Annotated in this window: 64 protein-coding genes, 1 tRNA gene and 1 pseudogene (1 of these 66 running past the window's edge); 46 read left to right on the plus strand and 20 right to left on the minus strand. The window is 39.2% G+C overall.

The window, feature by feature from the left end; translation table 11 throughout:
* The first annotated feature begins 333 nt into the window (after positions 1–333).
* The 7 genes from VGT41_06475 to VGT41_06505 all read left to right on the plus strand — a co-directional run bounded on the left by VGT41_06475 (position 334) and on the right by VGT41_06505 (position 6072).
* The gene (locus tag VGT41_06475; protein ID HEV2601906.1) at positions 334–1002 is read left to right on the plus strand and encodes a hypothetical protein; all 669 of its coding nucleotides are present in this window, start codon (positions 334–336) and stop codon (positions 1000–1002) included.
* A 16-nt stretch (positions 1003–1018) separates the two neighbouring features.
* Positions 1019–2449: a glutamate--tRNA ligase gene (gene gltX, locus VGT41_06480; GenBank protein ID HEV2601907.1), complete on the plus strand. Its 1431-nt coding sequence runs from the start codon at positions 1019–1021 to the stop codon at positions 2447–2449.
* 28 nt (positions 2450–2477) lie between these two features.
* Positions 2478–3446, plus strand: coding sequence for an acyltransferase domain-containing protein (locus tag VGT41_06485; protein ID HEV2601908.1), 969 nt, complete (start codon positions 2478–2480; stop codon positions 3444–3446).
* Positions 3433–3684, plus strand: coding sequence for an acyl carrier protein (locus VGT41_06490; GenBank protein HEV2601909.1), 252 nt, complete (start codon positions 3433–3435; stop codon positions 3682–3684). Before VGT41_06485 ends, VGT41_06490 begins: the two co-directional genes overlap by 14 nt.
* A gap of 170 nt (positions 3685–3854) precedes the next feature.
* Entirely contained in the window at positions 3855–4736 is an 882-nt protein-coding gene (locus tag VGT41_06495) for a hypothetical protein (GenBank protein ID HEV2601910.1), read from the plus strand.
* A gap of 159 nt (positions 4737–4895) precedes the next feature.
* Positions 4896–5732, plus strand: coding sequence for a hypothetical protein (locus VGT41_06500; protein ID HEV2601911.1), 837 nt, complete (start codon positions 4896–4898; stop codon positions 5730–5732).
* Positions 5733–5874: 142 nt separating this feature from the next.
* Positions 5875–6072 carry a ChaB family protein gene (locus VGT41_06505; GenBank protein ID HEV2601912.1) on the plus strand — a complete coding sequence of 66 codons (198 nt, stop codon included), beginning with the start codon at positions 5875–5877 and terminating at the stop codon, positions 6070–6072.
* A 19-nt stretch (positions 6073–6091) separates the two neighbouring features.
* On the opposite strand, the gene VGT41_06510 is transcribed toward VGT41_06505, so the two are convergent.
* Together VGT41_06510 and VGT41_06515 are read right to left on the minus strand one after the other, a co-directional pair.
* The gene (locus VGT41_06510; protein HEV2601913.1) at positions 6092–6442 is read right to left on the minus strand and encodes a hypothetical protein; all 351 of its coding nucleotides are present in this window, start codon (positions 6440–6442) and stop codon (positions 6092–6094) included.
* A complete protein-coding gene (locus VGT41_06515; protein HEV2601914.1) occupies positions 6439–6783 on the minus strand; it encodes a DUF5674 family protein in 345 nt (114 codons plus the stop codon). The genes VGT41_06510 and VGT41_06515 overlap by 4 nt, the downstream gene beginning before the upstream one ends.
* A gap of 277 nt (positions 6784–7060) precedes the next feature.
* On the opposite strand from VGT41_06515, the gene VGT41_06520 reads away from it, so the two are divergent.
* The 4 genes from VGT41_06520 (at position 7061) to VGT41_06535 (ending at position 9387) form a co-directional block, all read left to right on the plus strand.
* Positions 7061–7756, plus strand: coding sequence for a hypothetical protein (locus VGT41_06520; GenBank protein HEV2601915.1), 696 nt, complete (start codon positions 7061–7063; stop codon positions 7754–7756).
* Positions 7757–7772: 16 nt separating this feature from the next.
* Positions 7773–8111 (plus strand): hypothetical protein, encoded by a 339-nt coding sequence (locus tag VGT41_06525; protein HEV2601916.1) that lies wholly within the window; start codon positions 7773–7775, stop codon positions 8109–8111.
* A 148-nt stretch (positions 8112–8259) separates the two neighbouring features.
* Positions 8260–8781 carry a hypothetical protein gene (locus tag VGT41_06530; protein ID HEV2601917.1) on the plus strand — a complete coding sequence of 174 codons (522 nt, stop codon included), beginning with the start codon at positions 8260–8262 and terminating at the stop codon, positions 8779–8781.
* A gap of 18 nt (positions 8782–8799) precedes the next feature.
* On the plus strand, positions 8800–9387 hold the full coding sequence (locus tag VGT41_06535) for a hypothetical protein (GenBank protein HEV2601918.1): 588 nt from the start codon (positions 8800–8802) through the stop codon (positions 9385–9387).
* A 90-nt stretch (positions 9388–9477) separates the two neighbouring features.
* Here the strand turns inward: VGT41_06535 and VGT41_06540 are convergent, their stop codons facing one another.
* From VGT41_06540 to VGT41_06555, 4 genes are all read right to left on the minus strand, one after another.
* The gene (locus VGT41_06540) at positions 9478–11118 is read right to left on the minus strand and encodes a hypothetical protein (GenBank protein ID HEV2601919.1); all 1641 of its coding nucleotides are present in this window, start codon (positions 11116–11118) and stop codon (positions 9478–9480) included.
* 175 nt (positions 11119–11293) lie between these two features.
* Positions 11294–13300 (minus strand): hypothetical protein, encoded by a 2007-nt coding sequence (locus VGT41_06545; protein HEV2601920.1) that lies wholly within the window; start codon positions 13298–13300, stop codon positions 11294–11296.
* A gap of 161 nt (positions 13301–13461) precedes the next feature.
* Positions 13462–15420 carry a hypothetical protein gene (locus tag VGT41_06550; GenBank protein HEV2601921.1) on the minus strand — a complete coding sequence of 653 codons (1959 nt, stop codon included), beginning with the start codon at positions 15418–15420 and terminating at the stop codon, positions 13462–13464.
* 195 nt (positions 15421–15615) lie between these two features.
* Positions 15616–17535, minus strand: coding sequence for a hypothetical protein (locus VGT41_06555; protein ID HEV2601922.1), 1920 nt, complete (start codon positions 17533–17535; stop codon positions 15616–15618).
* A 465-nt stretch (positions 17536–18000) separates the two neighbouring features.
* Between VGT41_06555 and VGT41_06560 the strand changes: the two genes are divergently transcribed.
* From VGT41_06560 to VGT41_06615, 12 genes are all read left to right on the plus strand, one after another.
* On the plus strand, positions 18001–19857 hold the full coding sequence (locus tag VGT41_06560) for a hypothetical protein (GenBank protein HEV2601923.1): 1857 nt from the start codon (positions 18001–18003) through the stop codon (positions 19855–19857).
* 18 nt (positions 19858–19875) lie between these two features.
* Complete coding sequence (locus tag VGT41_06565; protein HEV2601924.1) at positions 19876–20406, plus strand: hypothetical protein; 531 nt, start codon at positions 19876–19878, stop codon at positions 20404–20406.
* Positions 20400–20933 (plus strand): hypothetical protein, encoded by a 534-nt coding sequence (locus VGT41_06570; protein HEV2601925.1) that lies wholly within the window; start codon positions 20400–20402, stop codon positions 20931–20933. Before VGT41_06565 ends, VGT41_06570 begins: the two co-directional genes overlap by 7 nt.
* A 9-nt stretch (positions 20934–20942) precedes the next feature.
* Positions 20943–21743, plus strand: coding sequence for an undecaprenyl-diphosphate phosphatase (locus VGT41_06575; protein ID HEV2601926.1), 801 nt, complete (start codon positions 20943–20945; stop codon positions 21741–21743).
* 54 nt (positions 21744–21797) lie between these two features.
* Entirely contained in the window at positions 21798–24143 is a 2346-nt protein-coding gene (locus VGT41_06580; GenBank protein HEV2601927.1) for a DNA translocase FtsK, read from the plus strand.
* 61 nt (positions 24144–24204) lie between these two features.
* A complete protein-coding gene (murF, locus tag VGT41_06585) occupies positions 24205–25599 on the plus strand; it encodes a UDP-N-acetylmuramoyl-tripeptide--D-alanyl-D-alanine ligase (protein ID HEV2601928.1) in 1395 nt (464 codons plus the stop codon).
* A 222-nt stretch (positions 25600–25821) separates the two neighbouring features.
* Positions 25822–26724, plus strand: coding sequence for a 16S rRNA (cytosine(1402)-N(4))-methyltransferase RsmH (gene rsmH / locus VGT41_06590; protein HEV2601929.1), 903 nt, complete (start codon positions 25822–25824; stop codon positions 26722–26724).
* Between the two features lie 105 nt (positions 26725–26829).
* A complete protein-coding gene (gene spoVG / locus VGT41_06595; GenBank protein ID HEV2601930.1) occupies positions 26830–27114 on the plus strand; it encodes a septation regulator SpoVG in 285 nt (94 codons plus the stop codon).
* 16 nt (positions 27115–27130) lie between these two features.
* Positions 27131–27205: transfer RNA gene (locus VGT41_06600), tRNA-Gln, on the plus strand.
* Between the two features lie 82 nt (positions 27206–27287).
* Positions 27288–27605, plus strand: coding sequence for a hypothetical protein (locus tag VGT41_06605; protein ID HEV2601931.1), 318 nt, complete (start codon positions 27288–27290; stop codon positions 27603–27605).
* Positions 27606–27667: 62 nt separating this feature from the next.
* Positions 27668–28384 carry an HAD-IA family hydrolase gene (locus tag VGT41_06610; protein HEV2601932.1) on the plus strand — a complete coding sequence of 239 codons (717 nt, stop codon included), beginning with the start codon at positions 27668–27670 and terminating at the stop codon, positions 28382–28384.
* Positions 28353–28880, plus strand: coding sequence for a GNAT family N-acetyltransferase (locus VGT41_06615; protein HEV2601933.1), 528 nt, complete (start codon positions 28353–28355; stop codon positions 28878–28880). Before VGT41_06610 ends, VGT41_06615 begins: the two co-directional genes overlap by 32 nt.
* 378 nt (positions 28881–29258) lie before the next feature.
* On the opposite strand, the gene VGT41_06620 is transcribed toward VGT41_06615, so the two are convergent.
* On the minus strand, positions 29259–30290 hold the full coding sequence (locus VGT41_06620; GenBank protein ID HEV2601934.1) for an ATP-binding protein: 1032 nt from the start codon (positions 30288–30290) through the stop codon (positions 29259–29261).
* A 9-nt stretch (positions 30291–30299) separates the two neighbouring features.
* Positions 30300–30608 (minus strand): annotated as a pseudogene (locus VGT41_06625) (ATP-binding protein).
* A 320-nt stretch (positions 30609–30928) separates the two neighbouring features.
* Between VGT41_06625 and VGT41_06630 the strand changes: the two are divergent.
* From VGT41_06630 to VGT41_06655, 6 genes are all read left to right on the plus strand, one after another.
* A complete protein-coding gene (locus tag VGT41_06630) occupies positions 30929–31342 on the plus strand; it encodes an SET domain-containing protein-lysine N-methyltransferase (protein HEV2601935.1) in 414 nt (137 codons plus the stop codon).
* 29 nt (positions 31343–31371) lie between these two features.
* Positions 31372–32094: a hypothetical protein gene (locus VGT41_06635; protein ID HEV2601936.1), complete on the plus strand. Its 723-nt coding sequence runs from the start codon at positions 31372–31374 to the stop codon at positions 32092–32094.
* 70 nt (positions 32095–32164) lie between these two features.
* A complete protein-coding gene (locus VGT41_06640; GenBank protein HEV2601937.1) occupies positions 32165–32599 on the plus strand; it encodes a hypothetical protein in 435 nt (144 codons plus the stop codon).
* Positions 32600–32734: 135 nt separating this feature from the next.
* Positions 32735–33208: an NUDIX domain-containing protein gene (locus tag VGT41_06645; GenBank protein ID HEV2601938.1), complete on the plus strand. Its 474-nt coding sequence runs from the start codon at positions 32735–32737 to the stop codon at positions 33206–33208.
* A gap of 53 nt (positions 33209–33261) precedes the next feature.
* Positions 33262–33669: a hypothetical protein gene (locus VGT41_06650; protein HEV2601939.1), complete on the plus strand. Its 408-nt coding sequence runs from the start codon at positions 33262–33264 to the stop codon at positions 33667–33669.
* Positions 33670–33793: 124 nt separating this feature from the next.
* Entirely contained in the window at positions 33794–34168 is a 375-nt protein-coding gene (locus tag VGT41_06655; GenBank protein ID HEV2601940.1) for a hypothetical protein, read from the plus strand.
* Positions 34169–34210: 42 nt separating this feature from the next.
* Here the strand turns inward: VGT41_06655 and VGT41_06660 are convergent, their stop codons facing one another.
* Together VGT41_06660 and VGT41_06665 are read right to left on the minus strand one after the other, a co-directional pair.
* Positions 34211–35065, minus strand: a complete 855-nt coding sequence (locus VGT41_06660) for an HAD-IA family hydrolase (GenBank protein HEV2601941.1) — start codon at positions 35063–35065, stop codon at positions 34211–34213.
* On the minus strand, positions 35062–35373 hold the full coding sequence (locus tag VGT41_06665) for a hypothetical protein (GenBank protein ID HEV2601942.1): 312 nt from the start codon (positions 35371–35373) through the stop codon (positions 35062–35064). Before VGT41_06665 ends, VGT41_06660 begins: the two co-directional genes overlap by 4 nt.
* A 250-nt stretch (positions 35374–35623) precedes the next feature.
* Between VGT41_06665 and VGT41_06670 the strand changes: the two genes are divergently transcribed.
* The 3 genes from VGT41_06670 to VGT41_06680 all read left to right on the plus strand — a co-directional run bounded on the left by VGT41_06670 (position 35624) and on the right by VGT41_06680 (position 36845).
* Positions 35624–35965, plus strand: a complete 342-nt coding sequence (locus VGT41_06670; GenBank protein ID HEV2601943.1) for a hypothetical protein — start codon at positions 35624–35626, stop codon at positions 35963–35965.
* A gap of 89 nt (positions 35966–36054) precedes the next feature.
* Positions 36055–36411: a hypothetical protein gene (locus VGT41_06675; protein HEV2601944.1), complete on the plus strand. Its 357-nt coding sequence runs from the start codon at positions 36055–36057 to the stop codon at positions 36409–36411.
* A gap of 83 nt (positions 36412–36494) precedes the next feature.
* Positions 36495–36845, plus strand: a complete 351-nt coding sequence (locus VGT41_06680) for a hypothetical protein (GenBank protein ID HEV2601945.1) — start codon at positions 36495–36497, stop codon at positions 36843–36845.
* 60 nt (positions 36846–36905) lie between these two features.
* Here VGT41_06680 and VGT41_06685 read toward each other — a convergent pair whose 3' ends face one another.
* The 7 genes from VGT41_06685 to VGT41_06715 form a co-directional block, all read right to left on the minus strand.
* On the minus strand, positions 36906–37700 hold the full coding sequence (locus VGT41_06685) for an ABC transporter permease (protein ID HEV2601946.1): 795 nt from the start codon (positions 37698–37700) through the stop codon (positions 36906–36908).
* 17 nt (positions 37701–37717) lie between these two features.
* Positions 37718–38512: an ABC transporter permease gene (locus tag VGT41_06690; protein HEV2601947.1), complete on the minus strand. Its 795-nt coding sequence runs from the start codon at positions 38510–38512 to the stop codon at positions 37718–37720.
* Positions 38513–38686: 174 nt separating this feature from the next.
* Positions 38687–39460: an ABC transporter ATP-binding protein gene (locus VGT41_06695; GenBank protein ID HEV2601948.1), complete on the minus strand. Its 774-nt coding sequence runs from the start codon at positions 39458–39460 to the stop codon at positions 38687–38689.
* Between the two features lie 295 nt (positions 39461–39755).
* Positions 39756–41636, minus strand: a complete 1881-nt coding sequence (locus tag VGT41_06700) for a Vps62-related protein (protein ID HEV2601949.1) — start codon at positions 41634–41636, stop codon at positions 39756–39758.
* A 465-nt stretch (positions 41637–42101) separates the two neighbouring features.
* A complete protein-coding gene (locus tag VGT41_06705) occupies positions 42102–43202 on the minus strand; it encodes a hypothetical protein (GenBank protein HEV2601950.1) in 1101 nt (366 codons plus the stop codon).
* Positions 43203–43227: 25 nt separating this feature from the next.
* Entirely contained in the window at positions 43228–44067 is an 840-nt protein-coding gene (locus VGT41_06710) for a DUF2608 domain-containing protein (protein HEV2601951.1), read from the minus strand.
* 152 nt (positions 44068–44219) lie between these two features.
* The gene (locus tag VGT41_06715; protein HEV2601952.1) at positions 44220–44363 is read right to left on the minus strand and encodes a hypothetical protein; all 144 of its coding nucleotides are present in this window, start codon (positions 44361–44363) and stop codon (positions 44220–44222) included.
* A gap of 49 nt (positions 44364–44412) precedes the next feature.
* Here VGT41_06715 and VGT41_06720 point away from each other — a divergent pair, with 49 nt between their 5' ends.
* The 6 genes from VGT41_06720 (at position 44413) to VGT41_06745 (ending at position 48604) form a co-directional block, all read left to right on the plus strand.
* Positions 44413–45021 carry a hypothetical protein gene (locus tag VGT41_06720; GenBank protein ID HEV2601953.1) on the plus strand — a complete coding sequence of 203 codons (609 nt, stop codon included), beginning with the start codon at positions 44413–44415 and terminating at the stop codon, positions 45019–45021.
* A gap of 100 nt (positions 45022–45121) precedes the next feature.
* Positions 45122–45625 carry a hypothetical protein gene (locus tag VGT41_06725; protein ID HEV2601954.1) on the plus strand — a complete coding sequence of 168 codons (504 nt, stop codon included), beginning with the start codon at positions 45122–45124 and terminating at the stop codon, positions 45623–45625.
* Positions 45626–45739: 114 nt separating this feature from the next.
* A complete protein-coding gene (locus VGT41_06730) occupies positions 45740–46360 on the plus strand; it encodes a hypothetical protein (GenBank protein ID HEV2601955.1) in 621 nt (206 codons plus the stop codon).
* 438 nt (positions 46361–46798) lie between these two features.
* Positions 46799–47464 carry a CYTH domain-containing protein gene (locus tag VGT41_06735; GenBank protein HEV2601956.1) on the plus strand — a complete coding sequence of 222 codons (666 nt, stop codon included), beginning with the start codon at positions 46799–46801 and terminating at the stop codon, positions 47462–47464.
* Between the two features lie 13 nt (positions 47465–47477).
* Positions 47478–48176, plus strand: a complete 699-nt coding sequence (locus tag VGT41_06740) for a hypothetical protein (protein HEV2601957.1) — start codon at positions 47478–47480, stop codon at positions 48174–48176.
* Complete coding sequence (locus VGT41_06745; protein HEV2601958.1) at positions 48176–48604, plus strand: NUDIX domain-containing protein; 429 nt, start codon at positions 48176–48178, stop codon at positions 48602–48604. Before VGT41_06740 ends, VGT41_06745 begins: the two co-directional genes overlap by 1 nt.
* A gap of 336 nt (positions 48605–48940) precedes the next feature.
* Here VGT41_06745 and VGT41_06750 read toward each other — a convergent pair whose 3' ends face one another.
* Positions 48941–50470 carry a metallophosphoesterase gene (locus VGT41_06750; protein ID HEV2601959.1) on the minus strand — a complete coding sequence of 510 codons (1530 nt, stop codon included), beginning with the start codon at positions 50468–50470 and terminating at the stop codon, positions 48941–48943.
* A gap of 195 nt (positions 50471–50665) precedes the next feature.
* Between VGT41_06750 and ddpX the strand changes: the two genes are divergently transcribed.
* The 5 genes from ddpX (at position 50666) to VGT41_06775 (ending at position 53580) form a co-directional block, all read left to right on the plus strand.
* Positions 50666–51253 carry a D-alanyl-D-alanine dipeptidase gene (ddpX, locus tag VGT41_06755; protein HEV2601960.1) on the plus strand — a complete coding sequence of 196 codons (588 nt, stop codon included), beginning with the start codon at positions 50666–50668 and terminating at the stop codon, positions 51251–51253.
* Between the two features lie 14 nt (positions 51254–51267).
* Positions 51268–51891: a Maf family protein gene (locus VGT41_06760; GenBank protein HEV2601961.1), complete on the plus strand. Its 624-nt coding sequence runs from the start codon at positions 51268–51270 to the stop codon at positions 51889–51891.
* Between the two features lie 278 nt (positions 51892–52169).
* Complete coding sequence (locus tag VGT41_06765) at positions 52170–52580, plus strand: hypothetical protein (protein HEV2601962.1); 411 nt, start codon at positions 52170–52172, stop codon at positions 52578–52580.
* 60 nt (positions 52581–52640) lie between these two features.
* Entirely contained in the window at positions 52641–53003 is a 363-nt protein-coding gene (locus tag VGT41_06770) for a hypothetical protein (GenBank protein HEV2601963.1), read from the plus strand.
* Positions 53004–53136: 133 nt separating this feature from the next.
* Positions 53137–53580, plus strand: a complete 444-nt coding sequence (locus VGT41_06775) for a hypothetical protein (protein ID HEV2601964.1) — start codon at positions 53137–53139, stop codon at positions 53578–53580.
* A 55-nt stretch (positions 53581–53635) separates the two neighbouring features.
* Here the strand turns inward: VGT41_06775 and VGT41_06780 are convergent, their stop codons facing one another.
* Positions 53636–54106 (minus strand): hypothetical protein, encoded by a 471-nt coding sequence (locus VGT41_06780; GenBank protein ID HEV2601965.1) that lies wholly within the window; start codon positions 54104–54106, stop codon positions 53636–53638.
* 74 nt (positions 54107–54180) lie between these two features.
* Positions 54181–54654, minus strand: a complete 474-nt coding sequence (locus tag VGT41_06785) for a MerR family transcriptional regulator (protein HEV2601966.1) — start codon at positions 54652–54654, stop codon at positions 54181–54183.
* A 200-nt stretch (positions 54655–54854) separates the two neighbouring features.
* On the opposite strand from VGT41_06785, the gene VGT41_06790 reads away from it, so the two are divergent.
* The 3 genes from VGT41_06790 to VGT41_06800 form a co-directional block, all read left to right on the plus strand.
* A complete protein-coding gene (locus VGT41_06790; protein ID HEV2601967.1) occupies positions 54855–55529 on the plus strand; it encodes a hypothetical protein in 675 nt (224 codons plus the stop codon).
* An 89-nt stretch (positions 55530–55618) separates the two neighbouring features.
* Positions 55619–57352 (plus strand): hypothetical protein, encoded by a 1734-nt coding sequence (locus tag VGT41_06795; GenBank protein HEV2601968.1) that lies wholly within the window; start codon positions 55619–55621, stop codon positions 57350–57352.
* Positions 57353–57379: 27 nt separating this feature from the next.
* Positions 57380–57671: the start of a hypothetical protein gene (locus VGT41_06800; GenBank protein HEV2601969.1), read on the plus strand. 2951 nt of this gene lie beyond the right edge of the window; only the first 292 of its 3243 coding nucleotides appear in the window; the start codon lies at positions 57380–57382; the stop codon falls past the right edge of the window.

Consider the following 57671-nt stretch of genomic DNA (forward strand, 5'->3'; position numbering starts at 1 on the left):
GTGCCTGTTTTGCCCGCTGTATACAGTTCTAAGGCATTTAATTTAAATTCTTTATCATAAATTCTTATTTTTCTCATAAAGTCCCTCGTAATTGTTAGTTTACTACAAGTTCTTCATGTCTACAAAAGTGTAGCAGGATCACCACGCACGCCAATGGCGGCTCGCGACGACGATTGTGGGTTACTTGTTCTTATAGGGCGGAAGATTTTTGGGTATCAATAGAGCACGTGGATTTGTGCCACTCTATTTTTTGATTCGCCATTTCAATATATCTATGATATTTTTTCCCATTATATGTCATGAAAAACAGTGTTAGCACAAGGAGTTGAGATTATGGACAAAAGAAGTAGTTACGGAACTATGAGTTTTGGTGGTAATGGATATATGAAAAATAACAACGGATACATGAATTATCTGTTACTTGCTGTAGGACTGGCAGCAGTTGTAGGCGCAGGATATTTTGGATATCGATGGTATGTTGTTTCTCGTGAGCAATCTGCGCAGGTGATGTTTGCAGAATGTTTGCGTGAATACGAGAAAGGTGCGCGCGAGCGTCAGACATGGGCTGATATTCAAGCGTTATGGGCAGCGGGATATGCGCGACATACACAGTCATCATTAGCTCCATATTTTAAGGCATTTGAAGCAAACAGTGCATTAAAGCAGGATAAAAAAGCAGAAGCGGTTGCATTATTAGATGCAGCGTTATCTCTGGTTGCCGCTTCATCACCATTATACACCGTATATGCAACCAAACGCGCACTCATTAATATTGATTTGGGAAATGAGACTGGTTTACAAGAGTTAGAAAAACTTGCGTATGATAAAAACAATGTACAGCGTGATGTAGCGCTTTACTATTTGGGATTATACCAGTGGTCAAAAAATAATATTGAAGATGCTAAAGAGGCGTGGGAAACATTAACAGCATTGCCAGATTCTCCTGAGCAAACAACATTATGGACAGCGTTAGCAGAACAAAAATTACAACAAATTGCGTAAGTAGGTATTGATATACATGATGACAACGAATACACAAGCAATACGAGTGCGATTTGCACCATCTCCTACTGGACATTTGCATATTGGTGGTTTGCGTACAGCAATTTTTAATTGGTTATTTGCGCGACACAATAATGGTACATTTTTAGTACGGATTGAAGATACGGATCGCGAGCGGTTTAAGCAAGAATATGTTGATTCTATTATTGCATCATTGCAATGGAGTGGGCTTGTCTCAGACGAGCCCATTGTAGTTCAATCGGAGCGATTGCCAGAGCATACTGCATTGGTAGAGCAGCTATTGGCGCAAAAAAAAGTGTATCGTTGTTATTGTAGTGAACAAGAGGTTCTTGCGCGTCATGCTCAAAAATATGGTCCACAGGATGCATTTATTAAATATGATGGGCATTGCCGTGACCGTGAGCCTAAAGATATATCGCTGTCATCGGTAATTCGTTTTGCATTGCCGCGCGATATTCAGCATATTTCATTTGATGATATGATTCGTGGTACCGTTACCTTTGATATGAATCAGTTTGATGATTTTATTATAGTTCGTTCTGATGGACGGCCAGTTTATAACTTTGTGGTAGTTGCGGATGATGCATTCATGAATATTACCCACGTAGTTCGTGGAGAAGATCATATTCCTAATACGCCAAAACAGATTTTTCTTTTTCAAGCGTGTGGATATGTAGTGCCACAATTTGCACATCTTCCGCTTATCTTAGGCCCGAGCGGCGATAAATTGAGTAAGCGTGATGGTGCAGTTTCTGCAGTAGAATACAAAGCCAAAGGATATTTACCGGAAGCTTTGATTAATTATTTGGTCCGTTTGGGTTGGTCCCATGGTGATCAAGAAAAATTTACGCAAGATGAACTGATTCATTTGTTCTCATTGGATCAGGTGGGAAAAAAGGGAGCGATTTTTGATACTGATAAATTAAATTGGATGAATGGTGTATATATTAGAGAAAAAACAGCACAAGAGCTGTTTAATTACATTACCAATTATTTAGCTCCTGATTTCATTGATGCAGTTCCTGCATGGAATGAGCAGCAGGTTTTGCAGTTGTTGCAATTGTATAAAGATCGTGTGCTGTTAATGAGTGAACTAATGGAAGCGTTGATCGCTTTGTATACCGCTCCCCATACCTATTTGCAAGCAGATGTAGATAAATGGATTGGCAGTAGTACGTCAGCTCATTTACATGAATTTGTACAAATCATTGAGAAGCTGCCCACATATACAGTAGATTCCATAACGGATGCCGTAAAAACATGGTGTAAAGCACAGGGGATTTCACTCGCACATATTGCACAGCCATTGCGCATAGCGCTTGTGGGAAAAACGGCTAGTCCAGGAATTTTTGATTTGGTGTCGATTATCGGTAAACAGGAAACAATTTCTCGCATACAGATATTTTTGCGCCATATCGACAACTGATTATGGATTAAATTTATGCGGGGGGTGTATGAAAACAATTTTTCTGTTTCCAGGATATGGAGCACAATTTGTTGGCATGGGCAAGGAGCTCTATGACGAGTTTCGAATTGTGCAGGAATATTTTGAAGAAGCTTCCAACTGTATTGGTCATAATTTTGTAAAATTATGTTTTGCTGCGTCGGATGTGGAACTTGGTCGTATGGATCAAGCATATCCGTCTCTTTTTTTGGTGAGTTGTGCGATCGCACATCTGCTCAAAGATCAAGAGATTTATCCTGATTGTGTGGCTGGGTATAATATTGGCGAGTATGCAGCGATTTATACGGCAAAGGGATTTACCTTTCCTGATGGACTCTACCTCATTTCTAAATATGTTTCATTTTATCAGCAGGCCTTTCAGCAAGGGGCGGTGAGCGGGTTACGTATTTCTGGTCTTTCCTTAAAAATGGTAAAAGGATTATGCGAGCTGGCATCAGATGATGTACATGCAGTTTATGTCGCAGCATCTTTGAGTCCGCAGGTGCATGTGGTGATGGGACATGCTGATGCAGTGGACCGTGTGCGTAAAGCAGCAGGAGAAAAAGATGCAGAGAGCATGCAAGAGGTGGGAGCAGAATTTGGCTTGCATTCATCGCTTATGGAGCAGGTGGTTGCGCAGTATAAGATTTATATGGAAAAAGTGGATTTTAAAGATTTAGAAGTGCCCTTGCTTGCGAACGTTGATGCAAAACCGATTACGCTCGGTGCAGATGTTAAAGAAACAGTTATTAATCAAACCATCCTGCCAATACAGTGGCATAAAATTTTAGCAGCGGTGCAAGAATATGATTTGGTGGTGCAAGTGGGACCGGGCACAGAAATACGAGATATGGTTTTAGCATTATATCCGGATAAAAAAGTAGTGGCAGTAAATACAAAAGCAGATATACAAGAATTAAAACAGATTATTAATCAACCAATGGATCAACAGAAAGGAATAGACGATGCCAACATTTGATATGCAAGACACATTAGAGAAAATTATCACGATTATTGCCCAAGAGCTGAAAATTGAAAAAACGGTCGTAACGCATGACGTTACGCTCGAATCTCTTGGCGCAGATTCAATAGATATTGTCCAAATTATTATGCGATTGGAAGAGCAATTTGGCATAGAAATTAATGATGAAGATGCGGAAAAGATGCAATCTCTTTCTGATATTGCCGCGTATGTGCAGGCACGGCGTACCAAGTAATTATGGTCAGACGCATGTGCCTGGGCCTCTAGCCATGCTTTTCTCATGAGAGTCCGTGTCAGGATTAATGCTTTTATTTAACCCCCAGTTGACTGCCTGTCAATTGGGGGTTATCCTTATAGTGTTATGTTTGAGGTACATTATAAGGTTTTTAGCGTTAGGGGGACACTATGAAAATAAAGAATAATTACATGATTTTATTGATGACTGGCTTATGCCTATTTGCTGGCGGGATCAATGCTGCGGCAGAGGAAGATTCCAAGGAGGTTGGTATGAATCTGTATGGTAATCCAGCACATGGTTTGCAGGACGAAAAATTGAGTGTTTTAAGAAGACAGACAGGTGGCGCATTCTCTGATGAAGAACTTCAAAATATTCATACGATAGCGAATGAGGGCAGTGAGGCCAGAATTCATCTCAGTAAGGAGTTGAACTACGCCAGTGATAGATTACTTTCGGCTCAAGCAGAAGCTAAGCTTAGCCAGGTGTCGAAAAAACATAAAGCGTTTCAACATGTAGTTATGCGCGTGGTCATTCCACGGTTAGGTGCAAAGCATCCATTCACGGTCAGTTTGAACAAAGAGCTGCACTTATTTGGATCTGCGAAAAAAGATTTGAATAAACGGTTGAAAGGATTACAAAAAGCTGATCGAGAGAGGCTTCTCAGAAGAGGTCAAAGAAACGCGTCATGTGAGGATTTGTCGCGACTACGGGCATTGGATGAGCAGAAAGAAGACAAATCAATAGAGAAAGATTTTGAGGAATATGGCGAAATTGATGATACACGAGCACCAGTAAGACGCCAATCATTACCGAATTTACCTTCGGAATTAGTTCGTTTATCGTTGCCACAACCACAAGCAGAACCATCACCTGTTGCAGAACGGGTAAGACGTCTATCTGGCGCGAATTCGGAAAGCGAAGTATCGCAGCCCGCTGCTGCTGCTCAAGCGCAACCAGCGCGTCGTGGATGGGGTTGGAACATCGCTGCTGCTTTAGCAAACCAGGTCACTCAGCTTGCTGAAGGCTTATCTGGGGCTAATCTGGGTTAATATTTAATCTGCTTTAAATAGCGTATGGCTCATTATATACGCCAAAAATAGTTATATATAAAAGGCAAGGATTTTATCGGTTCTTGCCTTTTATCTTTGTGATCGTATCCTGTCTGATGTTGTTTTTCACGATTATCATTTTTTAAAGAGGCTATTATCATGAAATTTTTGAGCGTGCTGCGATTATACGGATTGGTTGTATGTTCCGGTGCAATGTATGCACAAGGGGTAGCCAATTCTGATGCCGATCGCTTGTCAAAAAATAGCATCACTTTGTACCAGGCGTATGATGCAGGGAAGATATCACAAGTTATATGTCGCGTAAATGAAGGAGCGTCAAAGCTATCATCAGCAGAAAGAATTTCATTGGCAGATGCGTATATGTATGGAAAATTAACCGCTGTGGATGGCATGGTGCAGTATCCGGATAATAGATATAATAAGAGAGGAGTGGTATATAAAATTGCTCCTGATAACCTGTATTCAGAATTGCGAGAAATGTGTGCGTTTGCTCAATATCGCAAAAGATATAAGCAAGATCATGATGCGGATAAATTTTTATCATCTTTGAGATATGTTCAGTTGATTCGCTTGTTCAAATATTGTATTACCGGTAATCCTCAAGACGGGCAAAAAGAGATAGAAGAAACCTTTGAAGAATTACGAGCCGAGCGTAGGGCTAGCAGGTTATATGCATTTATAACGCACCAAGATCTTGAAGGTGATGCAGATAAGGAAGTTATAGAACGCATCAGAAATAATCGGCGTAATCTTTTATCAGTAATCAAAAATCAGAACGATGCGCATGCAATTGTAGGTGCTGCAAGTAGAGCGTTACAGGTAGAAGGACATTTAAAGCATAGATTGCGTAGATTGTCAGCGAATATTACTGACTGTTTATCTAAGAAAAGTAGTGGCTCTGAGGACGATAAGAAAAAAGAGATGGAGCGACATCATCAGATTTGGTCTGAGTGGGTATTGCAGCGGCCTTTGTAATAGTATTTTAATTGATTGTTATGATGGTGAACGCCTCGTTATATGGCGAGGTGTTTCTTTTTTTATCTGCTATTGTCACAATAATGAATACATGGGTTATCGTATGCAGTAGTAAGTAGTGTATAAATAAAAAGGAGTTGCAATGCCATATGCATCAAATGCTGATTTGCCAAGTTCTGTTCGTGACCATCTTCCTGAGCATGCGCAAACTATTTTCCGCAAGGCATTTAATAGTGCTCATGAAGAATATAGTAACGAAGAGCAGGCTTTTAAGGTTGCTTGGTCTGCAGTGAAACATGAATATGAGAAAAATGCTGACGGAAAATGGGTAAAAAAATAGTCAGGAAAATAGAGTATATTTACTTTCCTCGACGAGCAGCGACTAAATAGCCAAAGTAATAAAAATAATTTTGCCAAGCTTGGTCTGTAAAACCATACTGATTATCACCTGCAAAATAATCTGCAAGAAATTCGCGAACTCGAAGCACTTCCTTAAGTCGTTTTCTGTTTTTCGGATCTTCTTTGGTAAAATCGATAAGTTCTAACGCACGCTCAAAAGCATATTGGCAAGATTGTGGATCATTTTTTGCACGTGCTTGAATTGCTCTGCCTACATCCGCGCCAATGTTGGCCAGTTGTTCTACGAGAGATAGTTTAAACCATCGGCCAGATTCATAAAGATCTTTATGAATAATCCTTACCATGTTCATGAGATTACCAGCTGGTTAACGATACTAACAATTTTTTTCTGAGTTGCAGTATCATTAACGCCTCTATCATAATTTCCTTGTGATGGGCGAATGTTAATCATTGAATCAAATTCTATAAAATCATCAGAGCCAAATTTTGAAGGGTGTAGATTTATGCCCCATAGGTTTTGTTGAGCAGATCCATTTTCAAGAAATGTGTCTTCTTGATCTGCATGTAATTCGGCATCAACTATCATGATGCCTTTTTCAATATCAACGACTGCTTTTACAAGGTTGTTATGCATTTTGAGAGCCATTTTTTTTAGTTCGTCAAGAGTGATTTCGGTAGTTATTAATAGCATATGATTCCTTATGCACACATTCGTTTAATCGAGTAACATTAATAGTTTTAGAGATTATTAGTTTATATATTTTAGGAGTTATGTCATTGATTTTTAATGCCAACAAAATCCACATCCACTTTATAATGGTGTGATTGTGTATAAGTGGTTATGCATGAGAGAAAAAATAATTTTGTTAAAAAGGCAGAGGGCGTGCGCTTCTTGTCTTTTTAATTTCTGTCTGTATCCTTTGTTGTGTTGATTTTGAAGATTAAGACTTCTTAGAAAGGATATTATTATGTTTGCAGCAATACTGGCCCCAGTACTACTTGTACCATTAACTGGCATGCAGTTGGTAGCTGAGTTGACACGTCCCTATAGATATTCGGAACAGGCAGTCAACGCGCGAGAAAAAATAGCGCAAATAGATGCATGTATGAATGGTAAATTACTGGTCTCAGCGCGTCGTTTTCAAAAATACTATGTTGAGTATGGACAAAAGTGGCAGTGGTTGGCGTATACGGTGAAAAATCGTAAGAAAGCTCACGGAGATCTTTCCGGTGAGCTCTATGTGCCCTACTTGAAAGATTTGGTGATTGAAGCTCAATCTGAGCCAGTTGAAAAAATACATAACAGTAGGTTGGGGCGTTTGTTTGATTACTATGTTCAAGATGATGGAGATTGGTATGTGCAGGAAGAAAAGCATGCAATGCAAAAGTTTCGTGAATTTGTAAATTTGCAAGATCTTGATGGCAATAACAGTAAAGCTGCACAAAAAATTAAAGCCAATCGACAGGCGTTTTTGAATGCAATACTGGCAAGTGGCAACAATAAGCAGACAGTACAGATTGTTAACGGAAAACGAAAAGTGGATAATCCAATTGGAGATAGAAGCGATATATGCGCGATTGCTCGGGCGGGTCAACGATCGTTGCGATTAGAAAATCCGGTGATGCGTAGGTTGTCGAAATTGGCTGAAATAGCAAAGAAATAACAATAAGGATATGAATATGAAAATTTTGAGTGTGTTACGATTATTTGGATTGATTTTGTTTTTTGGTGCAGTGCAGGCTAACGCGGTGTCTGACGGAAAAAAAAGTGCGGTATTGCATGTACATGCAGATGGTAAGTCTCAGGAAACGTTACAATCTAAAGGCGCATTAAACCGAGCCGAACGTTTAAAACAATTGTTACCGAATAGATTAAAAGAGGTAGTAACGAATGTTGAGATCCTTGCTGCGGATAAGGAGATGTTGCATCAACTGACACTAAAACAGAAGGGAAGACTTTTGTATTGGGTCTGTTTTAATAGGATTTGTGAGGAATGCAATGCGGGGCATGATCATTAAGGACGTATTTGAGTTAATTGTTTTACAGTGAAAAAATAATTCTGTTAAAAGGGCAAGAGTGTAGATATTCTTGCCCTTTTTAATGTCGGTCCGTACCCTTTAATGAGCTGTTTTTTTGAATAAGATGTTTTTTAGAGAGGATATTGTTATGGTATTTTTTATGATACTAGCTTTTGCAATACAGATGGTTGGTGAATTAGGTGGTCTTAGCAGCACCATACGAGTAGAAGATCCGGAGCGTGTTGCTGATGAGAGAGTAACTTCTTTTATAGACGCATGCATGAAGGGGCAGTTGTATGCAGATGAGCGCTTTTTGAAGTATATGGGAGGAAAGAGACAGCATGGTATACGAGTCGATGAAATAAAACATGTACTGCGAGATTATGAAGCTAAATATGCTGCCGGAGAGCTATCAGAAGGGCGACTCAAAAAGGCTATATACAAATGGAAGATCTTTAAAAATTGTGATGATCTGCGTGGAAAGATCGATAAAGATTCAGAAAAAGTGATAAACAATCGTCAAAACCTTTTGGATGCAATTAATAGTGCAAAAAACTTTTTTGAGGCAATTGACGGTCAGCACGATGCAATCAAAGTCGAGCAGGCATCAAAGAAGAAACTATTTTTAAGATATCCGCTCATTGTGAGATGGAAGAGATTTGTTCAATAAAAGTAAAAGGATGCTTCTATGAAAATAGTAAATGGTTTGTATCTGTTGGGATTGATTGTAACTTCTGCAGCGGTGCATGCAGAGTCGATGTCCAATGCGCAAAAGATAGCATTGATCAATGCGTGTATGAAGGGGAAGTTGGAGGTTGTACCAGATGGTAGTGGTGCTTTGATGTATTCTCATGCAACACATAATGAGGTTAAAACGGTATATTCCAGTAAACCAACAGAGATACGTGATGTGTTACAGCGGTGTGATAGTTTCTTTGAAAGGCAGATTGATGATAAAGGAATGTTTATTGATAAAGGTCCTTTTATAGAGGACGGGCCAGATAGACTTGCATTGGGACAGGCAATAGGTACATGGTTTAATTTTAGAACAAATTTAGACATTGCTGTTCCATTAGTTTCGAGTAACAGGTTAATAAAAGATCCTGCAAAAAAAATTGCAGAAAATCGGTCTAATTTTTTTACAGCGATTTATAATGCACAAGATACGCATGCAATTGTGGATTTATCAAAACGAGCATTCTATTTTAAAAATCCCGCATTGCATAGGTTGCAGAGATTGCCTATTAATGTGCGTAATTGGTTGAAAAAAAAGTAGTCGTACATCGTTAATAAAAAATAATTTCGATATCTATAATTAGGTTGCGCCCAGATTAAGCGCAACCTTTTATTCTTCAGGGCGACATCGTCAATGCCAGCCAAATCCACCTTTTAACCAGAGACCCCATTGCGCCATCGCATTTTTGTATGGTTGCATTTCTTTTGGTCGATCTCCTTCAAATTCTACAAATGCACCGAAACCCAGATATGGTTCCACGCGACTGCATGCATTATGGCACCAGGTGTGTCCGGCATACCAGAATATTTTATGCGTCAGGACCATATCAGATGCTGCTGATTCTACATCGATATCAGATTCTTGGAGCAAGATGGGAGAGTTTCTGTCTACGAGCGCTGCCTGTTTTTCTGCAAATGTGGCATCGATTGGCAGTCGTGCGATTTGGTCCACGTTACCATCAATGGTGGCATTACTTTGTGTGGTATTCAGAGGAACGGGTGGTGTATACAGATTTTGAATTCCTTTAAATCCATAACCGTTGGAAGGGAATTGGCCCTCATGGAGGGAGATGAGTTCTCTGCTGCGTATAAATGCGTTGTAACCGATGTCAAAATTAAAGCTATTATATTGATAGGCAAACATTAATGCGATATCAAATTGTATTGCCATGGATACATCGCAGTTGAGTGTGCTGATATTAATTGCAGGAATAGTTGTACCCATATATTCTTTATTTTCATCAAATTCTTTTACCAAAATATAACGACTGCCAAAACCGCTTTCATTACAGGGGTTTTCTGAAGAAAGTTGACTATCTAATCTGTCGGTATTAAAGAAATCAAATGATCGGCGTTGGCGTGATTTAAAGAGATGAGTGACATTAAAATTAAAGAAAACGTCTGCACGTTGGATTCCCTCTTTTTCCCAGATGAGGCCGCGTGACGCAAATCCGATACCGAGTTCTCCATGATGTCCGTTGCCTACTATTGGTTCAAAAATAATCTCACTTTTTGATCTGCTGCCTGTTGGTATTACTCCGCGTAGATTAAAACCGGCATAACCACAATCATTGTTTACCAGATCATATCCAACGACGAGTGAAATATCGGCTAATTTTGTTTGAGAGGCCCCATCGCAAATAATTTTTCCAAATTCTAGTGGTTGCACATCTCCATAAATAGTATCACCAGCGATTGCTGCTCTAAAACTGCCATATACGGGAGTGATTGCATTTTTCCCCATATATCCAGCAGGGAATGGATCAGTAAGCCCATCATTGGTAATTATTTCATTCATGAGGACTTTTGCGTGAGTCCAAACGAGTGGGGCATGCATAATGAAATACCAGTTTTTATATCCTGCAAAAAAACTAAAATCAAAAAGTACGTGGGACATAACAGGGTCTAAATGAACAACGCTTGAAAATGTTTGTGATAATCCAAAATAATCAGCAAGCAGATTGTTTTCTGATCGCCCTATTACATTACTACCGGTTATATGTAAGAAGTTGGTACCAAAAAAATGTTCTGCAAGTCGCCGTGGTTTATATGATCTGGCGTATTCAGCAGTTATTGAACCAGTTGTGTACAAGCAAGAGTGATCGTAATGTTCAAAACGATGTTCACCAATTAAATCACGTGCGGCATCGGCAATATGCGCGCGGGGGCTAAAAAACGAGATACCAGAAAGCGATGTTGCGGTAATTGTTTGCGATATAACGCATGCAAGTAGTGCGGTGATAATTCTTAGTATGGCGGATTTGATCTTCATTTAAATAACTCCTGTTTTTATTCCATTTTCACCACTCTACTATGAGTACATTCTGTTGCTCAACAGTTTATAAAAAATGAGACCCGAGAGTGCTCTCGAGCCTGTTTAGCTTATAAAAAAGATCAGGCTCGGAAAAATTCCGAGCCTGATAGAAAAGCTAATATACTCTACTAAATTAGTATGCGATACCGCCTTTAACCCATACAGCCCACTGATTTAAGTTGCTGCAACGAACACAGTTGCCTTTTGTTTTTTCGCATGATGTGTCGCATGAATTACAATCTGTTGTCGATGTAGTTGGTGTTGTTGTTGGACAAACGGTGTTGCAGATATCATCACAATCGCTGCCACAAGATCCTCTTTGTGCAAATTCAGCTGATGCACCTACGCCAATGAATGGTCTCCATGAGCGACATTCATTAGTTTCCCAAGTATAACTAAAATGAGTAAATACTTTATGGCTGATACCGCTGCTTGTTACGATGCTGACATCAGATTCTTGGAGTACAATTGGCTGAATTGATGTGTTTGTTTGTGGTGCAGTCAAAGCTGGAGTTGTGAATAGGGGGTTGCCAAAGCCAACAAAAGCTGGTTGCACGTTGTCAATACGTGGATTGGCAGTTGCTGCTAAGAGTGCGCCAGTTGCAATAGTATTTGCAGGAGCATCAGCGAACGTGCAGTCAACGCCAGGGAAGTTTGTGCCTTGATGGATTGTTGCAGTGCTTTGTGTTGCAGCAAGAGCTACAGGTACAGAAGGGCCTTCAGCGGCAGCAAATCCGTATACATGTGCATCACCTTTGAGTGCCCATTCAGACAATACTGGTGCGTTGCAACCTTTTTGTCGGCATAGTTTTTCACATGCTTTACCCCACAATTCATAACCAACACTCCAATTGAATCCGCATTCAGTTGCGAATGTAAATTGTAGTGCCAAATCACCTTGTACTGAAACGCTTACATCAACAGGAGATGCGGTAAGGTTTGCAACAGGAGCGAAGTGATTAACGAATTGGAAATCAGATAATAATCCAGTTACTCTATCTGTTGATAAGTCGTCTACGTTAGCGCCCAGTTTTTGTGCAAGCATATATCTGCTGTTATTACCTGCTGAACACAGATCAAATACGCGTGTTTGGCGCGTTGAGAATAGGTGCGTAACATTTGCATCTAAATAGAAGCTAAATCTGCTCTTATCTTCGCATGATCTCCAAAGAACTATTCCGGTGTTAATTCCACCACCAAGTTCCCAGAAATGTCCGCTACCAACCATAGGCTCAAATAAAAATTCCGCTTCAGGACGGTTACCAGCTGGCGCTGTTGCGCGAGCGTTAAGTCCAAAAACGTAATCTTCGTTGCATACAAAGTTGTATCCAAGTGCTGCTTCAACGTCAGCTAAACGAGTTTTTGATTTAGATTTAGATTCGCATCCATCAACAGACCATTTACTGAATTGTAATGCGTCAAAAGTTACTGCGCCTAAATCAGGTGTTTTACCAGCAAAGAAATCGAGTGCGCTATGGAGTAAGTCATCTGTTGGTATACCGGTAGGACCGAAGTATCCGATAAGATATGGGTTTGTTCCTTTGTTGATTATTTCTTCGCGAGCATGCAAGTCCCAACGAGTATGGGTTAGTGGCATGTTAACGCGGAAGTATAAACCTTCTGCAAATGAATCAAGTCCGAAATAGAATTGAAAATCAGCAACAAAGTTTTTTATTTTTGGTGAAAAACTTACGGTGCTTTGGAAATCTGTTGGTAATCCAAAATAATCAGCTAAGAAATCTTTTGTTCCGTCTCTATCATCTACGCAGCTACCAGATATGCTGATGCTGCAGGTATCGCACTCTGTTTTGCAATCTGAATCGGTATCACATGCTGTAGTAGGTGTAGCATCAGTAGCTACTGGAGAAGAAGTGATTAATGCATCACCAAAGAGGCATTCGCACATTCTGTTTGATCTAAATGATTGAGAATATTCAAGTGCAACAGCGCCAGCGCCATACCAATCATCTTGACAGCAAAGATTAATTAATTGTTGCCATCCTACCATTTCTCGGGCGGCGTTAGTACCTTGTGAACGTATTTGATAGTAGGGGGTTACCGTTGCAGCTTGTGCGCCACTTCCCGCTAAACCGCATAATACCAATACGGTGAGAAAAAACCTTTCTCTGTAGTTCTTCATACATACTCCTTTTATAAGATTGTACATTCCTTACTTACTTCTGTTTAAGAAGCTAACAATATTTTTTTCACTAATCAAATTTTAATTGCATGCTCATAAAAAAAGAGGTCCGTGGAAAGTTCCACGGACCTCTGTAAACCTTGTATGGCTACTAGATTTGCTTAGTAAGCGAATCCGCCTTTAATCCATACTGACCACTGGTTCAAGCTGCTGCAGCTTGTGCAGTTGCTTCTGTCATCTGAATCACAGGTGTTTTCTGTTCCACAGATTGTTGCAACGTCACATGCAGTAGTGTCACAGTTGCCGCCTCGAGATGCGAATTCAGCTGAAGCACCCACACCTACGAATGGAATCCACTGACATTCTTCACGATCTTGCCATGTGTAGTTAAAGTGAGCGAACACTTTATGAGTGATGTTACGGTTTGTTACTACGTTGATGTCATCTTCTGTAAGTGTAATTGGCTGGATTGAAGTGTTAGTTTGTGGACCAAAATCAGGGAACGGTTGTGCAAATAATGGATCCCCATCAGAGAATGCTGGTTGTACATTATCAATTCTAGGGTTTGCTGTTGCTGCTAAAAGTGCACCAGTTGCAACTGAGTTAGAAGAATCAACAAAGGTACAGTCAACGCCTGGGAAGTTTGTACCATGAGAAATTGTTGCAGTGCTTTGTGTTGCTGCAAGATTTATCGGAGCAGAGCCGCCATCAACAGGTAAGAATCCGACTACATGCGCATCACCTTTTAATGCCCAATCAGTTAGAGTAACATCGTTGTTGTTGCAACTATTTTTGCGGCAAACTTTTTCGCAAGCGCTTCCGAAGAATTCATAACCAACATCAAAACCAAATCCACAGTCTGTGTCGAATGCGAATTTGATAGCAACGTTTCCTACTACCGGTACGCTTACATCAACGCGAGACGCAGTTAAGTTAGCAACTGGAGCGAATTCGTTTGCAAATTGAGAGTCAGATAATACTAAAGGTGTACCACCTTGTAATGTGTTATTGTTTGTACCAAGTCTTTGTGCAAGCATGTATCTGCTGTTATCGCCTGCTGAGCAAAGATCGAATACACGAGTTTGGCATGCATCGAATAAGTGCATTACGTTTGCATCAAGATATACGCTGAATGTTGTGTCTGAATCACAAGCTCTCCAAAGAACCGCAGATGTATTGATTCCTGCGCCAAGTTCCCAATGTTTTCCGTTACCAGACATTGGTTCAAATAAGAACTCGCCTTCAGGACGGTTACCAGCTGGAGCAGCTGTGCGGATGTTAATACCGAAGTTATAATCTTCGCTGCATGCAAAGTTATATCCAAGTACCGCTTCAACGTCAGCTAAACGAGTTTTTGTTTTAGATTTACAGTCGCCAGCCCATTTGCTGTACTTTAATCCTTGGAATGTTATTCCGTCGCTTAAAGTTGGAGTTCTACCAGCAAAGAAATCTTCTGCTGAGTGTAAAAGATCAGATGTTGGAACAAGTGTTGGTCCGAAGTACCCAGGAAGGTACGGGTTTGTACCAGCATTAGTTATTGATTCACAGAAGTTTAGATCCCAACGAGTGTAGTTAAGCGGAAGGTTTAATCTGAAGTATAAACCACATGCCCACTCACTAAGTCCCATGTAGAACTCGAAATCAGCAACAAAGTTTCTGATTTTTGGTGAAAAACTTACCGTGCTTTGGAAATCAGTAGGTAGTCCAAAGTAATCAGCCAAGAAATCTGTGTCGTTATTGCGATCATCAACACAGCTACCAGATATAACAATAGAACGAGAATTGCAACCGTTGTTGCTATCACAACCAGTATCGCAGCCAGTAGTAGGTGTTGTAGGAGTTGTTGCAGCAGGGATTGTAACTAGGGCGTCACCAAAGAGACATTCAGCGATTCGATTTGATCTGAAAGATTGAGAATATTCAAGGGCAAGAGATCCTGCTCCATAAAAATCTTCTTCATCACAACGATTAATTAGTTTTTGCCAGCCGAGCATCTCACGTACAGCAGATGTTCCTTGCGAACGAATGCCGAAATATGGAGTTACAGCTTGCACTTGAGTACTAGCTACGCCGCATAGTACCAAAGCGCTGAGGAAAAATTTTTCTCTACACTTCATCATAAATACTCCTTTTTGTGTAAGAGATTTTGAACGAGGATTTCACTACATCGACAAGACACTATCAGATAATTTTTTTTGATGCAATAGTTTAAAAAATAATTTTTATTCATGCCGAATAAAAATTGTTTTACGTACTGATACTGAAAAGGATTCTTCTTTAAAATCAACATTTCAGTATCAGTATTTTATGCATTATTAATTAAAGGCGATACCACCTTTGACCCAAACTGACCATTGATTTAAAGCACATGATGCACAGTCAGATTTTGGTTTTGTATTTTTTGGCGGGCAATCTTTTTTAGCAGGGGTTGCTGGACATGAAGATTCATGATTTAGTTCTACTGATGCACCAACTCCTACAAATGGTTCCCAATCTTCATTGTCTTTCCAGGTGTAGTTAATATGGGTAAACACTTTGTGGGTGATTGCCTTGCTTCCAATAAGTTTCTTATCATCGTCTGATAAGATGATTGGTTGGATTGAAGTATGGGTGAAAGTAGAATTATCACCACTAGCTACGGTTAATAGATCGGCCGAATTTGAAGCAAATTCTGGATTATCAATGTTTGGATTTGATAGTGCTATCACTTGTGCTGGTGTTAAATTATTTACGGTATTAGTTGTAAAATCAAATCCAAGGCACACTTTGTTACTGTTGGTAAAGTTAGTTCCCGAGTGAATCGTTGCCTGGCTTTCAGTAGCAGCAAGGGCTACCGGTACCGGGGTGGCTTCATTAGTAAATCCAAAAATAGACGCATCACCTTTGAGTGCCCAATCAGAAATAGAGTTGTTCGTTAGACAACCAGACTTCAGACTGATTTTTTCGCAAGATCTGCCATAAAATTCATAACCAAGGTCCCAGGTAAATCCACTGTCAGTTGCATATGAAAATTTCAGGGCGATGTCAGCTTCTACTGCCACACTTACATCAACTTTCGATACCGTAAGGTTTGCTACTGGTGCAAATTCATTAGCGAATTGAAAATCAGATTGTGTACCAGTTCCGGGTATTGATACAGTAGTTGGCAGGCCTTCGAGTGAATCGTTATTACTGCCTAGTCTTTGTGCAAGCATGTATCTGCTGTTTTCGCCTGCAGAGCACAGATCAAATACGCGCGTTTGGCAGGCTTTAAAGAGGTGCCCAATGTTTGCATCGATATAGAAACTTACTGTTGTATCATCGCAGTCGCTTTCCCATAATAGTTTCTTACCATGGATGCCGGCGCCTAAGTACCACTGATGGCCAGTACCGATGACCGGTTCAAACAAGAACTCACCTTTTGGATGAGTACCGGTTGGCGCATCGATGCGTAGGCTGAGTCCAAAATAATCATCTTCGTTACATATAAAATTGTAACCAAAAATCATAGCAACATCAGCAAGTGCTGTTTTTGAAAGTCCATTGCAGTTGCAGTCAGAAACGGCCCATTTGCTGTAAGCGAGTTTCTGAAAGATAATTTCACCGCCCGTTGATAGTGCTAATGTAGGAGCGAAATCACCACTGAAAAATTCAGTTGCTTTGGTGAGTAAGTTATCATTAGTAATTACTTGGTCACTGAAATATCCAGCTGGCTGACTGTTTGATCCTGCTTTAGCATCTTCACACACATTCAAGCTCCAACGGGTGTGTACTATGGGAAGATTCAATCTAAAATAAAAATTATCTGCCCATTCGGATAGCCCTACATAAAATTGTACATCAGCTACAAAGTTCTTAATGCGTGGAGAAAAACTGACGCTTCCTTGATAATCACTAGGGAGTCCGAAATAATCGGCAAGCCAATCTTTTTTGTCACGATTTGATACGCAGCTACCAGTTATATTTATTTGTGAAGCACATTCATTATCATGTATTAGATCATCGCCAAAAATACAGTCAGCAATGCGCTCTGGTCTGAATGATTGGCTATATTGTCCTGCAACGGCGAATGCGCCATAAAATTTATCTTCATCACATCGATTGATAAGTTCTTGCCAGCCTACCATTTCACGTACAAGGTCCGTTCCTTGTGATCGTATGTTGTAATAAGGCATAGCGACGACATCAGCCGCTAGTTCTCTTGCACATGCAAGAATAAAAAGGGCAAAAAATTTTTTTGATAAAATACGGTTCATCTCAACTCCTTGTATGACCTGAAATAGAGCTCTTTCGAAACCACCATTTTGATAATTGCATGCTGCATATTTTGCAAAAAAATTAACAACATTCAGAAAGAGATCCAATGTATATATTGTTATAATTCACTGCTTTTGTGCATTTTATGAACAAACAAAAATGCATATACTATCGATCTTGTACGGTGTCAATGCCTCCTTATTGTAGATGATTCATTAACTCTTTTTTATGGGTAGCCATATTTCGTGACTGAAATCAATGGCCTTCATAGTCATCTATTTTCTGATAGACGTCAAGGGATGTGAAAATGATACGTTTTATTCCTTCTTTGTGGGTTGTTATATTTTTGTAATTGTTGTGTTATACAGAATTTGCAAAATATAAAAAATCTCGTTATGAATTTTCAAAACTACTGTTAAAAAAAGTAGGGCGTATTGTGGTATTATTGATTGTTGGAGAGTGTCATGAATAGATTGTTCAGATGTACTGTTTTTTTATTACTTTTTCTCACGCAGATTAGTGTTTGTGATGTGCAGGAGTTTGCGTTATTACCGGTGACCCCTGTCTGGTATCCTGTCTCGCATGTTGTGCGGCAGCCAGCAGAAGGATTTTCGCCAGATACGCTAATAAAAACGGTGAATGGGTACGTTTTGATTCATGATCTTTCAGAAGGGGATATTGTAGTTGGTCTTAACGGTGATCAAAAGATTTTGTATGTTCAGCAAAATTATCTTGATCGATGTGTGCAGTTGCGTGTTGATGATCAGGTTATCAATGTTGCGTTAGGTCAGCAATTTTATCTCCATGATAATGCGTTAAAATCAGCATGCGATTTGGAAATCGGTGATATCTTATATGGCGGTAGTTGTGTATATGCGAAAGATATTGTTGATGAGCCGCAACTATTTTATGCGCTGAGCACAGAGCAGAATTCTTTTTTTATTTATCCTGATATGTATGTGCATAATTTTGATGTTGCAACTATCACCGTCATAGGATCGTTGTTGCTTGGTGCTATAGAAATTTCCAATCCTGTTGTAGCGGTTGTAGGTGAGATGCTTTCTTTGTATCTGTTTATCATGAAAAATTTTATGCCAGATGGAAAGCTTGTAGGAACTATTTCTCCGAGCGATGAAAATTTACCTATTTTGCAAATAGCGTTGAAAAATAGAGACATTGTATCTAAGGCACGGAATTACTATGAAATTAAAAGAAAAGAGCTGCTAAAGCTATATCAAGATTTAGTAAAAATCAAAACTGATTTAGATGCTTTTGTGAGGCCAAATCAAGCACATATCTTAGATTTTTCTAAAAGTTTTTTACGGGAATGGACTTCGCAAGCCTTTGATACTGTTGCATTGCCAGATCTTTCATATGAATTAGGATTAAATCCTGTTGCAAAAGAACAGCTTATGCAATTGAGAGATGATGAGCTGGAGCGCTTGCAACAAGCGATTATCGATCAGCATTTGATATTGGCATTGCATGTGAATGAAGTGATTGTGCGTTATGATAAAGCGTGGGAAGACGCTACTAGTTTCTCTGGATGCCATAATCAAGAAGTTAGTTGTTGGAACAGAAATTTGAACAATGTGCCTTGCGATGTTGCTCTTAGATTATATGCAGCCCTTTTTATTTGGAGAGAGTTGCTTAATAATCTTGAACAAAAAACAAAAGAAATGCAGGGGATATTGAGTTATTATCAAAAGCTAAAAAATAATTTTTTTGTTTCTCAAACAACAACAATTTTTCAGATTTTGCCTGCATTTGTACAGAAAGCTGATATTGCGGTTGGATACGTTCAGCATAACAAGCAAATAGTGCTTTCAAATATGCTAATTAGTGAAGCTTGTTTAACGCGCTATAGAATTTTAACCGCAGAATTAATTAAGAAGAATCAAGCTGCAGCGGAAAAATATCGTGCTGCGCGAGATGATTCCAAAGATGGTAGTGTGTATGCGAAGGGGATACATGCTGCAGTTAAAGCAATCTTGGATAGGCAAGCTACAGGGGAAGTGTATACTGGCTATGCACCAGGTCCAGATGATGATGAGGATTTTTTTAAGAATTTAGAGAAAAAGGCTGATAAAAGAAGGCGCTTGCCAGGAGGAGGAAAATATTATCGTGATCCTGAAACAGGTCTTTGGTGGTCTAAGGATAATGGTAGTAATCATGCCGGGGTTCATTATAAAGTGTATTTAGAACGAAAAACATATCTTGAATGGATTTGGGATGTATGTCTAAAAACGGGAAGAATAATGGATAAACATAAAGGACCTATTGGTAGAACTATTCGAATGAAAGATTTGATACCTTTTTAAGGAGTTACCAGTTTTCTTATGAATTATATAACAATAAAAAAACATGATGATTTTCAAGCATTGTTTGATGTGGATGTTTTAATCACAGGAGACCTTGCGCGTCAAAGGGAGGAGCTAGAGTGGAATACCTGGCATCTTTCTTTTGATAAAAAATTTGTGCAAAAGCTGAAGATTGATGATTTACAGCGGTTTGTTGCAAAATTAATTGATAGCCGTGTGCAACAATTGAGAAGGCAGAGCAATCATACACCAGTAACGTTTTATGTTTGGTTTGAAAAAGCAGCGTTGCAATTATGTTTTGATTTTTTATCAGGCAAAGATATTAAGCTGCCTTTTGAGCGTGGATTGAATTTATTATCTTCAATTGATCCTGTGCTTACAATATTTTTATCTGAAGCACAACGCATTGCAATTCACGGTAATCTTAATGATTTTATAGAGTCGGTTCGAACAGATTCAGGCTGGGAAGGAGATCCTGGTTGGGATGATGATGAACCGGAGTGGATTCAGGACGTATACGTTACAACGCTCAAAGTAACTCCATGTTAATAAATTATGCCCATATAAAAAAGTACGATGATTTTCAAGAGATATTTGATGCAAATATTTTAATAACGGGTAATCCTGCGCGTCAAAAAGAAGAAATATGCGAGAATATGTGGAAGGTCGGTTTTGATAAGAAGCTTATAAAAAAACTGACTATGCAGGATTTGCAACAATTTATTGAAAAATTAGTGCAAGTTCGTATTGAGCAACTCAAAAGACAGATGAATTATACTCCTGTAACATTTTATGTTTGGATTGATGAAATGTCACAGCATTTATGTTTTGATTTTTTATCAGGCAAAGATATTGTATTGCCACCTGAAGGGCGGTTTAATATATTGTCTTCAGTTGATCAGATTCTTGCATCATTTTTAGCTGAAGTGCAGCGAGTTGCGACTCATGGCAATTTGCAGGATTTTAGAGTTATAAATCCGGGTGATCCTGGTTGGGATGATGACGATTTTTGGGGTGAAAAGATACAGCAGCAGTATATTCAAGACATATATATTACAACTTTAGAACCTCAGTGAGTACTACATATGAATCTTTTATATTGGCTTTCGGCCTTACAAATTATTTTAGAAAGTTTTCCGATTAGCAGTTCTAGTCATCTCATTTTATTTGAACGGTTAATGCAGTGGTGTGGCGTTGCGCATATGCCAGTGGTGTTAGATGGTTCCGTCGAAGCATGGCAAGAAATACTCAATGTTCTGCATGGTCCTACAGTTATTGTTCTCGCGCTGTTTTTTGCAAGGCGCTGGTTGGCTTTGGTAACGTGGGATAAAACGTGGTTTTGGCAGATTGTGTCGTGGGGTATGCTCGTTCTGGTAGCAGATCTTTGTACTCTGCTATTTTTTTTCTTATTCAAGCATACCGGAAAAGATTTTTTTCCATTGGGGCTTGGCCTATGCGTTACCGCAATGAGTTTGTTGTTAACAAAATATTATGCAGTTGATGAGAATAAAAAATTTGATGGGATGGCGGCGATTATTTTAGGATGCGCGCAAGGCATTGCATTGTTGCCAGGAATTTCTCGCTTTGGTTTTACGTTTATGGCGGCACGATGGTTACAGTTTTCGCCACGGCGAGCATTTGAGCTTTCTTTTTTGATAGAGCTGCCGCTGATTTTTGCTGCGTTTGTAAAAAGTGCATATGGCTTAGGATGGTTGCAGATACAGACGGTATTCTTGCATGTTGATCTTATTTTAGTTATGATTGCGGCAATGATTGGAGCGTGGATTGGTTTAGTGGTAATGGATTATCTTATAAATACCAATCGTATGTGGTGGTTTTCGGTATATATGATATTGCCGATTACGGTCTGGTGTTTTGTCAGATAATTTTTTATCAAAACAGTTAAGTGATGAATCTTTTGTAGTGGTATGGAGTACGTTGTGCGTAAAACAAATTATGTGAAGAAGCAAGTATGGTTTGGAGCGTATCAACGAGAGTTGCACATTATTTTTCTCATTTCGCTTGCCCTCTTTCTTTCTCTATCATTATGCACGTATAATCCCACTGATAGTTCTTGGTGGTATGCAACCAGTGATGGATTCCAGCTTACTAATGCATGCGGTTTTGTGGGTGCGCAGATAGCGGCACTCTTTTTTTATCTGTTCGGTTCAGGCTCTTTTTTTTGTATAGCCCCACTTTGTTTTACGATTTATTTGTTGTGGTATGGATTGCCGGTACGGTCTGAATGGGATCGATATGGTGCGTATGCAGTTTTTATTGTTGCCGTCTCAACACTGTCTGCCGCATATAAAATTATGATTGGTGGCGCACATGTTCCTGGGGGTTTTATTGGCTTGCATATGTGGCGATTACTGTACCGATGGTTTGATTATGTAGGGGCTGTGTTGTGTATTTACACCACATTGCTTGCCTCTTCTATTATCATCACACAACTTTCTTTTATTGCTTGGTTTAGATCTTTAACGGTTAAACGATATATGTACACACTCTATAGATGGTTTCGAGTAACAGTGCGAGCATTAACGCCAGTTATGGTGCGCGGGACAGATTTTGTTCGCTGGATTGGGCAGCGCATTATTGGTGCAGCTCGTGCGGCAATTCACTATGTTGGTCTTGCATCTACGCCACTTGAATATGACGCACCAGAATATGATGATCCAGCGCTTGATTATCAAGATACAGATGTATCAGCATTGTTACATCGTACAACAATTGCTGCAATGCCAGTTGAGCATGTGGTTAATCAACTGAACAATGGTAACAATGAAAATCTGGTTTCATCGGTTACTCATCTGGAGCATCTGAATTCTCAACCGATTCCTGAAACGATTGTTATGCCAGAGGAACCATCGCAACCATCTGAAGGTGCTGCGCCTGTAGTTGATCAGTACCAATTACCGAATGTATCTATTTTTATTGGCACGCAGGGGCATGAACATGACGTGCAGCTGATGAAGCAATTAGAAAAACGAGCGCATATATTAGAAGAAAAGTTACGCTGTTTTGGTATTGCGGGATCAGTAACTTCTATAAAATCAGGGCCAGTAGTTACCTTATTTGAGTATATGCCTACTATTGATTCAAAAATCAGTAAGATTATTGCGCTTGAAGATGATTTAGCACTTGCGTTGCAAGCATTGAGTATTCGTATTATTGCACCGATTCCGGGTAAATCAGTTGTCGGTTTTGAGGTTGCAAATGCTCGCAGAACGAGCGTTCTTTTAGCGGATATTATTCAATCAGATTTGTATATGCAATATGCTGGGCAATTACCGCTTATATTAGGAAAAGATACGATTGGCAATAATGTGGTAGCAGATTTGGCGACAATGCCTCATTTATTAGTAGCGGGTTCAACAGGATCAGGAAAGTCGGTTGCACTCAATAGCATGCTTATTAGTTTGCTGTGTGCACACACTCCGGATGGTCTGCGTCTTATTTTGATTGATCCCAAGAGGCTTGAATTTGCGCCATACGCTGATATTGCGCATTTATTATTCCCGATTGTTACTAATCCACGTGACTCGGTTCCTGTTTTGCAATGGGTTGTGCACGAGATGGAAGAGCGCTATCAAAAGATGGCTGAACATGGTGCACGTAATTATGGTGATTATAATAAAATGATGGAAGCAGATGAGAAGTTGCCACTGATAGTAGTGATTATTGATGAGTTATCAGATCTGATGATGACAGCAGGCCGCGAAATTGAAGGATTAATTGTTCGTATTGCGCAGATGGCGCGCGCAGCGGGTATTCATTTGATTGTTGCAACGCAACGACCGTCAGTGGACGTAATTACTGGGTTGATCAAAGTAAACTTTCCCAGTAGAATTTCGTTTCGAGTGACATCAAAAGTAGATTCGCGTACTATTTTAGATTGTTCTGGAGCTGATAAATTATTAGGAAAAGGAGACATGCTATTTCTTGATTCAGCACATTCAATACTAACGCGGGTACATGGTGCATATGTATCTGATCATGAAATTAAAACGGTAACTGATCATATTCGTGCGCAACGTCCTGTTGTATATCGGGATCTTATTCGTGAGTTGACTGATTCTAATCAAGAAGTGAAAACAATAGATGATGAGTTGTATGAAGCAGTACTTATTTTTTTACAAGAAATTGATGATATTTCAATCTCTTTGCTTCAACGAAAATTTAGAATAGGATATAATAGATCTGCGCGTATTATTGAAATATTGCAATCGCGTGGTTTAATTATGCCGAGTGAAGGTGGCAAACCAAGAAAAGTAATTCGGTAAAAAAAGAGAATATATAATAGATTAAATTTGATAATAACAGGGCGAAAAACGGAGACATTCAATGCGTTTTGATGAGCATTTTATACAAGGGGCACTGACAGAAGTATCGATTGTTAATGCGGTGTTTCCTTTGGATCCACAGTTTAGTATCGATACGCGCACTCTCAAACAAGGCGATATCTTTTTTGCACTTCCGGGTGCACAAGTAGATGGGCATGATTTTGTAGCTGACGCGATAAAAAAAGGTGCTGGCGGTATTTGTATAGCGCACGATAAGAAAGATATATTAAAGACTGTAGATGCTGATGTACTTAAGAAAAAATTAATTTTAGTGGTGCCAAAGCCAGAGTATGCGTTGATTAGATTAGCGACGGTCTGGCGTTCATTTTTTAATTATCCGGTTGTTGCCATTACAGGTTCTGTAGGGAAAACATCAACTAAAGAATTGTTAGCACATGTACTGGATATGCATGGCATTCCCTATATGGTCTCGTTTGGTAATCAAAACACTAAGATAGGTGTTGCGTTAAATATATTGCGTATGCGTACATCACATAAAGTAGCTATTTTTGAAGTTGGTATTAACAAGCGTAATGAGATGGCTCGTATATCAGACATTTTACGTCCAACTACCGCAGTGATTACTAAAATTGGTCATAGTCATATGGAAGGGCTTGGATCAGTTGTTGACATTGCATTGGAAAAGCGTGATGTATTTAAATATTTTACTGCTGAAAATATCGGGGTAATAAACGGAGATCAATTATTGCTTTCGCAAGTTGGGTATCCGCATCCCGTGTTAAAATTTGGTACTAAAACAACAAATCAAATTCAGGCACGTAAAATTCATATCGGAACATCCGCTACGACCTTTACCCTAAAAATTTATAAAGAAAAATATAATATTTCGATTGCCAATGTGCATGAAGGTGCTGTGTTCAATTCGTTAGCAGTAGCATCGGTTGCCCATTTATTAGGTGTACCAGCAGAAGGAATAGTTGCTGCTATCAATGCGCCACCGGTTATTTCTGGTCGCTTTGAAACACGAGCATTTAAAGATAAATCCAAAGGTGCATTGATCGATGATTGTTACAGTGCAAATCCAGAAAGTATGAAGGCAGCCTTGCTTGCATTCCAGAAAATAGATACGCGCGCTAAGAAAGTTGTAGTTCTTGGTGATATGCTTGAACTGGGTATGAATAGCCCGTTTTGGCATCGCCAATTAGGACGGTTTTTACGCAAAGTACCATCACTGAAACATGCGATTTTTGTCGGTGATTTGGTTAAATGGACCAGTAAAACGGTGCCAGTAGGGCTTGCAATAACGTGTGTAAGCGATTGGAAAGAGGCGATAACGCAGCTTAATGAGATTCTTGATGAGGAATCGTTGGTTCTTGTTAAGGGTTCTAATGGCATGGGTCTTACGAATTTAGTCCGTGAGATGGCTGATAAGTAAGAGCATCCATAAGCAGTAAATATCTTCAAGGCGGTAGTTATAATGACTATCGCCTTGGGCATTTTAATGGGTATATTGGCAACGGAAGGTTGCTATAGTATACTGATAAAATATTAATTATTAGATTACTCATTCATGCCAGCCGGCTTGTCCGACGTAGCCTTGGCGAAGTCGGAAACTCAGTATAAGCGAAGGTTGGTTTTAACGTATGCGAGAATCATAGTGGAAACACCGGAACAATCAGTAGGTCATAAATCCGTTCTTATACAAGAAGTGTTAGAATATCTTAATATAAAACCAGGTGGTGTATATCTGGATGTTACGTTTGGTGTTGGTGGACATACTCGCGCAATTTTAGAAAAAGAGCCAACGTGCAGAGTGATTGCCATTGACTGGGATCAAAATATTCTTGAAGAGTATGGTGAGCCAATGGTACAAGAATTCGGTTCTCGGTTGGTGTTAGTTTGGGGGAACTTTGCCCATCTGTATAAGCTACTTAAAAAAATGGATGTTGAAAAATTTGATGGCATCCTCGCTGATTTTGGTACCTCTCAAGTGCAGATAACTGAGCGGCCAGGTTTTTCAGTTCACCGTGATACACCGCTTGATATGCGTATGTCGGTGGCCCATCAAAAAACAACGGCAGAGATTGTAATTAACTCTGCAACAGAAGAGACGTTGTGTGAAATATTTTGGCAATATGGTGATGAAGGGCGAGCGCGCCAAATTGTACGAGCTATCATTGAAGCACGAAGCAAAAAACGAATTAGGACGACTAAGCAACTTGCAGATATTGTTGCGCGTGCAGCTCCTGAAAAATTGCATCGTCGTGTTCATCCGGCAACAAAAGTGTTTCAAGCATTGCGTATTTATGTGAATAAAGAACTCGATAATATTACGGCATTTTTAGCAATTGCAGTATCTCATTTGAATCCTGACGGACGATTGGTTTGTATTAGTTTTCATTCATTAGAAGATCGATTGGTAAAACAGTTTTTTAAAGATCAGACGATATTGGGAGCAGTGACTGATTTAGCGCCAAAAGGTGTGGTTGGAACTGATCAAGAAATTGCTACAAATCCGTCAGCACGTTCTGCGCGATTACGTGTTGTACAACATGTGTGAAATACTGTTTGACAAAAAGGGTTTGCACTATAAACTTAATGTTCGAATGGGTAAAAATACCCAGAAGAAGGAAAGTTAGTATATATATTGCTAAGGATAGGTGACATGAAAATAACAGAAGTAAAAGTATATCCGGCAAAAGAAAGTGGCAGATTGAAGGCTTATGCAACGATCGTCTTTGACAATAGCTTTATTGTACGTGATTTAAAAGTTATTGAAGGAGATAAAGGCCTTTTCGTATCTATGCCATCACGACGCCGGAAAGATGGAACTTTTAGGGATATTGTGCACCCGTTAAATTCTGAGATGCGCACAGTTATCGAAGAGTCTATTGTCGCTGAATATAAAAAAGTGATCGAGAGTGGCGAAGCGGTAGAATCAGACGAGTAAGAAATTTAGGTAATGTTGGGGCGTCGCCAAGCGGTAAGGCACCAGGTTTTGGTCCTGGCATCCGGAGGTTCGAATCCTTCCGCCCCAGCCATTTTGTTTTGAGTTTAAAAGTCATTGTTATGCAACAATGACTTTTTTGTTGTCAAAAATAATCAAAGGGATTTAGGGATTTTATGATACGAATATTGTTTGTTATTGCCTGTGCAGCTTCGTTTGTTCCTGCTACGCATGCTGAAAATGTGATTCATGGTAAAGATATTGATACAATTCTGCTTACGCGTCGGCCTGATGGAAAGACGTATTATGCTCGTTTATTAGATGGCGCGGTAGATGGTACAGGCTGGGTTAAAGCTTCTTATAATTATTTAAAACCAGCTCATCAGCGTGTTGAGTGTTGGCTTATTACGGAAGACGATCGTGGTGTTTCGTCTAAAGAGCAGCTAGATCCAGCACAATTTCATATCTTAAGAAAACTGTATTATATGTTATGAGCATCCGGTTATTGGTGGTGATAATGATGAGCCTTGTAAGTAGTGTCTTTAAAGGCGAGTAGATGATCATATTCGATTTGGGCGGTGTATTATTGGAGGAAGCAGAAATAAATTTGGCGGGCGTGTTGCCAGCTGGCGTAGATATTGGAGAAGTTAACGGTAAAATACCGCGTATATTTAATCGGATGTTTGCATTTATTCATCTGATTTTTGGTAAAGATTGTAAGCGGGATTGGCTCGTGGGTCATATTTCTGGGCGAGAGCTGGCGCATGCGATTAAAGCGGCAATCGATCGTCAGGAATATGATTCTTTTTTTATAAGCCCGCAGGAGCGCAATCTTATTAAGTATGGTTCAGAGTTTATTCTAGTGCCAGAAAAATTAACGCCATTAACGCTGCTCGATCAAGAAGGTTTTGCCTTTGTTAAAAAGTGTAAAAACCATGGAATTCGAACGTTGATTTTATCAAATTGGGATCCAGAATCATTTGCATTCATTAAAGATACATTTCCAGAGTTGTTTGCCCTTTTTGATGAGCATGACATTGTTATTCCAGCTCATGTTGGTTTTATAAAACCTGAAGTTGAGATTTTTGAGTACATGGTGCGGAATTTATCGCTTGATGTTGAAAAGACCATTTTTGTTGATGATAGCGCAACCAATACAAGCGCAGCGCAAAGATATGGTATACAATCAGTGACGCATCGTGATTGGCAGCAAACAGAACAAGAATTAGCAAGGATTTTTAATGAACTTGATTGTATTAAGCGCAATGTTTAGTTTTTTTCCAGTAACTATTGATCATCTTCCTTTATTGCGTCATTGGTTTGCACAACCACATGTATCGTGTTGGTGGCCAACGCCAGAAAAAGAAGAAGATTTTTTTGCACACTTTCTTAAAAGAATTCGCTCATCAGATACGCATCCGTATATTGCGTTGATTGATGATAAGCCAATTGGATACGTACAAATGTATCACATTGACTACAATAATGAGAAGGCAGGTAAATGGCTGCCGAAATTCCCAGAGCACACTGTTGGCATTGATCAATTAATTGGTGAGCCTGCATATATTGGTAAAGGATATGGCACGCGAATGGTTACAGATTTTATCAGATTTATAAAAACGGTTGATCCCAATATAACAACGGTAATTGTTGACCCAGATCCGGAAAATAAAGCGGCAATTCGTTGTTATGAAAAGGTGGGCTTTCTACTAGTTGGGCTGTGTGAAACGCCGTATGGTAATGCATATTTGATGCGGTATGATATATAAAATTATATTATCGTGAATTCCATTCTATAAATTTTCTACTGAACGAATTTGCATTAATTACGCAGCAGCTGCTGCGTAAATTATTTTGAGGATGACATGGGGACGTTTTTTAAGCAAAATATTATAAAATATATTGGATAAAAAATGAAAAAATTGTTTTTACTGGTTTATATCGTTGCTGGATTAGGGTTATACTTTACAAGCCATGCTGTTGATTATGTATTGGATTAAAAGGAATAAAACTGTCGCTGGATTTCGCGATCATTTCGCGATCAAACTGCCAGTAATAACCACGAAAGCATCGATTTGATCGATGGTTTCGGCCTCTAGTAAGGAAATAAACTTGTCATTGTATTTCGCAATCATTTCGCGATCAAATCACGCCAATGACCACATAGTAAACCTGGCTTTACCAGTAGATTTGATGAAGCCTAATTCCTTGAGCCTGAGCAAATCAAGCTGAATGGTTCTGTTGGTGATCGTTAATCGCATTTTCCTTATAATCTCTGCCGTAGTCAGCGGCCCTTGGCCCAACACTTGTATAATTTTCTTTTGTCGACTAGTAAGCGCATTTAAATCAACTTCTGCGGGTTTTTGTTTTTTGATACTGCTAATGTGTTCCTTAAGAGGCAATGTTAATGAAAAGCCGCCTCCAATTTCTTCATATTTAGGCGGAGGATTGCCAACTTTTTTGCAATCATTGATCATTTCTACGGTCCCACGTCCCCATTTTTCAATTTTTCCACACAAATAAAATACTTGTGCAATCAGTGGATTGCGCAGAATTGATTGATGTTCTTTTGAGAGCTGATTAAGGGCAACGCCTTTAGGTAAAGTACCAGTGTTAGAAATATTTACGCGGTCATCATATATTGCAATTGATATAGAGCCGCCTGCCTGGCTGTAATCCCGATGAATTATGGCATTAGTCACGGCTTCGCGTAAAGCCTTATATGGTATTGCGGGGCTTTCAACACGAATGGGATTATTAGGTTCTATTCGTGCAGCTACTGGCAAAGAAAACACCAAAAAATCCATTGCTTTATCATATATATCAAAAGCATTGCCTCTAAAAGATTTTGTATCGAAGAATTCTGATTTATCTGTACCTCGAAAACGAGCCATCTTCATATTGCATTGCAAAAATTGTTTATCCTCTTTTTTTGCAAACAGGATTACCGCTGCATTGGTCAATTTTCCATCGATTGTTAAATGTAGTTTTTTGAGGATATCGGGAATGCTCTCAGATATGGCTGGCTCTGGCATTCTTTTTTCATAGACAGTCATACGTACTACTTCTTTAATCCTGTTGCGATCAAGATCACTCAATGTGCATGTATTGCCGGTCAAGGACTCCCATGTTGTTTGATTGTTTTTATTGTGAAGATATATATATTCCTCTTTTGACATTCGGCTTGTTGTTGATTGATTGCGGATGTATGCACGACCATCGTATGTGTAAGGTGCACTTTCTCCGGCTTCCGTTCTTAAAACAATCGCTTTGTGTTTATCATCAATCGGTACATATATAACATTAATTTTAGGATGAGGATCTATTTTGTTGAGTTCGATTGCAATATCTTTTCTTGTCGCATCGGACACAATTTGTCCCTTAACAATGCCAGTATTGGTCACGCCGAAAACAACCGTTCCACCCTGATCGCTGTTTAAAAAAGCACACAAAGTTTGCATGCCAGAAGTAATATTAGCAGTAGTGGTCTTAAATTCTAATTGCTCAGATTAACCCTTTTTGACCAATGATTTTAGTTGAGATAGTTTCATCAAAAAACTCCAATTACTAGACTGCTATTTCATAATTTTCTTTAAGGCTATCACTCTACCAATGTAAGTTCCACTGAATCATATTTTTTTCGAGGATCGGTTTTTTATAAAAACGGTATACTGGAGCATTGTGAAATTAAAGAATACGTGGTTAGATCGTTTTTTTAGAGAAGGACGCAATGAGATCGTTATTGAAACAAACCTATTTTCTTGTATTTTTTTGTGCAGTATATATTTTTTCTTCTTTTGCTATTCAGGAGGATAGTATGTCAGGTTGTTCGACCGAATTTTCTTTTGTTTTAAAGCCGTCACCAATTGGTGGTGTTGGGTTTTTTGCAACGCATGATATTCCATCCGGCACTATACTATTTAGGCAAGAGAATCATCCTGTACGGCGGCTAAAAGTTTGTGATATTCCGCAAGAGCTGCTCAAGTATTGTATTTACATTAATGATCAAGAATGTATTGCGCCTGAGCGATTTGATCGCATGGAAATAGGGTGGTATCTAAATCATTCTTTTGATCCTAACGTTGCTCACCAGGCAAGTATTGAATGGAATGATGAAAGTCACGTCAACACCCTATATGCAATCAAAGATATCAAAGCTGGCGATGAGATTTTGATGAATTACAATGATTTAGACGAGCCGGAAGATTTAAAAGAAGAGTTTTATAAATAATTGATCTTTAAATTTAAAGGAGTTGGCGTATGGTGCGTAATAAGCTAGTTATATTATTTATGATTGTTTTTGTTTCTTCTCTACAAGCGATGCAGCATAATGTTGGAAAATCGCCGATGCCGCATAATGTTGAAAAACCTCGCTTGCGCATAACCTCGCAGGAGATGCGCGAATTAAAAGCAGGTCGGACTAATATCCTTATGACAAGCACTCCTCAATCGACAATATATACTGCAAATCTACCAAGCGGCGATCGTCTTATCGCCGAACTTTTTTTTGCAACTGGTGCATCTAGATATAGCCGTCGTAGAAATGGTTGGGAGGGCGATGTATCAGATAATACAGGATATTTCAATTTAATTGAGCAATGTTATTTACGTGCGATGGGGAAGGCTCAACTGGCGGCGAATAAAGAGACTTTGACGACGTTTTTGCAGAATCGTGCTTTAGGGCAGCAAGCAATAATACATTTTTTTGACGATATGCAGGCTAAAGGACTCGGAATTCGTAAGAGGGCTACTGATCTTACAATAAAATACAGTTTGGTTGGTCAAAATAGCTCTGAAACAGTAAGTTTTTTAGCTGCGAATGAATTAGAACCAGAAGGTAAATACTTGGAGCAACGGAGAAGAGCGTGTCATGAGCAACCTTCTGATGCTAAAAAAAGGTTTGATCTATTTCGGCTAGCATATGAATATCAGGAAGCGTTAAAGCAAGAAAAACAAGAAGATCAGAAAGAAGAGAATGAGTAGCGAATGATCTAGATGAGCCGAAAGATTTAAAAGAAGCGTTTTATAAAGAAATTGTTTAAGGAATACCAGTATGGTTTGCATCAAAATCACGGCGGTATTTATAATGATTTTTGTTGTACCTTTGTGCGCGATGCAGCAATCCCGAGTTGTTGTAGCTAAAAATAATTTTGAGCCTCTGTTTACGCGTGCTGTTTTACAACGGCAAAAAATTATGAATTTCCTTGGACAGATACAAGCAGATGGGCGAAAAGTAAATAAGCTGATCGATGAAGGTGTGATAGCATATGCTTTGCGAGATCGAGATGGCTTAGATGAAGTAAGATTTTTGTATGATAGACCAGGGAAAGAGCGGTATGAGCGTGTATACCAAGTATACAGCTGGTTTGATTTTGATTGTTTACGTTCACATGCTCAAGAAACGTTTGATCTGTTTCGGCAAGCATACGCATATCAGGAAATATTAAAGCAAGAAAAACAAGAAGATCAGAAAGAAGAGCAAGAATAGCTTCAGAATCTTTGTGTTATACCCTTGCATACAAGGGTATCAAAGCTAGCGATGAGATTTTGATGAATTACAATGATTTAGACGAGCCGGAAGATTTAAAAGAAGAGTTTTATAAAAATTAAAAAGTGTAGACGTATGCATAAGAGCAATGGTATTCGCCCGTTTGGGATTTTTGTTTTTGTAATAAGAAAAATCCATAACGAAGAAAAATATTTATTGATACGCCGATCTGGAGAACGCCTATCGGGAATTTGGGAGATGGTAGCGGGTAAATGTGAAGAGAATGAGCTGGTGTGGCAGGGGGCGCTGCGAGAAATAAAAGAAGAGACGGATCTTATCGTCGATGAGCTGTATTCTGCGGATTACATCGAAGCCTTTTATGAGTTCCGGTACGACATGATTGTGCACTTTCCTGTGTTTGCTGCGTTTGTAAAGGATGGTCAAGAAGTTAGACTTTCGCCAGATGAGCATGATGCATTTGCATGGCTTTCATATGTCGATGCGCGGCAGCGGTTAGAATTTGATGGGCAAAAAAAAGCATTGGATTATATTCAAAACAAATTTGTTGAAACTGTTCCAAATAAATGGCTGAAGATTACTATACCGTGATGATAGGATATCAGTTGTATGTATTGTATATTATTTGATATAAAGGATGTGCCGTGTTGCGTAATATAATTATCTTTTTAACAGGGACTTTTTACATAGTTCCTTCGATGGCGATGCAATCCCAGCTAGATGTACAGAAAAGAAGTGTGCAAGAGCCTCTCATCTGCAGTTTGTTAAATATGAAATATGTTATTAATTTTGTGCATGGATTAAAAAAAGAGGGACTGCAAGTGTCTAAGCGATCCGATACGAGCAAAATCACATATCAGGTATGTAGTCAGAGTCGTTCTGAGGAATCGCATTTTTTTCTCGAAGGTCAGCTGCGTGGCCAGTACATGCGTATATATAGAAGCTATTATCCCACAAACCGTCTTGATAAGGCATATACAGATCTTTATGCGCAAAAGAGATTTGGATTTTTGCGGCAAGCATATGTATATCAGCAATCTTTGAACCAATAAGAAAAAACGCAGTAGAGCAAGGCTTTGGTTTTGTTGGTGTGAAAAGTAGAGTATACTTTCACGTCTTGGAGGCGCTTTATAAAAAGTAGAATGATTTGTAGGTTTGTTAGCAAAAGGCTTTTTTATGATACGCAATGCGATTCTTGGAGTATGTATACTGTTCTCTATTACTGTTTTACATGCCATGCGTGAGCCAGAGAGAGGATCTTTGAAAAAGTTACGAGCGGAACAAGAAGGGTTGCGGCGTTTAAAAAATGGGGTAAAAATAACAAGTGTTGAAGAGCGAAATTACAATGGCATTTTACTGCAATATGTGGTTGAGTTTCAAACTGGATCGATTGGCACGTGTACTTATGCGCGTTACGACAGATACGGTTTTCAATATACGTATTGGGAAAAGGGATCTGACAATAGAGTGTTAATACGACGCGATGGTCAGGATGCGAAATTATTATTTGATGAATATCAATCATTTTATCGCCGTTTAGCGCAACGATAGCTTTTATATCGATCTCGAGCAAACAGGGCAGTTGCATTGGCCTTATAGCGCATCAAGTTTTTTCAATATCGCACGGAGCGACTTATAATTACCTTTGCATATGGTCAGTGCAGTGATGCCAGCTGCTTGTGCTGCCAGAACATTCTCATATAAATCGTTGATAAAAATACAATCTGCGGGATCGAGTTTATACGTATTAAGCACGTATTTGAATGCTTCTTTTTCCGGTTTTATAAGCCCAATCGCTCCAGAAACGATGATGTGGTTTTTTTTGAAATAGGTATCAAAAATATCGGCATATCGCTTTTGTAATAAATCAAATGATACAGTATCCCAATTTGATAAGACAAGGAGCGTGTTTTTTGGAGATCCATCAGGCTTTTTGGCATGGTAACAATCATTAAGGAGGGCAATTGCATCGGGCAGCGGGTACGTTGCATTGACCAGTGATTCGGGATCAAACATCTGTTCTAATGTTTTAAGAACCAACGTTTTTTGTCGATTGCTGATAAAATATTTTTGCTTATCAAGATGTTCTATATAATCGCGTACCGATTTGAGGAGCTCTTGGCCGGAAATAATCCCTGCAAGCCATCTATTCATGATGATAGGTAATGGAGTGCCTTCACTATCCGTTGCGATTTCTCGTGGGAACTCTTCTGGAGGATTTATTTTTGATAATACGTCAAACACCATGGGACGAATGTTAGGACTTTGCCAATCGAATAGCATGTAGTTTATAAAATGGTGTACTCCAATTTGACGGGCGAAAGTAACATATGATGTGCCAAAAAGAGTATCTCCTAAATCCCAGATTATTACTTTGCTATAAGCAGATGCTGTGCAACAACTTATTATAATGATGAGTGTACGGAGATAAGAACGATATTTCATCATTCAGATGACCTGAGTAATGCATCTATTTGATTAATTTCGGCAGTGATTTCTGGGGTTTCTGATTGGGTTGCGAGCTGACCTCTGCGGTATTGGAGCCATTCACGTTCAAATTTTTTTATTTTTTTATTGAGTTCAGTAAGTTCTGCATAGTATTTATCGACCAGTTTTTTATCGTTTGTTTCTTGAGCTTTTTTTAAAGAAGTTTCAATTTCACTTTTTACAACTTCCAATGAAGATTTGGGTATTTCAAAGCCATGTGTTGTTTGATATATGCATAATGTGCTTATGATGATGTATACATATTTCATAAAATTCTCCTATTTTTATTTAATTGCGGTATGAGATGTGAACCTATCAGATTCAATTATGATGCGTCAATTGTTTATAGGATTCTCGATGGCGGAGCTGATGGTGTTACCTGTTCAATGGCTTGTTGATTGCATGTCCAACAGGCAATGATATGGAAATAAATTTTATATAAGAGTGGAATGATGTAATAAAAAATAAAAAGGTTATACTATGTTTTCACTTTTTATTATCTAATTTGAAAGGTTTTTTATGATGCGCAATAAGATTATTGGATTATGTGCAGCTATTTGTATCTCTTCTTTACATGGTATGCAGGAGCAAGATTTTCAACGCATACAAATTAAGAGAAAGCTATCAGATTGTTCGCTTTTACAGGGTAGGCCTGTACGTTCGGCTGATAGAATTATGCGTCCTGGTGGATTGAGATATGTTATCCATTTTGCAGATCAGAGTGTAGCGCATTTCGCTCATATACTGCACAAAGGAGAATATCATTATTATGAACAAAGATTAAACGGTGATAGCGTTCAACACAGTGGTCCAGATGCGGAGCGCTTATTTAAGCACTATCGTAGCTACATACTAAACTAGGATCGCACCGTAGTGGCTTCTCTCTGAAGAGTAAAACCTGTATTGGTAATTAAAAAATACAATAAATGTACGTTATGAAAGGTTTTTATATGATACACAGTAAGATTATTGCATTATGTGCCGTTGCGTGCATTTCTTCTTTGGATGCTGCTATGCAGCACCAAGATTTTCGTGCGAGGAGAATTGTGATAGGACAACAACTAATTCCAGAGTTGCAAAGGCCAGTACACTCTATTAGAAAAAATCCTATTGCTAATGGTGAGCAGTACGTTTTACTATTTCCCAATAAGAGCATAGGATGGTGCACGTATACGCCAGCGGGGAAATATGTACAAGATCAATACCATTATGAAGAGCGAAATCTCAATCGTGAAATAGTGCATCAGCATAGTGGCCAACAGGCACAAATATTATTTAAGCACTATCGTCTTTACGCAGCAAATTAACACCGCGTAAAAACGATGCGCGTATTGGCAAAAGTAGAGATAATGAAAATATAAGATGAATATAAGTGCGAAGGGTTTTTTGTATGATGCGCAGTAAGATTATTGGATTACTTGCCCTTACTAGTGCTGCTTTTTTGCAGGGTATGCAGAGTAGGAGAGTGTCTCTCGAGGATTTGAGACAAGACCAGCTACGCCTTCGGCTGCAGAGGCCAACACACTTGATTGAAAAAGCTAGTTTTGCCAATCCCAATAGGTTGCAGTATGTTGTCCACTTTTCAAATGGTAGGACTGGGTATTGTACCCATACGCCACCAGAAGGGTATGAGTATATTGAGAAACGAAGAGGTGGTGCCATTCATCAATATGATGGCAAAAAGGCGCAAGCTTTGTTTACCCATTACAGCGGGTTATATAGAGGTGCAGTAGAGGAATAAAAATTTAAGTAGGCGCATGTTTATAATGCGCCTACTTGTTTACATACCATTCTATGTTTATCAATCTGCAAGTCGAGAAAGTCCATTTTTCTTACTGCGGTTAAAGCAGTAGATAAACAGGATGATTGCGCTGATTGCATACAATACGCTCAGTATATATCCGATAATCAGATATGATGTTGGGTCTTGCTGATGCATCACATATCCTCGCATGCCAGAAAAAACATAACTCATTGGTAAAACGGCGCTAATTGTTTGCGCCCAGTAAGGAAGAATGTCAGTTGGATAAAATACACCGCTGAATGGTGCCAATACCCATCCAACTATAAATCCAAGCTCTATGCCTCGTCTTCCAATGCTGATCATAATTTGTAAGCAAGTAAGGCCAACCCAGATGCAGGAAAAAAATAGTGGTGGAAAAAAAATGAGAAATGTGGAAATCATATACCAGATTGATATGCCATACGCACCATAGATGATTAGTATGCAGAAAATGGAACTTACAACTGTTCTGATTGTGCTAAATAATATCATACCTATCACCCAGTCACTGGTAGCAATCGGTAGAGAAAATAGGTTTACTATATTATTTGACGCAAGTTCTTCGTTAAAGGCTCTAATCATGGTGTGCGCCCCTCGGCTTACTACTTGCCACAATATAATGGCAAGTAGTGCAGTCACTTGATAGTTGCGTAATTGTTCTGGTTGTGATTGTTGGATCCATGCTCCTAACATTCCCCAAACCAATATATCAAATAAGGGCCAAAAGAACCCAACCACGGTAAGATTGAAATCTTGTATGTAGGTACGAAGATGGCGTATTATTACTGCCCAAATTACTGCTGGCGCAAACATTATGTTCCTTTGTGGTTTTAATCTGCGAGTCGAGAAAGTCCATTTTTCTTACTGCGGTTAAAGCAGTAGATAAACAGGGTGATTGCGCTGATTGCATACAATGTGCTGAGTGCATATCCGATAATCAGATATGATGTTGGGTCTTGCTGATGCATCACGTATCCTCGCATGCCAGAAAAAACATAACTCATCGGTAAAAAGGAGCTAATTGTTTGTGCCCAATGCGGGAGCATATCCAGTGGATAGTATGCACCGCTGAATGGAGCGAGCATCCATCCCACAATGAATCCAAGTTCTATGCCCCGTTTGCCAAACATGATTGCAATCTGCAAGCAGGTAAAAGCGATCCAGATACCAGAAATAAAGAGTGGTGGTGCAAAAATTAAGAAGGTTGAAATGAGGTATGTAATCGATACATCATACAAAAGATAGATAAAAAATATGCAAAACATTGAGACTAAGCAGATCATGATTGAGCTAAAGAGCGTTATGCCAATCATCCATTCTGTGATTCGTAGTGGCAAAGAAAATAAGTTTACCACGTTGTTTGACCACAGCTCCTCAAGAAATGACATAAACATGATGTTACAGTTTCTACTTACCAATTGCCAAAGAAGAATACCAAGCAATGCTGCTGCTTTATAATTATGAAATTGATCAGGTTGAGAGTTTTCAATCCATGTTCCTAAAAAACCCCAGATGAGTATATCCAGCATGGGCCAATAAAATCCAGCGAGGGGGAGGTTCCAATCTTGTTTGTATACGCGGGCATACCGTAACACGGTTGCCCAAATCGGTGCTAATGAAATCATACGGTTCCTTTTTTAGCAACAGTTAAGAAGTAATCTTCAAGGGTCGGTTTATCAATTGAGATATGTGAATACATGATTTTATGTTCAGCCAAATGTATTAAAAATTGTGCGATAGCATATTCATCAACTTCAATAGTTAGATGATTGTCTTGAACGGTGTGTGGGCGTTGTGTTTCATGGAGATATGCAAGAGCGCGGGTTGGATCGCCAGCAATGGTAAGATGTATTTTGACTTGTGATATTGATCGCGCTAAAAAGTTCCGGTGTATCATCTGCTATTATGATTCCTTTTTTTAACACGATGACACGGTCACACAGTTCGGTGACCTCATTCATGTTGTGTGAGGTGATTAAAATAGAAATATTGCGTTGTGTGCGTTGTGCTAAAATAAATTTTCGCACTTCCTGTGCAACGTCCGGATCAAGCGCTGCAGTTGGCTCATCAAGCAGTACAATTTCTGGATCACAAATAAATGCTTTTGCGAGCATCACTCGTGTTGCTTGACCAGCCGAAAGCGACCCTGTTTGTTGATTGCGCAGTTCCCAGATTCCAAAAAACTGTAACAGTTTTTCAATCTGTTGTGCGCGATGGTGCGTTGGCATGCTGTACATACGACCTATAATATCCAGATTTTCAAGTACCGATAGGCGAGCAGGAAGTTTATCATATCCACTTGCATAACCGATTTTTTTGAGTGCAGCAATACGATGACGTGCAAAATCCATGTTAAAATACGAAATTGTTCCGCTGCTTGGTGTTAATGTTCCCAATAGCATTTGAATGGTTGTTGTTTTTCCTGCACCATTGGGTCCAAGAAAGCCCAAGATTTCTCCCTTTTTTAGTTCGAAAGAGATGTCCTGCACGGCGGTGTAACTGTGCGTTGAGGTGAATGGCCAAAAGCCGGAGGAAAATGTTTTACTGAGATTGTTAACGCGAAGAACTGACATAGTGTTCCTTTGTAAATGATGTGAGAGATGGTGTTATTGTGTGTGAACAAAAAACATCCAATATTTTTATAAAATATACTGTTGCCTTGCAAAAAGGGCTTATGTAAATGGATTAAAAAAGAAAAAAGCAAAAAAAATTATAAAAATTTAATTGCTAATTAAGAGATGGAATAGAAACTTTCATAGTTCACCATTGAACCTTCTGGATATCGATATCCAATTGAGTTTTAAAATAACGAATACAGCATAGCACAGGTGGCATGCAAAGCAAGCGTAAAAAATGTAATGAGCGCTCTTACATCACCCCGATATCAAAAAGAAATTTCACCCAACCAGAAGGCTTATCTCCCGGAGGCGCAGATTTTTTAGCTTTATCGCGTATGCAAGTAGCGCTCGGATTTGGGCCAGGACAAAAGTGATTGGTATGAACATCAATCGGGTTGCGCATTTCTTGCGGTAACGGAATCTCCTCAATGTTGCCAAACCAATCTTTATTAATATATGAAGAGATGCCTCGCGGGCCTAAATTGCCATTCCAATCGAGATAGCCAAAATGATCTGGATTATCGTCATGCACTATTGGATTAAATCCAGCGCTGGTACTTCTGACCGTGCGATAAATATTTTTTTCCGTTAATCGCCACATTTTGCCTTTTTTTGTCACATCATTTGCAAGTCCATAAATGCGGGTGTACACACCTTCTCGTGGGTAGTTTCCATGTCCGCCATATGCACAGAAAACAATCGGGTGTCCATCTTCCACCATAAATTCTTTTAACGGATTATTGGTAGAGCCAGGAGCATACAGCCACATTCCTTCTTTTATTCCATGTGCGCCATATTCAATAGCCTCAAGCTTGCCTGTTTTCGCATTTACTTTCATGGTTACATGTTCCAAATCGCCTTCATGAGCATTTTGAAAATCACGGGCATCTCCCTGGAAAATAGTGCCGAGCGGAACTTTGATATCATATGGCTGGTTGTATCCAAAAAGACAGAGCCATTGAATGTAAAAATAATTGGTATCAATAGATAAGTCTTGTTTGATTCCATAAAATGTAGTGACATGCATGGGAACGCCGTCTGGATAAAGTGCTGGATTTGAACCATAAAAAATTCTTTTATCATATTTCAGTGGATCTCCAGGAGTACCATGCCAGATAAAATATTTTTTTTCAGGATGTGCTTGAGTGAGATCGGACAGTTTGCGAAATGTTACTTTTCCCAGAGGTATCACGACTTTGCCCCCTTCGCTCGGGCGCGCGCCTTCTCTGATCATTGTCGTTTCACCAGCAAAAAAATCTGCTGGCGCAATTGGACCAGCTAAATCATCAGGATGCACGTAAAAAATAGGGCTATATTTTTTTATGGCATCAAGAATGTTAATTTCTTCATCATACAATGATTGTAGTTCAATGTCTGTTTCAAGTAGATTGTCTTTCGCTTGTATTAATGCAGCTCGTTCTTGCATTACATTTGGTGGCGTTGGTTGCGCTGATTTACGAACATATTTTGCCGGAGTTTTTAATTGAAACCCGGTAATGGGTCGGCGCTTGGCTAATGCGTTTATAATTAAAATTCCTTCAGCGCCATATTTTCCAATGTTACTAAAAAACTTTTTAACGGGAGCAAACGCTTTAATTAATGGATCAAACACATTTGCGTCAATTCTTGAAATCTCAAAGCTGGGCCACCAATTATTATTATCAGCGGGATTTTTTTTGGGTACCACGGTAAGGCTAAAATTATTATATACTGCCTGTCCCAGAGGAGCAGAATATACATCTGGTTTTACTCCCCAACATTCTCCTTTACCATTAAGCATCTGCGCAGTAAATACAAGCGGTTCGCCTGTTTCAGGATTTGTTCCCCACGCTTGCCCTATTTGTGCACCTTTAGTGTGTACGTCTGAAAAACCGATATGAAGTCGCCAATCATTTACTCCTTTTATCCCTGCGACAATCTCTTCTAATGGATTACCATCGGGTCCTACGACGGTTTTTTTAGTTGCTGCTGGTATATCCCGTCTAAAATAATCTCCCGCAAATTCCCAGCGGGCGTACATAGAAACGAGAATGGTGTTATGAACAACCACGTTGACAGCGTTAATAGGCAATAAGAATGTTATGCTGTATAGAAGTAAATATAACCTGATTTGCTTTATAACTTTGTTCATTACTTCGTACCTTTTTATTGTATAACACACACAATTCAATACTATGAACTTAGCTCAATAGATGTGTACACCACAATGAATTTTTTTAAGTAACCATCTGCAATGTGTAATACATGGTTTTTTCACCGCACAACATACATTAAGCGTGCGCATAGTAAGAGCCTATCCAGAAACTCTTAGTCGAGAACAATATTGCAATAGATGGGGATTCTAAGATGGGTTGATATTCGATCGTCTTCACGAGCGCATGCGTGGTGATCCAGGAAATTGTGTGCTCAGCCTGAGCGCGACAAAATAAATCATTTTTTTAATTGAATTCAGTTAAATATCTCCTTTATTGATCTGGATTGCCACGCACGCCAATGGCGGCTCGCAACGACGATCGGGGATTTTTTGTTCTTATTATATCTTTTTAAATATGGCGAGTAATTTTCGGATAAGATCTAAAGGTAATTTATTGGGGTTTTATTCTGGATTGGTACCGTTATGTTGCGTGCGAGCTTGGAGAATTTTATTTTTTTGACCTTCGTATTGCTGTAATTGTTTGCGGTGATTACGGAATTTTTGAATTGTAGTTCCAGCAACATGAGCTGCTGATGCTATCGCTAGCCAATTACCTATTTGTGTTGGCCCCTTTTGTTTTTTATATACTTGTGTTGCGGCAAAACCAGCAAGGCCAGTCAGAGGGCTACTGACTATATTTTGTGCCAGATCTAAACAATCTTTCCGTGAGGGAACTATTGTTCCTATGAAAGAAGGTGGGGTAGGTAGTGGCGTTTCAGGAAGTAAGTTTTGTACAAAGTTTTGCATGCTGCCAGTCATGTTCGCGTGCTTTTGGAATACTTTCAAAAGTTCCGTAGTCTTTACTTCTTGGTCTAAAAGTTTCCATTCATCTGATTGCATGCGCTGTGCTAAGCGAAGTAGCTCAGATTGAGTTGGGGCTATGTGATTGTGATACATGATGCTTTCAATTGTATGATCTGGAAAATTTGGGGATGCGTTTTGTTCTGATCTTAATTGTATTTGGGCCGATTCTAGTGATGCAATAATAGGAGATAATGCCTGAGCCGCAGGAGTGTTAAGATCTATTGCGGAAAGAGAATTAGATTGTCCTGAATTTTTCACTTTTGGTAACTGTGTTTGTGCTACTGTAACAGTGCGTGCTAATAAATCGGCTAGACTTTCATCTTTTGCGAGTAGCACGGAGAGGATGAGTGCTGGGGCGGTGTTATGATGTATTGCACGTTGTATTTCAGTGGCAGTTTGTGCCTGAGGTGTTGACGCCTCGAGAAGGACGTGCAGCTGTGCGTTGGCTTGCTGGATATTTTCTTTTGTATAGGTAGAAGGGGAGACCTTCATGGACTGCATGAGTTTTTTGCAGTTGGTTAGTAGCTTTTGTAGTATATTAAAGTTTCCTTGTTGTTGCGCTGTATGACAAATGTAGTTAAGTGCATTTTGTTCTTCGTCAGACACAGCACTTTTTTCAGTTTCGGCGGCACCGTATATATTCGTATTACCTGTTCCTAATAAGATGATTGCTAGTGCAGTGGTTACTAGTAGCTTCATTGTATGTCTCTTTTTTTATGAAATTTTAATACGCAATTTCTGGTTGTTGTTGCATCAATACACGTGCATCCGCATCGGGTAACCACTGTTTATTTTTAAGGAGGTATTCTGCCTGGAACTGAATGAGTTCATCATCCCATGGTTTTTCTATTGCACCTTCATAATGGTATCCTTGAAATGAAATATTATTTTCTTTGCATGCTTGCTCTATTGATTTTAGTTGTGGCATATAGTCATCGAACAGAATGATTTTTTTTGGCGTGCGGTGAATATAGTCTAAAAATGAGAATACGATAGGACCTTTAAGTTCGGAATCAGTTACTAAGACCCCCTTGTAAAATACTGGGTTACGTGCTTTGGTTGGCAGATTGACCATTATATTGGCAAACGATCCATGAAATCCTAGGGATGCTAAATGGTTGTAGCGCCAGGCTTCTAGTTTTTCTATTGTTGCATATTTTCCCGTTTCCATAGCGGTGCAGGCGATAACAGCAACTCCTCTATTTTGTAGTTTTGCTATTGTGTCGATAATCATCGGCTCTAGTAATGGGCGTGGTATATCGGTCACAGCAATGCTCATATAAATATCCCAGTTTTTAATTTCTGGATGTTCTGCGATGAGTTTTTTTTGAAAATTGTCCCGTTTTGCCCAATTCTTAGTAAAAGCGGTATCAATCGGTTGTACAAGCGTTTCATCAACATCAAAGAGTACAAGCGTATCTGTATCTATTGCATCGAAATCAACTTCATTAAAAGAGTGAATTGTTTGGATAGGGCTATTGGCGGTTGTATAAAACCAACTGCCAAAGCTAGTGCAAGCAAGGATTATCAGGAAAGGAACTAATCTATTTTTTTGACACTTCATCAGGTCACTCCTATGGTTAGAGACAGTTTATAGTCATTGATCATACTACAATTGGGCATAGTTCTTTATAATGCAAAGATATCTTTTTGAGAGACGATTATAGTATAGTCATTTTTTGGAAGCACTTATATAGGGTTTAGAAAAAAATAAAGTTAGGGCATAGAAGGGGATACTAATGCAAGATGTACAAAATTTTTTCTCAGTTTAATAGTTCTTATTTCATCATATGCTATTGCATCTGATGAACATTGTTCTGCTGGCAATGAAAATTCTTCTGGTGGCAATGAACATTTCACTCCTGAACCTGAGTATGTCCTTACGATCAATGGGCAGGTGATGAGCAGTATGGGACAAAATGGCATAGGAGACTTGCCGCTGTATTATTCTCCCTTGTCTACACCTTTAGATGGTCTTTCTCCAGAACGTCCTTTTTTTGTTCCTGCATCAGGGATCGCGAGTGATAATGGTGATGTTGATATACAGCAAGAAAAATGCGGAGATGAACAGAGGATTATAACGGTGGAACAATTAAGCCAATTTATTGCCCAGCAGCATGCGCAATTTTTACATCAGTTTGAACAGGAGTTTCAACAGCACACTCAGAATTTGCTACATGCTGTACGGCAGCAGATGCAAGCGCAGAGTATGGCACTTTCCAACCGGTTGCAGTGTTTTATGAAAGAAATGAGAGGAGTTGTAGGTGCAGATGCTTCAGATAGCGAGCTCAAGGAAGAAGATGAAGTACGGGCAAGTTGTACATTGATGAGCCCAACATCTTTACATACTGTTTCTACTGGGCGCTTTAGTCCTGCAAACAGGAAAAAATTTCGTGGAAATAGTTTACGTTCAAGTACGTTAACAGTTGCAGGAGCAAGAACTTTTAATAAAAATCGTTTAGGCGCAATAGAATGGCGTAGGGGACGGTTGAAAGCTGCAATAAATAAAAGTGAGTAAATCATTTATACATCGTAGGTCGTTGCTCAGCAAAGGTATCGATTTGAAAGTATGTGTATTGTAGTATTATCTTGCGATATACTACAGAAAGCGGAATAAATTGATATTCAGAGAACATAATGAGTATGAAAAATCTAACATCATTTTGGCATTTGTTGTTGCACTCACATTTTTTAATACATATTCCATGGAAGACGATTGGGTTGAAGTATGTTCTGGTAGTGTGAATGCACGTGTGGCGGAATTGGATCGCCAACGGCAAATAGATGAACTCCGTATGCGACAAACGATAAGCGATAGAGCGGAGCAAGCGCGTTTGCAAGGCTTGTCGCAGTATGATGGCACAGATATTCTCATACAACCGAAGTATGCTATTGATGCTCTTACGGTAAAAAATGAAAGCGTATTAGCTGAGCAAGCGATAGCAGCAATTCGGTTAGCGCGACGAGGAGAGCCTGAAAACACATTTGCAGCTTCTGCAAGTAGATATAAAAAGGCGCCACCTCATTACAATATGTTGATAAAGCCTGGTCGTAAAACGCGCATTTCAGAAGTTGATAAGAAAAAAATAAAAGAAGCAAGAATGCGACCAATAATAGATTAAATCAGAAGCCCCATGTCTTGTGCCTGGAGAAAGCCCCTTTTGCACAAATAGAAAATAAGTGTACTATATTTATTATACAGATAGTACATTTTATTCTAATAGTAGGGGGGTATTATGGATAGAATTTCTAAAAAAACATTCTTATCAATGATGGTGGCGGCTGTTATTATCACGTGTGGGCCAATAAACGCTGCGCAAGAGGGTGCGATGTATCTTCGCATAAGAGATGTGGTATGTTCAGGTGTATCGACTATGCAGGCAAAGTTACATAGTCAAAATCGTATATCTAATAAACAGTTTGTAGCTCTTACTGCTGCAGTAATAACCGTGTATGGTTTTTACAAAAAATACCAACAATACCAGCGCCTTCAAGAACTGAGAAAAAATCGTCTTCAAGAGCGTGAACGAGGAAAGCAAGCATACGAGCAGCAGCAACGACGAAAAAAATTCTTGGCAGAACAACCGCTCTATGCACAGGAAGAACGATCGATTCTTTCTAGAAATGCGCGTCTTGCCAAAATGACAGCACAATTAAATGAACCACAACAGCCATCGATTGAAGATACTCTTAATAAGCAGCTTGATAGACAGAGCGCAAAAGGTGTTCGCGCGCCAAGAAATCTTGCGCGTGAAACAAAAATTTCTGCTGTCGACGCTGCGAAGGTACAACAAGCAATAGAAAAAGAAAAACAGCGATTACAAGATCGGAAAAAACAAAATTTCAAAGTTGATTGATAGTTTTTAAGATCGTTGTGTTAAGTTTATAAGAGCTTATCCGAAAATTCTTTTTCGCCATATTTGAAAGCAACCAGAACAAGAACCCACGGTCGTCGTCGCGAGCCGCCATTGGCGTGCGTGGCGATCCAGATTAATAAAGAAATATTTAGATGAATACAATTAGGAATGATCTATTTTGTAGCGCTCAAATTGAGCGCACAATTGCCTGGATCACCACGCATTCGCTCGTGAAGACGATCGGGAGTCAACAACTTCCCACAATCTCCAACCATTGCAATATTTTGCAATACATTAATCCACTAACTAATTTTCGGATAAGCGATAAGACTATCAGGATCTATGATTGTATAAAACATCATCATAGATTCTGGTAGTTTATTTTTTTTGGTATTCTAAAGCGTGGAAAATCTAAGCACTATTTTTTAGGAAACCGTTATGAATACCATTGAAATTGAACTTCGTTATGAAATTCTGCAACCAGAACAGGTATCCCCATTTTTAGCATCGTTTCAATTTTTACATCGTAAGCATGATGTAGATGTATATTTTGATAACGAGCAGGGGCAGCTGTATCAAAAAGGTATTTTCATTCGCATTCGCAATGGTAAAAAGCTCGATTTTAAATTTAATCGTGCGACTCTCGAAAACCCTGATTTAGCCATTCAAGATTATTGTGAAGAGCATAGCTTTGCATTGCCGTTGCAGGAATCGGATTTAGAAAAAGTTAATGCATTGTTGATAAGTCTTCAGTTGCAGCCCGTGTCGCATGCAAGTCTAGATTCGATTAAAAGTGCCAATAATTTTATTGAGTATTATACCGTTGATAAAGTACGTAGCTCATATACGCATAAAGATTTTACGATTTGTGTTGATGAAGTTGCAGATTTGGGAACGTTTCTTGAAATTGAGTTGATGGCCAAAAATATAGAAATGCTTGCAGCAGTTAAAATAGAAATGGAATTGTTGCTTGCTGGATTGCAGTTACGGCCCTTGCGGACAGGAGGATATGGAACATTGTTGTTGCGAAAAAATAATTTTAAGCAGTACCTCAATGGACGATTTATTTTAGAAGAAGACAAAATATACAGAACTCAATTATAAACGGAGTGATTACATGATAGTAATAAAACGAATACAGATGTTATTGGCAGTTATCGCTCTTATGCCTTTTTCGGTTTATGCAGCTGACGCAGAGGAGTGTAGTAGTTTGATACGAGAATTATATGCGCTGGCCTTGAAAAAACAGAAGGAAGAAAGCGGTTTTAACTTAGATCTGGAGTTGGCAAAATTACAGCAAGCAGAAGAAGAATATAGACGGCAACAAGAAGAAAAGCCATTTACATTGAATCCTGAATTGTCTAGTTTGCAACGAAGAAGAAAGAGTGAGGTAGATGAGCTCGATGAGGCGGCAGAAGAGGAATTTAAGAGGCAATGTGTACTGTATGCAGTTCAGCAAGATGCTGCCGCGAAACAACCAGAGCAAAAATGTTCTATTATTCAGCGCATTGTAGATGCTCGCAATGGTCAACGGGTTTGGTTTGGTAATCCTCCAGCGGAGAGTCTCTTGTTAAGCTCATTAAAGAATAATTTTGCAAAATCAGTTACTGAGTATAAATCGACAGACTCTAAACCAAAGCGAAAGAGAAGTGCTTTGGTGCGTAGAACGATATTGCCTACCCAGGAGCGCTTGGCAGTTGTGTTACAGATGCAACAAAAGCAGGTACGTGATTTGCACGGGAAAGGTGTTAAGATGGAAAGAGATAATTTTGATGCGATAGTATATGACTTACCAAAGGTAACGCGAGTACAATAATGCATATGACGCCGGCGTACGTTGGAATTATTCTCAAAAAAGATCAAGAGTATTTTTTGGTTAAACGGCATGATACCGATTGGGCATCAGGACAATGGAATTTTCCCGGTGGGTTGATAGAAAAAGGAGAAACCATCCTTGCAGCTGCAGTACGAGAAGCGGCAGAAGAGCTTAATGTGGTGATCCAGGAAGATGATCTGCAGTTGGTGCATGTGCTGCAAGTGCAAGCAAGTGAAATCAATACGCGAGATATTTTTGGATTTTATTTTCTAGCAACTCGTTGGGAAGGAACACCGGTAAATCATGAACCGCATCGACATTCAGATGCTCAATGGTTTTCTTTTTGCCAGTTGCCAACAGATACTACTGAGCATGCGCGTCAAGCGGTGTATGGGTTTATGTATGGGTTTTTACATTCAGTGAATTGAGATAAAAAGCGAGCGAATACAATATTCGCTCGCTTTTTTAATGAAGTCAGTTTTTAACTAACATGTTAATAAAGAATAATTTGGTCGCGCTCATACTGAGCGCTTAATAACCTGGATCACCACGCAGGCTCGTGACGACTACGGGGTGAATCAAAAATGCTTAGAGCAACCCTCTGTCTTTGAGAATGTTTATTTTGAAAAGCGTATTACATAGTGCTGTCACATGCTACAGAGCATAAGGTATATCACGCAGTCGTTGCGAGCCTGAGAAGCAATCCAGAAAGTTGTGCGGCTGCAGGGAGCGACAGATTATATAATCATCTTTTATCATATTTACTATTGTATTGGCACGATTTGATAGGTTACTGCAGGAGCCGACCAGTTAGCCTGAAGCATATCTGTATCGTCATGAATTGGACTAATATTCCAGTATTTTTTGCCATCAATCATTGTTGAGATTCCAACTCGTGGATCGTTTGAGCTATAAACAAGTGTATTTTTTACAGTTCCCTTGTTTTCATAATAGTCGGCATATACAGTCACACCACCTTTGGTTACTTCCACCACAGCATTACGAGTATGAGGTGCGTTTGCATACGAAGTGTCGGCTGCAACACTAATAAACGTTCCATCCTCATTTTTTGCAATGGCGGGAACTTCTCCTACAGGAGAATGTCCAAATACGATTTTATTAATACCATGTTTGAGTAATAGTGCGATGAGTTCGTCATTAAGTGGCGCTAAATTCTTGTCTGGCCCCCATGGTCTTACTTGAATAACACTGTATGGATTTGGTTCTGTGCCCCATATCTTTAATCCATCTTTGTTAGTAATAATTGTAGGTTCTTGATATTCAATGAGAGGCAAAACCCCATCAACATTCCCTGTGATGCCATCTTGAATGCGTTCTTGCGCCCAATGATTTAATGCTTCAATCCATCTATCAATGTCCGCAATGCGTTGTGAATCATTTTTACCGTTTGCAGTTTCTGGTACATAACCGAAATTTTCATGTGACAATCCACCATGTATAAAAATTGTTCCTGTAGCTTTATCAAGGTAAACCAATTGTGCTAGTTGGAGATATTCCACGACTAGACCTTCCGGCTTTACAAATTCTATATAGGCATCATATGCTTGTTTATCAGTTTTGGCTTGTATCTCTTTTTTAAAATTATCAAATGCATTGCGTGTCGAGATTAATGCATTATCTTTGATCAACATTCCTGCACCGAGCGTCTCTTGAAACAAGAATTTTAACTTTAAAATTTTATCGGCTTCTTGATTTTTGCCATGGGTATATTCTGTGGGAATGCCATCAATAAGATTTAGGCGTGTTTCTTGTCCATCAGCGGTAATTACTATTTTACTGAGCCAATTTTTAAACAATGGTTCCCAACCACTTAGTCTGAATCGGTTTGGTAAAAATTTGGTTGTGTCATCGTCCATGTTGAGCGCTGTATTGGTAAGTTCTTGAAGACCAAAGAACCGTAATTTATTAATATCCCTGTTACCTAAAAGAAGTATTACTTTATCGGGATATGTCTTTTTAAGATGTATCAGAAAAAGAGCTATTTTTTCATTATCTGCTTCTTTGTCAAATGCATCTCCAATAAATATAAATAATACATTTTCACCTCGAATTGTTGCTCTATAATCAGAAGGATCATCAGGATTTAAAAAGAGAATATCGCTTTTTTCAGCAAATGTTCTTACTTTTTCCCAGCTGCCTTCGATGTCAGCTATAATATGAATCCTTGGCTCATTCTGAGGAATGGTCGATATATCATGTTGCGCTGAAAGATGCGGTATGGTTGATGTGCTATATAATGCGAACAATGTGAGAAGTAGAAACTGTTTTTTCATATGACATTCTTTCGTTGTATAGAGGTGAGTAATTGTATTGTAAAAATATTGTTTTTTGCTTATTGTATAACATTTTCCCCTAAAGCAACAGAATCAGAGTTGGTTGTCTATAGCTGGCGGCACTACGAATATGCTACATTTGATTAAAGGGCGTATTACGGTATAATCTATCGCGGTGTAATTTTGAGGGGCATGATGAAAAGTAAAAAATTATTATTTTTGGTGATTTTTAGTATGAATATCCTTTCAGCCGATTTGGTTAATATATTAGAGATTGTTCCTGATGTGGTACTTGATATTCGGTATGCAACAGAAAATAACTTTACCGGAAAAGTAGTGTATCCAAATGCGAACTGTTTCCTTGAGCGAGTGGTAGCGTGCGCGCTAGCGGAGGTACAGAAAGAGTTAGCACCATTGGGGCTACGTCTAAAAATTTGGGATGGCTATCGACCACTTTCTGTGCAAAGAATATTTTGGAATATTATGCCAGATGCGCGGTATGTAATGCCTCCAGAAAAGGGATCACGTCATAATCGTGGTTGTGCAGTAGATCTTACGCTTGTTGATGCGCACGGTAACGAGCTGCCTATGGGGAGCGAATTTGATGATTTTAGTCAGCGAGCACATCGAGACTTTTCTGGCCTTACTACTGTGGAAGCTGCCAATCGGATATTGTTGGAAACTAAGATGCTAAAACATGGTTTTACCGGAGTATCGTGGGAATGGTGGCATTATGATTTTAAAGGTTGGGAAAAATATCCAATTCAAGATGTTCAAGTATAAGTAGGAATGATTGTATGCAACAACAGCAGGTTTTATTTCTTGGATCCTCGTCAGCTTCTCGTCAACAGCTTTTAAAAGAAGTTGGCATTCAATTTACGCTACTCAAACAGACTGCAGATGAGGCGCAGTGTGATTGGGGACAAACATTACAAAAAGTCGTTGAATCGATTGCCCTCTTTAAAATGCAGCATGTGATTATGCCGGTGGGCAAAGAAGGCGACATTGCATTTGTGCTCACTGCAGATACGCTTGGGCAAGATAGTAAGGGGCACATTAATGGTAAGCCAACATCAAAAGAGCATGCTATTGAACTGATCCAAGAAGCACGTGCGGGTATGAGTACCGGCACGGCATTTTGTTTAGAAAAAAAAGAATATAAAAATCAGCAGTGGCATACGGTTGCACGTATCGTGCGATATGTGCAAGCGCAGTATCAGTTTATTATTCCCGATGAATGGATGGACTATTATTTTTCCCATTGCAATGCATTGCAGGTTTCGGGTGCAATAGCCATCGAAGGGGTTGGCTCACTATTTTTACGTGAAATGCATGGCTCCTATACCACGGTCATGGGATTGCCGGTGTTTGAGCTGCGAGAATCGCTCGTAGATATTGGATTTTTTGATAAAAAGCCTTAATTTACTATTTTTTATAATTTTTTTTAGCTACAAATTAGCCACGGGTCAATTCTGCCTGTGGCTTTTTATTATTTAAAAACCATTGATTTGATCTTGTTTGAATTGCTATAATCAGTAAATAAAGGAAATGTTTAGGAGGTTATCAGTCATTATATGACTGTCTAAATGTATCCTTGGGTGTGTGTAGGTATGGGTTTAAAAATAATATGTATGCGGCATTGTACCGCATAGGTATCCGTATCAATATAGTTTTATAGCACATTGTTAAGGAGATCATTATGAATACAAACAAAAAACTGGTTTTAGCGGTATTAGGTAGTTTGGCAGTTGGTCTAGGAGTTCAAATGCAAGCTGATCGTCCGTCATATGCGGGACGTCCTTCATATGGAACACGACCGTCTTGTGATATGAATGATCCGGATTGTCGAGAGCAACGACGTCAAGAACGTGAATCAGTGCAAGCAGCAAGGCGTCAGGAGCGAGAGACAAGAAAACAAGCGCGATGGGATGAGACGCAGTATTCAGTGCCTCCAATGCCTACACCACCAGTACCTCAAGAGCCTGTAATGCCAATGCCACAAACATCAACAATGTCTGAGCCAGTATCATCGCAACCTGTGGCAACAGAACCAGTGATGACCCAACCAGTATCTGAAGTTGTAACATCAACGCCGATTACACAAGAATAAATAGCAGTCGAATAAAGCAAGAGAACTATACATAGTATACATGCAGATAAGGAGATCATTATGAATTCAGCAAAAAAACTATTTTTAATTGCATTGGCCGGTTTAACTTTCGGACAAGCAGCGCATGCAGTTCATGGGAAACGTACATATGGTAAGTATGCATCGTGTCAAAAAGGGGACAAGCGTTGTGAAAAACAGCAAAAACGTGAAACTGAACGATATAGCGATGCGGAGAAAAGTTTGAGAAAACGTCAGAGGCAAGAGATGATAGACATGAGAAAAAGGCATCAGCAAGAGAGAGAACAAGTGAGAACGGTTCATGAAAAAAAAGAAGCAAAAATAGAAAAAACGAGTGAGCAACGCACTGAAATGGAAGAGCAACGTGAACATATGAAAGAAGGTACGACCACAGTATCTGTATAGTACCTAATACAGTGCTCATCAGATTGTCATAGAACAATACAGGGAAGGGGCTTGGAAAAAAGCCCTTTCTTTACTAATCACGATCATGCGTTGTGGGGCGAGTATCTAACAATATATAGACAAGGAGATCATTATGAATACAACAAGAAAATTACTTTTAGTTGCATTAACCGGTTTAGCTCTTGGGCAAGTAGTGCATGCATATCATGGAAACAGAAGTGATGCAGATAAAGAAATGAGAAGACAAGATAGAGAAAAGCTGCAGGATCTTAAAAGAAAAAATAGCGACATGGAGCAACAGCAAAGAGAGATGTATAAAAAAGAAGAGCAACGAGCAATAGATGAGCAGTGGACGAAAGAGGAACGAAAAGCGCTTAAAAATAAACATAAAGAGATGAAACAAAAAGAAAAAGAGATGCATAGAAAAGAAGAACAAAGCTTAAGAGATTCACAGGAAGAGGCAAGTAAAGAACGGGAGCGTTTACTAGAAAAGCGCGCAGAAATGAAAGTAAAGGCAGAAATGTCAGCAATGCCGACATCATCTGAAACAGTGGTTATGGGAGATGACACTGAGTAACCGCTGCTATCACTAGAAAAAGAAGGGGGCTATCAAAGCCCCCATTTCATTGCATTTAATTAAATACTTTTTTCTTACTTGGCTGCCATTGTTTTAGCAACTCTTTAAACAATGCTTCTTGTGGATTTTTATGGGGATTATTCTCAAGCATTGATGTGGTGCGTACGACGCTCGTTCTTACCGTCTCGTCATCGCAAATAGTGCCATCAATTTGATCAATCGCGGGCATTAAATTTTTTTCTAGCGCTGCTTGTACGGTCTGTTCGTTTACTGCTTCCATCATCAGTGATTCTAGAAGACCAAAAAATTCAATGATGCCATATTGTACATCTTTTTGGTTGTGATTCTCAGTAAATTCAGGATGATATATCTTGTTGCGTAAGCCAGTGGAAAGGGCTTTTTTGATCATTTTTTTAAACCGAGGAGCCTCGTGTATAACCATCCATTGCAGTAAGTTTAATAGTTCATGTGAAAGTACAACTTGGTTTGTGTCTTCGTGTGTAGAAAAATTTTCATTTTGTTTCATTGTGTATCCTTCATTTTTGGGTGATACTTATTTTTTTTTCGATACGCATGTGCCGATTGTATCTTATCGATCGCTTAATCATATTCAACATTCCAATCATCAATATCTAATGGTTCTTCTGGCTGTTCATTTGGTTTCTTAGAAGTTACGTTTGACATGTTGGGGGTGATCGTATCGGTTTTCTTTTTCGAATGCAACTGTTTGATCGTTGCCTTCACTAATTGTTTTGAAATATCGGTTTGTTTATCAAGTTGTGCTTCGGTTTTATCAAAGAGTTTATTCATCTCTTTTTTCATGCTATTGATCTGTTTTTTCAGTTTTAGGATCATTTCAACGCCAGCGAGGTTTATGCCCAGCTGATGGGTCAAGTAAATAACCTCTTCAAGCTGGTCAATATCCTCTTCAGAAAAGAGTCGGGTATTGCCTGCGGAGCGTTTTGGGCAAATAAGTCCTTCTTTTTCGTAAAGACGAACTGTCTGCTGGTGTACTGAAAACATTTTCGCTACCGCAGAGATAGAAAAAAACCCTTTTTTTCTTTGAATAGCCACTGTAATATCCTTTATACCTATTATAATACTCCGTTTTTTCTCATATGCCTCTAGGGGGCCTATGAGAGCTTTCTTACCATTTTCCTTTATTTTATCATATTTTTTTTGACAAATCATTTCCTTTTTGAGGAACTTATTGCCACGTGCCTACGGGGGGCTATCAAATACGAGTACTATATCTATAACGGAGTATAAATCCTATGAAAAACATTCTATCTGTAACTTTTGTCGTCATGTTTTGTCAAGGGGTATTACATGCACGGGGGGTTATTGAGACGGTATCCATTCATTATACTAAAGAGATGGCTGATGGGAAAGCCTTTATTTGCAAGCAGGAGGTGGTTAACGGGGCCATTACGAACCACTGGCTGGTGGATAATAATCAGGTCGAGCAGATGGTATATGAGGTGGAACTAGTCAAAGCCCGCGTCCATGATGCACAAAAAGAGCATGAAGACATTGCGCGTAAACGGTTACAGACTCAATCAATGCAAACGGCAGCCTTACGAACGGGGTACAGGAAAATGCTTATAATGCAGTGTGAGCGGATTGATGAGCTCCTTTCTCGCCTGGATGATGTTCGTATTAAACCGTACATTGCATTTGATACGCATACCATGGGTGTATCTACAATGACGAGCAAGGAGTTTGAAAATATGGTGAGTGTTGTGTATAAACATGCAAAAGAATTGATTGCACTTGATGATAGCCAAGCCACTCTTTTTGAATGCAGTCAGATGGTCGATCATCTGGACGCTGTGCCCGATCAGTTGCAGAAACTTTTTTATGCGTCGATTGATAATGCGATGTTGCAATGTAGTGACACAAAACTTCTTAAAGAGTTATTAGAGCTTATTACGCACGCAGAAAGATGATTGGTTTGACAGACGCATAGGTGGATTGTTAGGATGCAGCAAGTGTTAGAGATTAATGCCTATGTATGATTGTAAAAAGGTGTAGGAATATGAAGCGGTCATGTATAATAACGTTTGTTTTTTTAATTATGTGCTCTCCTGTGTACGCATTTGTTCGTGGACGATCATTTTTGATGCCGCGATCACAAAGTGTTCACGCAGAGCGAGAGTTGGTTGGTTGGCAAGATGCTATTAATCTAAATTCTGATTGTTGCTGCGACTATGCAGCGCTTACTCTTAATGCTGGGTACAGTCATTCATTTAATTCATCAAATTTGACGACTTATTTTTTTGGTACAGATCGATTTGTTTTTTCAGGGAGTCGAGTGCCGCGGCGGAGTTCGGATGATATCTTAGCAGATTATTTTGGGTTGCCGCTTGATTTTAAAAGTTGTGTAAAATTTAGTCCAATGATTCAAAATATCTTTTTAGATTTTAATTTTTTTGCGGGATTAGATCCACTGTGTCCTGGTATGTATGTCCGTGGATATGTGCCGTTCGTGCAGACGCGATGGAATGCGGGTTTATGTGAGCGTATAATTAATGCTGGTGAAATGAATGATCCTGCAGGATACATGGCAAGTAGAGAACTCAAACGATCTGAACTTGCAAAGAGTGTGACCGATTTTTTTAAAGGAGAGCGTGCAATTGGCGATCTACAGCCATTACGCTATGGTCGTATTAATGGTACACGAGAGCAAGCGGGACTTTCTGACATTCATTTTGCGTTAGGGTGGAATCCTTGTCTTACTGATTATTATCATTTTGGGTTTAATGTGCGTGTGGTGGTACCAACAGGCAGCACGACTAAAAGTATTTATTTTTTTGAACCACTGGTCGGTAATGGTCGCCATTGGGGCTTTGGATTTGGTCTGACAGGACACACCATCATGTGGGAAAATGATTGTGGGGACCGTTCGTGGTCGATTTATGGTGACTTGAATGGTATTCATTTATTTGGATCACGTCATAAACGATCATTTGATTTGAAAAAAAATGGATCGAGTAGCAGATATATGTTAATTGAAGAATTGGGTAATCCTGTTGTGCAAGGATTACAAGTTGGTGATGTACCGGCAGAACAGCAATATCATGGAGTTATTATGCCAGCTATCAACCAGACGACATTAACGGTGAATGTTGATATTGCATTTGAACTGGATATGGTACTTAAGCTGAGTTATAAACATAATAACGTTTCATGGGACGTTGGATATAATTTGTGGGGAAGAACGGCAGAGCGATTCCATGCGCGACAAAGTTTGCCTGAAAAGTCATTTGCCGTAAAAGGTGATGCTCAAATGTATGGATTTGATGCAGAAGATGAGTTTGTAGCGCTGAATGTTACGCAATCACAAGCAACGATGCATGCAGGACAAGGTTTAGGTAATGCAAACAGAGATTTTAGAAATCGTAATGGAGATAATAGCGTTGATGAAAATGGTATAGGATTTGATGCAACATTAAATATAGCAGGTAATGTTATACCATTGTTGCAATTACGTTCTGACGCAAATATTCCTCCATTGGTTCGCGATACTGTTTTTGGTTCAAAACAGGCTATATTTTTAACCGATTGTGACATAGATAATTTATCAGCACTTTCTGAATCAGCGGTCGCGCATACGGTGTTTACGCATATTAGTTATCAGTGGAGTGAGTGCAGATCCGCGGTTCCATTTATGGGATTTGGGGGAGAGCTTTCGTTTGATGCGGGAGGTTTAAAGCGCGTGTGTGCGGTTTCAGAATGGAGTGTGTGGATGAAGGTGGGGATTGCATTTTAGAACAATAGTATATTGGTGGGGAATGTGATGAAGAGTCAAAAAAATATATATTTCTTTTTTTTCTGTGTTGTGGCGATAGCAATATACGCTGGTCAGATTAAAGCTGTATTATATGCACAAGAGTTTTTGGATAAAATGAGGACTAATCCAAGTAAAACAGAGTTGCAAGTGAGATCTGATTTAGAGCGATTGCTGCAGATCGCGAAAAATAAAAAGCAAAAAGATGTTGAGCGGCAGTTGATGGCCTATATAAAAAAATATTTCCCTCTCGGTCCGGTGCGGATTGTTGGTGAAAATGAAATTGTTTTGCAAAAGCCAC

Source organism: Candidatus Babeliales bacterium (genome assembly GCA_035944115.1).
GTDB lineage: Bacteria > Babelota > Babeliae > Babelales > Vermiphilaceae > DASZBJ01.

Bases quoted from the DNA above. Each gene is read 5' to 3' on its own strand.
- VGT41_06790 (HEV2601967.1), top strand. From the start codon at position 54,855: ATGAAAAACATTCTATCTGTAACTTTTGTCGTCATGTTTTGTCAAGGG.
- VGT41_06690 (HEV2601947.1), bottom strand. From the start codon at position 38,512: ATGATTTCATTAGCACCGATTTGGGCAACCGTGTTACGGTATGCCCGC.
- spoVG (HEV2601930.1), top strand. From the start codon at position 26,830: ATGAAAATAACAGAAGTAAAAGTATATCCGGCAAAAGAAAGTGGCAGA.
- VGT41_06610 (HEV2601932.1), top strand. From the start codon at position 27,668: ATGATCATATTCGATTTGGGCGGTGTATTATTGGAGGAAGCAGAAATA.
- VGT41_06615 (HEV2601933.1), top strand. From the start codon at position 28,353: ATGAACTTGATTGTATTAAGCGCAATGTTTAGTTTTTTTCCAGTAACT.
- VGT41_06760 (HEV2601961.1), top strand. From the start codon at position 51,268: ATGCAACAACAGCAGGTTTTATTTCTTGGATCCTCGTCAGCTTCTCGT.
- VGT41_06495 (HEV2601910.1), top strand. From the start codon at position 3,855: ATGAAAATAAAGAATAATTACATGATTTTATTGATGACTGGCTTATGC.
- VGT41_06730 (HEV2601955.1), top strand. From the start codon at position 45,740: ATGGATAGAATTTCTAAAAAAACATTCTTATCAATGATGGTGGCGGCT.
- VGT41_06655 (HEV2601940.1), top strand. From the start codon at position 33,794: ATGATACGCAATGCGATTCTTGGAGTATGTATACTGTTCTCTATTACT.
- VGT41_06675 (HEV2601944.1), top strand. From the start codon at position 36,055: ATGATACACAGTAAGATTATTGCATTATGTGCCGTTGCGTGCATTTCT.
- VGT41_06475 (HEV2601906.1), top strand. From the start codon at position 334: ATGGACAAAAGAAGTAGTTACGGAACTATGAGTTTTGGTGGTAATGGA.
- VGT41_06695 (HEV2601948.1), bottom strand. From the start codon at position 39,460: ATGTCAGTTCTTCGCGTTAACAATCTCAGTAAAACATTTTCCTCCGGC.
- gltX (HEV2601907.1), top strand. From the start codon at position 1,019: ATGATGACAACGAATACACAAGCAATACGAGTGCGATTTGCACCATCT.
- VGT41_06510 (HEV2601913.1), bottom strand. From the start codon at position 6,442: ATGAACATGGTAAGGATTATTCATAAAGATCTTTATGAATCTGGCCGA.
- VGT41_06490 (HEV2601909.1), top strand. From the start codon at position 3,433: ATGCCAACATTTGATATGCAAGACACATTAGAGAAAATTATCACGATT.
- VGT41_06630 (HEV2601935.1), top strand. From the start codon at position 30,929: ATGTCAGGTTGTTCGACCGAATTTTCTTTTGTTTTAAAGCCGTCACCA.
- VGT41_06670 (HEV2601943.1), top strand. From the start codon at position 35,624: ATGATGCGCAATAAGATTATTGGATTATGTGCAGCTATTTGTATCTCT.
- VGT41_06765 (HEV2601962.1), top strand. From the start codon at position 52,170: ATGAATACAAACAAAAAACTGGTTTTAGCGGTATTAGGTAGTTTGGCA.
- murF (HEV2601928.1), top strand. From the start codon at position 24,205: ATGCGTTTTGATGAGCATTTTATACAAGGGGCACTGACAGAAGTATCG.
- VGT41_06735 (HEV2601956.1), top strand. From the start codon at position 46,799: ATGAATACCATTGAAATTGAACTTCGTTATGAAATTCTGCAACCAGAA.
- VGT41_06560 (HEV2601923.1), top strand. From the start codon at position 18,001: ATGAATAGATTGTTCAGATGTACTGTTTTTTTATTACTTTTTCTCACG.
- VGT41_06795 (HEV2601968.1), top strand. From the start codon at position 55,619: ATGAAGCGGTCATGTATAATAACGTTTGTTTTTTTAATTATGTGCTCT.
- VGT41_06540 (HEV2601919.1), bottom strand. From the start codon at position 11,118: ATGAAGATCAAATCCGCCATACTAAGAATTATCACCGCACTACTTGCA.
- VGT41_06545 (HEV2601920.1), bottom strand. From the start codon at position 13,300: ATGAAGAACTACAGAGAAAGGTTTTTTCTCACCGTATTGGTATTATGC.
- VGT41_06635 (HEV2601936.1), top strand. From the start codon at position 31,372: ATGGTGCGTAATAAGCTAGTTATATTATTTATGATTGTTTTTGTTTCT.
- VGT41_06680 (HEV2601945.1), top strand. From the start codon at position 36,495: ATGATGCGCAGTAAGATTATTGGATTACTTGCCCTTACTAGTGCTGCT.
- VGT41_06535 (HEV2601918.1), top strand. From the start codon at position 8,800: ATGAAAATAGTAAATGGTTTGTATCTGTTGGGATTGATTGTAACTTCT.
- VGT41_06720 (HEV2601953.1), top strand. From the start codon at position 44,413: ATGGGACAAAATGGCATAGGAGACTTGCCGCTGTATTATTCTCCCTTG.
- VGT41_06620 (HEV2601934.1), bottom strand. From the start codon at position 30,290: ATGTCAAAAGAGGAATATATATATCTTCACAATAAAAACAATCAAACA.
- VGT41_06705 (HEV2601950.1), bottom strand. From the start codon at position 43,202: ATGAAGCTACTAGTAACCACTGCACTAGCAATCATCTTATTAGGAACA.
- VGT41_06555 (HEV2601922.1), bottom strand. From the start codon at position 17,535: ATGAACCGTATTTTATCAAAAAAATTTTTTGCCCTTTTTATTCTTGCA.
- VGT41_06565 (HEV2601924.1), top strand. From the start codon at position 19,876: ATGAATTATATAACAATAAAAAAACATGATGATTTTCAAGCATTGTTT.
- VGT41_06665 (HEV2601942.1), bottom strand. From the start codon at position 35,373: ATGAAATATGTATACATCATCATAAGCACATTATGCATATATCAAACA.
- VGT41_06520 (HEV2601915.1), top strand. From the start codon at position 7,061: ATGTTTGCAGCAATACTGGCCCCAGTACTACTTGTACCATTAACTGGC.
- VGT41_06640 (HEV2601937.1), top strand. From the start codon at position 32,165: ATGGTTTGCATCAAAATCACGGCGGTATTTATAATGATTTTTGTTGTA.
- VGT41_06525 (HEV2601916.1), top strand. From the start codon at position 7,773: ATGAAAATTTTGAGTGTGTTACGATTATTTGGATTGATTTTGTTTTTT.
- VGT41_06530 (HEV2601917.1), top strand. From the start codon at position 8,260: ATGGTATTTTTTATGATACTAGCTTTTGCAATACAGATGGTTGGTGAA.
- VGT41_06605 (HEV2601931.1), top strand. From the start codon at position 27,288: ATGATACGAATATTGTTTGTTATTGCCTGTGCAGCTTCGTTTGTTCCT.
- ddpX (HEV2601960.1), top strand. From the start codon at position 50,666: ATGAAAAGTAAAAAATTATTATTTTTGGTGATTTTTAGTATGAATATC.
- VGT41_06685 (HEV2601946.1), bottom strand. From the start codon at position 37,700: ATGTTTGCGCCAGCAGTAATTTGGGCAGTAATAATACGCCATCTTCGT.
- VGT41_06745 (HEV2601958.1), top strand. From the start codon at position 48,176: ATGCATATGACGCCGGCGTACGTTGGAATTATTCTCAAAAAAGATCAA.
- VGT41_06710 (HEV2601951.1), bottom strand. From the start codon at position 44,067: ATGAAGTGTCAAAAAAATAGATTAGTTCCTTTCCTGATAATCCTTGCT.
- VGT41_06660 (HEV2601941.1), bottom strand. From the start codon at position 35,065: ATGATGAAATATCGTTCTTATCTCCGTACACTCATCATTATAATAAGT.
- VGT41_06645 (HEV2601938.1), top strand. From the start codon at position 32,735: ATGCATAAGAGCAATGGTATTCGCCCGTTTGGGATTTTTGTTTTTGTA.
- VGT41_06770 (HEV2601963.1), top strand. From the start codon at position 52,641: ATGAATTCAGCAAAAAAACTATTTTTAATTGCATTGGCCGGTTTAACT.
- VGT41_06775 (HEV2601964.1), top strand. From the start codon at position 53,137: ATGAATACAACAAGAAAATTACTTTTAGTTGCATTAACCGGTTTAGCT.
- VGT41_06550 (HEV2601921.1), bottom strand. From the start codon at position 15,420: ATGATGAAGTGTAGAGAAAAATTTTTCCTCAGCGCTTTGGTACTATGC.
- VGT41_06750 (HEV2601959.1), bottom strand. From the start codon at position 50,470: ATGAAAAAACAGTTTCTACTTCTCACATTGTTCGCATTATATAGCACA.
- VGT41_06740 (HEV2601957.1), top strand. From the start codon at position 47,478: ATGATAGTAATAAAACGAATACAGATGTTATTGGCAGTTATCGCTCTT.
- VGT41_06780 (HEV2601965.1), bottom strand. From the start codon at position 54,106: ATGAAACAAAATGAAAATTTTTCTACACACGAAGACACAAACCAAGTT.
- VGT41_06505 (HEV2601912.1), top strand. From the start codon at position 5,875: ATGCCATATGCATCAAATGCTGATTTGCCAAGTTCTGTTCGTGACCAT.
- VGT41_06500 (HEV2601911.1), top strand. From the start codon at position 4,896: ATGAAATTTTTGAGCGTGCTGCGATTATACGGATTGGTTGTATGTTCC.
- VGT41_06700 (HEV2601949.1), bottom strand. From the start codon at position 41,636: ATGAACAAAGTTATAAAGCAAATCAGGTTATATTTACTTCTATACAGC.
- VGT41_06485 (HEV2601908.1), top strand. From the start codon at position 2,478: ATGAAAACAATTTTTCTGTTTCCAGGATATGGAGCACAATTTGTTGGC.
- VGT41_06515 (HEV2601914.1), bottom strand. From the start codon at position 6,783: ATGCTATTAATAACTACCGAAATCACTCTTGACGAACTAAAAAAAATG.
- VGT41_06575 (HEV2601926.1), top strand. From the start codon at position 20,943: ATGAATCTTTTATATTGGCTTTCGGCCTTACAAATTATTTTAGAAAGT.
- VGT41_06570 (HEV2601925.1), top strand. From the start codon at position 20,400: ATGTTAATAAATTATGCCCATATAAAAAAGTACGATGATTTTCAAGAG.